The sequence below is a fragment of the Pseudomonas sp. NFR02 genome, assembly GCF_900119375.1.
Classification (GTDB): domain Bacteria; phylum Pseudomonadota; class Gammaproteobacteria; order Pseudomonadales; family Pseudomonadaceae; genus Aquipseudomonas; species Aquipseudomonas paracarnis.
The window spans coordinates 342,220-398,042 of record NZ_FPJJ01000002.1; the positions used below are offsets into that span (position 1 = coordinate 342,220).

Annotated in this window: 56 protein-coding genes (2 of these 56 only partly in view); 29 read left to right on the forward strand and 27 right to left on the reverse strand. The window is 61.2% G+C overall.

Annotated elements, in window-relative coordinates:
* Positions 1–54, reverse strand: the start of a protein-coding gene (locus tag BT199_RS07295) for an alpha/beta hydrolase (protein WP_072434207.1). It extends 603 nt beyond the left edge of the window; only the first 54 of its 657 coding nucleotides appear in the window; it begins with the start codon at positions 52–54; the stop codon falls past the left edge of the window.
* Between the two features lie 346 nt (positions 55–400).
* Here BT199_RS07295 and BT199_RS07300 point away from each other — a divergent pair, with 346 nt between their 5' ends.
* From BT199_RS07300 to BT199_RS07315, 4 genes are all read left to right on the forward strand, one after another.
* Entirely contained in the window at positions 401–1,432 is a 1,032-nt protein-coding gene (locus BT199_RS07300; protein WP_014717020.1) for an amino acid ABC transporter substrate-binding protein, read from the forward strand.
* 72 nt (positions 1,433–1,504) lie between these two features.
* Complete coding sequence (locus tag BT199_RS07305; protein ID WP_072434208.1) at positions 1,505–2,686, forward strand: amino acid ABC transporter permease; 1,182 nt, start codon at positions 1,505–1,507, stop codon at positions 2,684–2,686.
* 10 nt (positions 2,687–2,696) lie between these two features.
* On the forward strand, positions 2,697–3,794 hold the full coding sequence (locus BT199_RS07310) for an amino acid ABC transporter permease (protein WP_014717022.1): 1,098 nt from the start codon (positions 2,697–2,699) through the stop codon (positions 3,792–3,794).
* 10 nt (positions 3,795–3,804) lie between these two features.
* Positions 3,805–4,569 (forward strand): amino acid ABC transporter ATP-binding protein, encoded by a 765-nt coding sequence (locus BT199_RS07315; protein ID WP_003188759.1) that lies wholly within the window; start codon positions 3,805–3,807, stop codon positions 4,567–4,569.
* 53 nt (positions 4,570–4,622) lie between these two features.
* Here BT199_RS07315 and BT199_RS07320 read toward each other — a convergent pair whose 3' ends face one another.
* Both BT199_RS07320 and BT199_RS07325 read right to left on the reverse strand, forming a co-directional pair.
* The gene (locus BT199_RS07320) at positions 4,623–5,105 is read right to left on the reverse strand and encodes a type II toxin-antitoxin system MqsA family antitoxin (protein WP_014717023.1); all 483 of its coding nucleotides are present in this window, start codon (positions 5,103–5,105) and stop codon (positions 4,623–4,625) included.
* Positions 5,102–5,413 (reverse strand): type II toxin-antitoxin system MqsR family toxin, encoded by a 312-nt coding sequence (locus BT199_RS07325; protein WP_019817631.1) that lies wholly within the window; start codon positions 5,411–5,413, stop codon positions 5,102–5,104. The genes BT199_RS07320 and BT199_RS07325 overlap by 4 nt, the downstream gene beginning before the upstream one ends.
* A gap of 159 nt (positions 5,414–5,572) precedes the next feature.
* On the opposite strand from BT199_RS07325, the gene BT199_RS07330 reads away from it, so the two are divergent.
* Both BT199_RS07330 and BT199_RS07335 read left to right on the forward strand, forming a co-directional pair.
* Positions 5,573–6,232: a FadR/GntR family transcriptional regulator gene (locus BT199_RS07330; protein WP_072434209.1), complete on the forward strand. Its 660-nt coding sequence runs from the start codon at positions 5,573–5,575 to the stop codon at positions 6,230–6,232.
* A complete protein-coding gene (locus BT199_RS07335; protein ID WP_072434210.1) occupies positions 6,222–7,487 on the forward strand; it encodes a CynX/NimT family MFS transporter in 1,266 nt (421 codons plus the stop codon). The genes BT199_RS07330 and BT199_RS07335 overlap by 11 nt, the downstream gene beginning before the upstream one ends.
* Here BT199_RS07335 and BT199_RS07340 read toward each other — a convergent pair.
* From BT199_RS07340 to BT199_RS07380, 10 genes are all read right to left on the reverse strand, one after another.
* Entirely contained in the window at positions 7,484–8,125 is a 642-nt protein-coding gene (locus BT199_RS07340; protein WP_072434211.1) for a DUF1120 domain-containing protein, read from the reverse strand. The genes BT199_RS07335 and BT199_RS07340 overlap by 4 nt on opposite strands.
* 11 nt (positions 8,126–8,136) lie before the next feature.
* On the reverse strand, positions 8,137–9,276 hold the full coding sequence (locus BT199_RS07345; protein ID WP_371914249.1) for a DUF1120 domain-containing protein: 1,140 nt from the start codon (positions 9,274–9,276) through the stop codon (positions 8,137–8,139).
* An 11-nt stretch (positions 9,277–9,287) separates the two neighbouring features.
* On the reverse strand, positions 9,288–11,717 hold the full coding sequence (locus tag BT199_RS07350) for a fimbria/pilus outer membrane usher protein (RefSeq protein WP_175556199.1): 2,430 nt from the start codon (positions 11,715–11,717) through the stop codon (positions 9,288–9,290).
* Between the two features lie 119 nt (positions 11,718–11,836).
* Positions 11,837–12,544, reverse strand: coding sequence for a fimbria/pilus chaperone family protein (locus BT199_RS07355; protein WP_072434214.1), 708 nt, complete (start codon positions 12,542–12,544; stop codon positions 11,837–11,839).
* A gap of 34 nt (positions 12,545–12,578) precedes the next feature.
* The gene (locus tag BT199_RS07360; protein WP_371914255.1) at positions 12,579–13,157 is read right to left on the reverse strand and encodes a DUF1120 domain-containing protein; all 579 of its coding nucleotides are present in this window, start codon (positions 13,155–13,157) and stop codon (positions 12,579–12,581) included.
* A 108-nt stretch (positions 13,158–13,265) separates the two neighbouring features.
* Positions 13,266–13,886, reverse strand: coding sequence for a DUF1120 domain-containing protein (locus BT199_RS07365; RefSeq protein ID WP_072434216.1), 621 nt, complete (start codon positions 13,884–13,886; stop codon positions 13,266–13,268).
* 12 nt (positions 13,887–13,898) lie between these two features.
* On the reverse strand, positions 13,899–14,513 hold the full coding sequence (locus BT199_RS07370; protein ID WP_032903332.1) for a DUF1120 domain-containing protein: 615 nt from the start codon (positions 14,511–14,513) through the stop codon (positions 13,899–13,901).
* Between the two features lie 45 nt (positions 14,514–14,558).
* On the reverse strand, positions 14,559–14,681 hold the full coding sequence (locus BT199_RS27390; RefSeq protein WP_256203223.1) for a hypothetical protein: 123 nt from the start codon (positions 14,679–14,681) through the stop codon (positions 14,559–14,561).
* A gap of 13 nt (positions 14,682–14,694) precedes the next feature.
* Positions 14,695–15,315, reverse strand: a complete 621-nt coding sequence (locus BT199_RS07375) for a DUF1120 domain-containing protein (RefSeq protein WP_072434217.1) — start codon at positions 15,313–15,315, stop codon at positions 14,695–14,697.
* Positions 15,316–15,330: 15 nt separating this feature from the next.
* Positions 15,331–15,954 (reverse strand): DUF1120 domain-containing protein, encoded by a 624-nt coding sequence (locus BT199_RS07380; RefSeq protein ID WP_003188778.1) that lies wholly within the window; start codon positions 15,952–15,954, stop codon positions 15,331–15,333.
* A 384-nt stretch (positions 15,955–16,338) separates the two neighbouring features.
* Between BT199_RS07380 and BT199_RS07385 the strand changes: the two genes are divergently transcribed.
* The 7 genes from BT199_RS07385 (at position 16,339) to dacB (ending at position 24,662) form a co-directional block, all read left to right on the forward strand.
* Positions 16,339–17,157, forward strand: coding sequence for a response regulator (locus BT199_RS07385; protein WP_072434218.1), 819 nt, complete (start codon positions 16,339–16,341; stop codon positions 17,155–17,157).
* Positions 17,158–17,355: 198 nt separating this feature from the next.
* On the forward strand, positions 17,356–17,991 hold the full coding sequence (locus BT199_RS07390) for a response regulator (protein ID WP_034135870.1): 636 nt from the start codon (positions 17,356–17,358) through the stop codon (positions 17,989–17,991).
* Positions 17,992–18,081: 90 nt separating this feature from the next.
* Positions 18,082–18,552, forward strand: coding sequence for a nuclear transport factor 2 family protein (locus tag BT199_RS07395; protein ID WP_003188784.1), 471 nt, complete (start codon positions 18,082–18,084; stop codon positions 18,550–18,552).
* A 37-nt stretch (positions 18,553–18,589) separates the two neighbouring features.
* On the forward strand, positions 18,590–18,862 hold the full coding sequence (locus BT199_RS07400) for a GIY-YIG nuclease family protein (protein ID WP_003188786.1): 273 nt from the start codon (positions 18,590–18,592) through the stop codon (positions 18,860–18,862).
* A gap of 75 nt (positions 18,863–18,937) precedes the next feature.
* Positions 18,938–19,879 carry a glutathione S-transferase family protein gene (locus tag BT199_RS07405; RefSeq protein ID WP_057710978.1) on the forward strand — a complete coding sequence of 314 codons (942 nt, stop codon included), beginning with the start codon at positions 18,938–18,940 and terminating at the stop codon, positions 19,877–19,879.
* Between the two features lie 741 nt (positions 19,880–20,620).
* Entirely contained in the window at positions 20,621–23,035 is a 2,415-nt protein-coding gene (locus BT199_RS07415) for a TonB-dependent siderophore receptor (protein ID WP_072434219.1), read from the forward strand.
* A 169-nt stretch (positions 23,036–23,204) separates the two neighbouring features.
* On the forward strand, positions 23,205–24,662 hold the full coding sequence (dacB, locus tag BT199_RS07420) for a D-alanyl-D-alanine carboxypeptidase/D-alanyl-D-alanine endopeptidase (RefSeq protein WP_072434220.1): 1,458 nt from the start codon (positions 23,205–23,207) through the stop codon (positions 24,660–24,662).
* 1 nt (position 24,663) lies between these two features.
* Here the strand turns inward: dacB and BT199_RS07425 are convergent, their stop codons facing one another.
* A complete protein-coding gene (locus tag BT199_RS07425; protein WP_014717042.1) occupies positions 24,664–25,443 on the reverse strand; it encodes an IclR family transcriptional regulator in 780 nt (259 codons plus the stop codon).
* 120 nt (positions 25,444–25,563) lie between these two features.
* Between BT199_RS07425 and hmgA the strand changes: the two genes are divergently transcribed.
* The 4 genes from hmgA (at position 25,564) to BT199_RS07445 (ending at position 30,373) form a co-directional block, all read left to right on the forward strand.
* On the forward strand, positions 25,564–26,847 hold the full coding sequence (hmgA, locus tag BT199_RS07430; RefSeq protein WP_020301221.1) for a homogentisate 1,2-dioxygenase: 1,284 nt from the start codon (positions 25,564–25,566) through the stop codon (positions 26,845–26,847).
* A 3-nt stretch (positions 26,848–26,850) separates the two neighbouring features.
* Positions 26,851–28,137, forward strand: a complete 1,287-nt coding sequence (gene fahA, locus BT199_RS07435; RefSeq protein ID WP_019817645.1) for a fumarylacetoacetase — start codon at positions 26,851–26,853, stop codon at positions 28,135–28,137.
* 12 nt (positions 28,138–28,149) lie between these two features.
* Positions 28,150–28,785, forward strand: a complete 636-nt coding sequence (maiA, locus tag BT199_RS07440) for a maleylacetoacetate isomerase (protein WP_032903326.1) — start codon at positions 28,150–28,152, stop codon at positions 28,783–28,785.
* A gap of 256 nt (positions 28,786–29,041) precedes the next feature.
* Complete coding sequence (locus BT199_RS07445; RefSeq protein ID WP_072434221.1) at positions 29,042–30,373, forward strand: MFS transporter; 1,332 nt, start codon at positions 29,042–29,044, stop codon at positions 30,371–30,373.
* Here the strand turns inward: BT199_RS07445 and BT199_RS07450 are convergent.
* A complete protein-coding gene (locus BT199_RS07450) occupies positions 30,359–31,162 on the reverse strand; it encodes a SirB1 family protein (protein WP_072434222.1) in 804 nt (267 codons plus the stop codon). The two genes, BT199_RS07445 and BT199_RS07450, sit on opposite strands and share 15 nt — an antisense overlap.
* A 188-nt stretch (positions 31,163–31,350) precedes the next feature.
* On the opposite strand from BT199_RS07450, the gene BT199_RS07455 reads away from it, so the two are divergent.
* Positions 31,351–32,370, forward strand: coding sequence for a Glu/Leu/Phe/Val dehydrogenase family protein (locus tag BT199_RS07455; protein ID WP_014717048.1), 1,020 nt, complete (start codon positions 31,351–31,353; stop codon positions 32,368–32,370).
* A gap of 55 nt (positions 32,371–32,425) precedes the next feature.
* On the opposite strand, the gene BT199_RS07460 is transcribed toward BT199_RS07455, so the two are convergent.
* Positions 32,426–32,686: a YebG family protein gene (locus BT199_RS07460; protein WP_003188807.1), complete on the reverse strand. Its 261-nt coding sequence runs from the start codon at positions 32,684–32,686 to the stop codon at positions 32,426–32,428.
* A 375-nt stretch (positions 32,687–33,061) separates the two neighbouring features.
* Between BT199_RS07460 and BT199_RS07465 the strand changes: the two genes are divergently transcribed.
* Positions 33,062–33,550 carry a phosphate-starvation-inducible protein PsiE gene (locus BT199_RS07465; RefSeq protein ID WP_014717052.1) on the forward strand — a complete coding sequence of 163 codons (489 nt, stop codon included), beginning with the start codon at positions 33,062–33,064 and terminating at the stop codon, positions 33,548–33,550.
* Here BT199_RS07465 and BT199_RS07470 read toward each other — a convergent pair.
* From BT199_RS07470 to BT199_RS07480, 3 genes are all read right to left on the reverse strand, one after another.
* Positions 33,547–33,864, reverse strand: coding sequence for a DUF3509 domain-containing protein (locus BT199_RS07470; protein WP_072434223.1), 318 nt, complete (start codon positions 33,862–33,864; stop codon positions 33,547–33,549). The two genes, BT199_RS07465 and BT199_RS07470, sit on opposite strands and share 4 nt — an antisense overlap.
* Positions 33,865–34,129: 265 nt before the next feature.
* Positions 34,130–35,419 carry a serine/threonine transporter gene (locus BT199_RS07475; protein WP_014717054.1) on the reverse strand — a complete coding sequence of 430 codons (1,290 nt, stop codon included), beginning with the start codon at positions 35,417–35,419 and terminating at the stop codon, positions 34,130–34,132.
* 61 nt (positions 35,420–35,480) lie between these two features.
* Complete coding sequence (locus BT199_RS07480) at positions 35,481–36,857, reverse strand: L-serine ammonia-lyase (RefSeq protein WP_072434224.1); 1,377 nt, start codon at positions 36,855–36,857, stop codon at positions 35,481–35,483.
* 137 nt (positions 36,858–36,994) lie between these two features.
* On the opposite strand from BT199_RS07480, the gene BT199_RS07485 reads away from it, so the two are divergent.
* Together BT199_RS07485 and BT199_RS07490 are read left to right on the forward strand one after the other, a co-directional pair.
* Complete coding sequence (locus BT199_RS07485) at positions 36,995–37,942, forward strand: LysR substrate-binding domain-containing protein (RefSeq protein ID WP_014717056.1); 948 nt, start codon at positions 36,995–36,997, stop codon at positions 37,940–37,942.
* A 213-nt stretch (positions 37,943–38,155) separates the two neighbouring features.
* Complete coding sequence (locus tag BT199_RS07490) at positions 38,156–38,566, forward strand: HPF/RaiA family ribosome-associated protein (protein ID WP_003188815.1); 411 nt, start codon at positions 38,156–38,158, stop codon at positions 38,564–38,566.
* Between the two features lie 56 nt (positions 38,567–38,622).
* Here the strand turns inward: BT199_RS07490 and BT199_RS07495 are convergent, their stop codons facing one another.
* A complete protein-coding gene (locus BT199_RS07495) occupies positions 38,623–40,134 on the reverse strand; it encodes an MFS transporter (protein ID WP_014717057.1) in 1,512 nt (503 codons plus the stop codon).
* A gap of 104 nt (positions 40,135–40,238) precedes the next feature.
* On the opposite strand from BT199_RS07495, the gene BT199_RS07500 reads away from it, so the two are divergent.
* Complete coding sequence (locus tag BT199_RS07500; RefSeq protein WP_019817650.1) at positions 40,239–41,111, forward strand: LysR family transcriptional regulator; 873 nt, start codon at positions 40,239–40,241, stop codon at positions 41,109–41,111.
* Between the two features lie 64 nt (positions 41,112–41,175).
* On the opposite strand, the gene fecA is transcribed toward BT199_RS07500, so the two are convergent.
* The 3 genes from fecA to BT199_RS07515 all read right to left on the reverse strand — a co-directional run bounded on the left by fecA (position 41,176) and on the right by BT199_RS07515 (position 45,030).
* The gene (fecA, locus tag BT199_RS07505; protein WP_072434225.1) at positions 41,176–43,512 is read right to left on the reverse strand and encodes a TonB-dependent Fe(3+) dicitrate receptor FecA; all 2,337 of its coding nucleotides are present in this window, start codon (positions 43,510–43,512) and stop codon (positions 41,176–41,178) included.
* A gap of 91 nt (positions 43,513–43,603) precedes the next feature.
* Complete coding sequence (locus tag BT199_RS07510) at positions 43,604–44,545, reverse strand: FecR domain-containing protein (protein WP_072434226.1); 942 nt, start codon at positions 44,543–44,545, stop codon at positions 43,604–43,606.
* Positions 44,542–45,030, reverse strand: a complete 489-nt coding sequence (locus BT199_RS07515; protein ID WP_014717061.1) for a sigma-70 family RNA polymerase sigma factor — start codon at positions 45,028–45,030, stop codon at positions 44,542–44,544. The genes BT199_RS07510 and BT199_RS07515 overlap by 4 nt, the downstream gene beginning before the upstream one ends.
* Positions 45,031–45,201: 171 nt before the next feature.
* On the opposite strand from BT199_RS07515, the gene BT199_RS07520 reads away from it, so the two are divergent.
* From BT199_RS07520 to BT199_RS07545, 6 genes are all read left to right on the forward strand, one after another.
* The gene (locus BT199_RS07520; protein WP_014717062.1) at positions 45,202–45,504 is read left to right on the forward strand and encodes a DUF3649 domain-containing protein; all 303 of its coding nucleotides are present in this window, start codon (positions 45,202–45,204) and stop codon (positions 45,502–45,504) included.
* Positions 45,501–47,075 (forward strand): PepSY-associated TM helix domain-containing protein, encoded by a 1,575-nt coding sequence (locus tag BT199_RS07525; protein WP_072434227.1) that lies wholly within the window; start codon positions 45,501–45,503, stop codon positions 47,073–47,075. The genes BT199_RS07520 and BT199_RS07525 overlap by 4 nt, the downstream gene beginning before the upstream one ends.
* On the forward strand, positions 47,075–47,401 hold the full coding sequence (locus BT199_RS07530) for a DUF3325 domain-containing protein (RefSeq protein ID WP_019817655.1): 327 nt from the start codon (positions 47,075–47,077) through the stop codon (positions 47,399–47,401). Before BT199_RS07525 ends, BT199_RS07530 begins: the two co-directional genes overlap by 1 nt.
* 7 nt (positions 47,402–47,408) lie before the next feature.
* Positions 47,409–47,987, forward strand: coding sequence for an RNA polymerase sigma factor (locus tag BT199_RS07535; protein WP_072434228.1), 579 nt, complete (start codon positions 47,409–47,411; stop codon positions 47,985–47,987).
* Positions 47,984–48,961, forward strand: a complete 978-nt coding sequence (locus tag BT199_RS07540) for a FecR family protein (RefSeq protein ID WP_072434229.1) — start codon at positions 47,984–47,986, stop codon at positions 48,959–48,961. The genes BT199_RS07535 and BT199_RS07540 overlap by 4 nt, the downstream gene beginning before the upstream one ends.
* 155 nt (positions 48,962–49,116) lie before the next feature.
* Complete coding sequence (locus tag BT199_RS07545; RefSeq protein ID WP_020301211.1) at positions 49,117–51,357, forward strand: TonB-dependent receptor; 2,241 nt, start codon at positions 49,117–49,119, stop codon at positions 51,355–51,357.
* 136 nt (positions 51,358–51,493) lie between these two features.
* Here the strand turns inward: BT199_RS07545 and BT199_RS07550 are convergent, their stop codons facing one another.
* Complete coding sequence (locus BT199_RS07550) at positions 51,494–51,844, reverse strand: glutaredoxin family protein (RefSeq protein ID WP_072434230.1); 351 nt, start codon at positions 51,842–51,844, stop codon at positions 51,494–51,496.
* Positions 51,844–52,848, reverse strand: a complete 1,005-nt coding sequence (yejK, locus tag BT199_RS07555; protein ID WP_014717069.1) for a nucleoid-associated protein YejK — start codon at positions 52,846–52,848, stop codon at positions 51,844–51,846. The genes BT199_RS07550 and yejK overlap by 1 nt, the downstream gene beginning before the upstream one ends.
* A gap of 397 nt (positions 52,849–53,245) precedes the next feature.
* Here yejK and BT199_RS07560 point away from each other — a divergent pair, with 397 nt between their 5' ends.
* Positions 53,246–53,527 (forward strand): HU family DNA-binding protein, encoded by a 282-nt coding sequence (locus tag BT199_RS07560; RefSeq protein WP_003188840.1) that lies wholly within the window; start codon positions 53,246–53,248, stop codon positions 53,525–53,527.
* A gap of 77 nt (positions 53,528–53,604) precedes the next feature.
* Here BT199_RS07560 and rlmF read toward each other — a convergent pair whose 3' ends face one another.
* Positions 53,605–54,621 (reverse strand): 23S rRNA (adenine(1618)-N(6))-methyltransferase RlmF, encoded by a 1,017-nt coding sequence (rlmF, locus tag BT199_RS07565; RefSeq protein WP_072434231.1) that lies wholly within the window; start codon positions 54,619–54,621, stop codon positions 53,605–53,607.
* Between the two features lie 238 nt (positions 54,622–54,859).
* A protein-coding gene (locus tag BT199_RS07570) for a valine--tRNA ligase (RefSeq protein WP_072434232.1) crosses the window boundary here: on the reverse strand, positions 54,860–55,823 show its end. The gene runs 1,883 nt beyond the window's last position; 964 of the gene's 2,847 nt are visible here — the last part of the coding sequence; its start codon lies beyond the right edge, outside the window; its stop codon occupies positions 54,860–54,862.

The window sequence follows — 55,823 nt, forward strand, 5'->3', positions numbered from 1 at the left end:
GATAACGCAGGCGTCTGCGGGCTTGGCGGGCTGAAGAATCAAGGGTTCGGTCATGTCTGCTCCATAGATGTGCGGGCGCTCCGATGAGGTGCGTCGGAACGGTGCGCAACAGGTTGATCTGTTAAGAGAATGTCGCAAGGCTGAATCTTTTGCCATGTAACCGCAGTTGCAGCCACTCGACCAAGACTCTGGTACGCGCCTTGCTATGTGTAGCTCGATGTCAGAACTCTCCTAGGACGGTAACACTATCAGTGACTGCCGCCTGTGGGAAAGCAACTGGAATTACCGCAAAAACCTCATGCTGCTTGGCCCCAAAAAAAACCAACACGGGTCGATATCGCCTCATAAGGGTGCGCTGAGGTTGGAGCTCCGACACAACAAGAGCAATTGGAGGTTTGTAATGAAGGTATTGAAATCCACCCTGGCCATCGTCTCTGCGGCGGCTGTACTGGGTGTCAGTGGTTTTGCCCACGCGGGCGCCACCCTGGACGCCGTGCAGAAGAAAGGCTTTGTGCAGTGCGGTGTGAGTGACGGCCTGCCGGGTTTCTCGGTGCCGGATGCCAGCGGCAAGATCCTCGGGATCGACGCTGACTATTGCCGCGCGGTGGCGGCTGCCGTATTTGGCGATGCCACCAAGGTCAAGTTCAGCCAGTTGAACGCCAAGGAGCGTTTCACCGCGCTTCAATCCGGCGAAGTCGACATCCTGTCGCGCAACACCACCATGACCAGCTCGCGTGACGCGGGCATGGGCCTGAAATTCCCGGGCTTCATTACCTACTACGACGGCATCGGCTTTCTGGTGAACAACAAGCTGGGCGTGAAAAGTGCCAAGGAACTGGATGGTGCAACCATCTGCATCCAGGCCGGTACCACCACCGAGCTGAACGTTTCCGACTATTTCCGCGCCAACAACCTCAAATACACCCCGATCACCTTCGACACCTCCGATGAAAGCGCCAAGTCGCTGGAATCCGGGCGTTGCGACGTACTGACTTCCGACAAGTCCCAGCTGTTCGCCCAGCGCAGCAAGCTGGCCTCGCCGAAAGACTACGTGGTGCTGCCGGAAACCATTTCCAAGGAGCCCCTGGGCCCGGTCGTGCGTAACGGCGATGACGAGTGGCTGGCCATCGTGCGCTGGGTGGGCTACGCCATGCTCAACGCGGAAGAGGCCGGTGTGACCTCCAAGAACGTCGAGGCTGAAGCCAAGGCCACCAAGAACCCGGACGTTGCGCGTCTGCTCGGTGCCGACGGCGAATACGGCAAAGACCTGAAAGTGAAGAAGGACTGGGTGGTACAGATCGTCAAGCAAGTGGGTAACTACGGCGAGATGTTCGAGCGCAACCTGGGCAAGAGCACGCCGCTGGAAATCGACCGTGGCCTGAACGCCCTGTGGAACAACGGCGGCATTCAATACGCACCCCCTGTGCGCTGATCGCTGATGGTTCTGTCACCCGGTAGGCCAACTGCCGGGTGATGTTCTGTTCCATTATTTTCGGGGCACTTCATGCAAAATAAAATCGGCGCACCCAAGCAGAAGCTCAGCTTCAGCGACCCCAAAGTGCGTGCGTGGCTGTTCCAGATCATCACGATCGTGGCGGTGGTCTCGCTGGGCTGGTACCTGTTCCATAACACCCAGACCAACCTGCAACACCGGGGCATCACCTCGGGTTTCGACTTTCTTGAGCGCAGTGCCGGCTTCGGCATCGCGCAGCACTTGATCGACTACACCGAATCGGACAGCTATGCCCGGGTGTTTGTCATCGGCCTGCTCAACACTTTGCTGGTGACCGTCATCGGTGTGGTGCTGGCAACCCTGCTCGGCTTCATCATCGGCGTGGCGCGCTTGTCGCCTAACTGGATGATCAACAAGCTGGCGACGGTGTACGTGGAGGTGTTCCGCAATATTCCGCCGCTGTTGCAGATCCTGTTCTGGTACTTCGCGGTGTTCCTGACCATGCCAGGGCCGCGCAACAGCCATAACTTCGGTGACACCTTCTTTGTCAGCAGCCGTGGCCTGAACATGCCGGCAGCGCTGGCCTCCGACGGGTTCTGGCCGTTTGTCGCCAGCCTAGTGGTCGCCATCGTTGCCATCGTGCTGATGACCCGCTGGGCCAACAAGCGCTTTGAGGCGACGGGGGTTCCCTTCCATAAATTCTGGGCGGGCCTGGCGCTGCTGGTGGTAATCCCGACGCTGTGCGTGGTGATCTTCGGTACGCCATTGCATTGGGAAATGCCCAAGCTTGCGGGCTTCAACTTCGTCGGTGGCTGGGTGCTGATCCCTGAGTTGTTGGCGTTGACCCTGGCGTTGACCGTGTACACGGCGGCGTTCATTGCGGAGATCGTGCGCTCGGGCATCAAGTCCGTCAGCCATGGCCAGACCGAAGCGGCACGTTCACTAGGCCTGCGCCCGGGGCCGACGCTGCGCAAGGTCATCATCCCGCAAGCGCTGCGCGTGATCATTCCGCCGCTGACCAGCCAATACCTGAACCTGGCGAAAAACTCGTCGTTGGCCGCCGGTATCGGTTATCCGGAAATGGTTTCGCTGTTTGCCGGCACGGTGCTCAACCAGACCGGCCAGGCCATTGAAGTCATTGCCATCACCATGAGCGTGTACCTGGCGATCAGCATCAGCATTTCCCTGCTGATGAACTGGTACAACAAGCGCATTGCGCTGATCGAGCGGTGAGGACACACCCATGACTACGCATACGTTCAAACCTGACATGCCACCGCCGAGCAAAGTCTTCGGGCCGGTGGCCTGGATGCGCGCCAACTTGTTCTCGAGCTGGCTCAATACACTGCTGACCTTGCTGGCGATCTACCTGGTGTACCTGGTGGTGCCACCGATCCTGCACTGGGCCATCCTCGATGCCAACTGGGTGGGCACCACCCGCGCCGACTGCACCAAGGAGGGCGCCTGCTGGGTGTTTATCCAACAGCGCTTCGGGCAGTTCATGTATGGCTACTACCCCGTCGACCTGCGCTGGCGCGTGGACATGACGGTGTGGCTGGCCATCGTGGGCGTGGCGCCGTTGTTCATCTCGCGTTTCCCTCGCAAGGCGATCTACGGCCTGGGCTTTCTGGTGTTGTACCCGATCATCGCCTACTGCTTGCTGCACGGCGGCGTGTTCGGCCTGAGTAATGTGGCGACCAGCCAATGGGGCGGCCTGATGCTGACCCTGGTGATCGCCACCGTGGGCATTGCCGGCGCCTTGCCGCTGGGCATTGTGCTGGCGCTGGGACGGCGTTCGAACATGCCCGCCATTCGGGTGGTCTGCGTGACCTTCATCGAGTTCTGGCGCGGCGTGCCGTTGATCACCGTGCTGTTCATGTCGTCGGTGATGCTGCCCCTGTTCCTGCCCGAGGGCATGAACTTCGACAAGCTGCTGCGGGCGCTGATCGGTGTGATCCTGTTCCAGTCGGCCTATGTGGCCGAAGTGGTGCGCGGTGGTCTGCAGGCGATTCCCAAGGGCCAATACGAAGCCGCTGCGGCGATGGGACTGGGCTACTGGCGCAGCATGGGCCTGGTGATCTTGCCGCAGGCCTTGAAGATGGTGATCCCAGGGATCGTCAACACCTTCATCGCCCTGTTCAAGGACACCAGCCTTGTGATCATCATCGGCCTGTTCGACCTGCTCAACAGCGTCAAGCAAGCCGCCGCCGACCCCAAATGGCTGGGCATGGCCACTGAAGGCTACGTGTTCGCCGCCCTGGTGTTCTGGATTTTCTGTTTTGGTATGTCGCGCTATTCCATGCATCTGGAACGCAAGCTCGACACTGGCCACAAGCGTTAGGAGTTTTTTGATGAGCGAAGCAATCAAACAGCCTGTGAGCCCTGAAGGCATTATCCAGATGCAGGGCGTCAACAAGTGGTACGGCCAATTCCACGTGTTGAAAGACATCAACCTCAACGTCAAGCAGGGCGAGCGTATTGTGCTGTGCGGCCCTTCGGGGTCGGGCAAGTCCACCACCATCCGCTGCCTCAACCGCCTGGAAGAGCACCAGCAGGGCCGCATTGTGGTCGATGGCGTGGAGCTGACCAACGACCTCAAGCAGATCGAAGCGATCCGCCGTGAAGTCGGCATGGTGTTCCAGCACTTCAACCTGTTCCCGCATTTGACCATCCTGCAAAACTGCACGCTGGCGCCGATGTGGGTGCGCAAGATGCCCAAGCGCAAGGCCGAGGAAATCGCCATGCACTACCTGGAGCGTGTGCGCATTCCGGAGCAGGCCCACAAGTTTCCCGGGCAGCTTTCAGGTGGCCAGCAACAGCGCGTGGCGATTGCCCGCGCGCTGTGCATGAAGCCCAAAATCATGTTGTTCGATGAGCCGACGTCGGCGCTGGACCCGGAGATGGTCAAAGAGGTACTGGACACCATGATCGGCCTGGCTGAAGACGGCATGACCATGTTGTGCGTGACCCACGAAATGGGCTTCGCCCGCACCGTGGCCAACCGCGTGATCTTCATGGACAAGGGCGAGATCGTGGAACAGGCGGCACCGAATGACTTCTTTGATAACCCGCAGAATGAGCGGACCCGGTTGTTCTTGAGCCAGATACTGCATTGATGGAGTGTTAAAAATAAACCCGGCCTGGTGCCGGGTTTGTTTTTTGCCCTCAGTCAGGGCGTCGTCGCGATCTCGTGTTCTTTGTGGGTTGTATGCGTTGTGTTACGCATATCAGCACCCTCACTCAAGGTTTTTGCATCAACGAGCAGATGCGGGTGGCGATCAAGCAAGCGCATAAGCACGACGAGGGATTTTGGCGCCAGCAGCTCACCGCGTTCGTAACGTGAAAGTGCGTTATGTCCGCCGCCGGAAAGCAGTTGCACAGTGTCCTTTTGTGAAAGATGCAATTTGCGACGAATGCGCTTTATCTCGTTACCGATCATTCGTCTGAAGCTGTAGACCATCTCATCACAGTGATCTGAATAGCGGTCCGCGTCTTCAGGGTCAAAGATCACCTCACCACAACTTTGGCACTCCCAGCCTGAAAGGTTGTCGATTCGGCGGTGCAAGCCTTTGACTTCCGATGTTTCGCTGCGACCCGAAAAATGCCGCATTCCGTCATGCTGGCCGCAGCTGAAGCACTGTTCTGTTTTCATAGGTTACTCTCCTTGAAGGAGATCACCGGAGGTTTACCGTCCGTGCGGTACGTCACCTTGATGTAGATCTCCAGGCCATGTGAGTGAATGTGATAAACGTCTTGCCAGACGCAATGGTCGCCATAACTTGTCATGGATTTAAACAGCATCTTGCCCGTTAGCTTGTAAACAACCTCCTGCATTTGCGTGATGCTCAGATCGAGCTTTTCCCCGCAGTTGCGTGCTGTTTTGGTAAAAGCTTGTTTTCCAAGCCGCCTGACATCCGCCTTGATCAGGGCCAAATCGTAATGAGGTGTGTACTTTTCCATAAGACACCTGAGTCCAATAATTACCCTCTAAGGGTAATTTTACCAATCGAAAATACTGCTCCTTTTCCTGCCTGAGAACCCTAGTGCGTTGCCTTTGTAGGCAACTCCGAATAGCCTGTAGGAAAATTCATCCTATGATTGGACGAAAGCGCTAAACCCATGACAGACATCGCCCCGCTGATCAAACGCTCCCTGGTCGACCAAGCGCTGGAGCAACTGCGCCTGCGCATCTCCCAAGGCGTATGGGCCATCGGCGAGCGGCTGCCCACTGAGCCCGAACTGTCCGCCGAGCTCGGTATCAGCCGTAACACCGTGCGCGAGGCCATGCGGGTATTGGCCTTCTCTGGCTTGATCGACATTCGCCAGGGCGATGGTAGTTACCTGCGCTCGATGACCGACCCGCTGGGCACAATGCGGGCGCTGTCTCATTGCACGCTGGAGCAGGCGCAGGAGACGCGCCAGATTCTGGAAGTGGAGGCCATCGGCCTGGCTGCGTTGCGTCGTACCGAAGCGGACCTTACGGCATTGCGCAAGGCGCTCGACCTCAGCGCCGAGCGTTATCACGGTGACCTGGAGGCCTATATCAGTGCCGACCTGATCTTCCACCAGCACTTGGTGGATGCGGCGCACAACCCAGCCTTGAGCGAGCTGTACCACTACTTCTCCGCCATTGTCGGCGCGCAGCTGCGCCAGACCCTGAACCGCTCACCGCGACGCCAGGCGGTGTTCGACCTGCATGGAGCGCTACTCGATGCGGTGGAACAACAAGACCCGGACCGCGCCAAATCCCTCTGCCGGCAGTTGATCAATGAACTCTGAAGCCCCACGCAAGACCGAACTCGAAGAACTGTTGATCGACGCCGAAGCTGACGACGACAGCGTGCAGCAGGCGCAGCCGAGCGTGGTTCGGCCATGGCTGCTGTTGCTGGGCCTGGTGTTGGTGGCCTTGAACCTGCGCCCGGCCTTGTCGAGCCTGTCGCCGTTGCTGGCAGAGGTTTCGAGCAGTTTGGGCTTGTCCGCCGCCAAGGCCGGTTTACTGACCACCTTGCCGGTGCTGTGCCTGGGCCTGTTTGCACCTACCGCGCCGATGCTGGCCCGGCGTTTCGGCGCCGAGCGCGTGGTGCTCGGCATCCTGCTGACCCTGGCCGCGGGGATCATCCTGCGCAGTTCGTTCGGTGAGGTGGGGTTGTTCCTCGGTAGCCTGGTTGCAGGTGCCAGCATTGGCATCATCGGCGTGTTGCTGCCGGGTATCGTCAAGCGCGATTTCGCCAGCCAGGCCGGCGCCATGACCGGTGTCTACACCATGGCGTTGTGCTTGGGCGCCGCCATGGCGGCCGGTGCCTCGGTGCCACTGAGCCACGCCCTTGGCGACAGTTGGAAGATCGGCCTGGGCTTCTGGATCCTGCCGGCCCTGGTGGCGGCCCTGGTCTGGTTGCCCCAGGTTGGGCAGAAGCACGGAGCCCATCGTGTGGCCTATCGTGTGAAGGGTTTATTGCGCGATCCGCTGGCCTGGCAGGTCACCCTGTACATGGGCCTGCAGTCGTCACTGGCCTACATCGTGTTCGGCTGGTTGCCGTCGATCCTGATCGGCCGCGGCCTGAGCGCGACCGAAGCCGGGTTGGCGCTGTCGGGCTCGATTATCGTGCAACTGCTCAGCTCCCTGGCCGCGCCGTGGCTGGCGACGCGGGGCAAGGACCAGCGCCTAGCGATCGTGGTGGTGATGCTGCTGACGCTCGGCGGCTTGTTCGGGTGCCTCTACGCGCCGCTGGATGGCCTGTGGGGTTGGGCGATTGTGCTGGGCCTGGGGCAGGGCGGGACGTTCAGCCTGGCGCTGACCCTGATCGTGTTGCGTTCAAGCGATTCCCATGTGGCGGCCAACCTGTCGAGCATGGCCCAAGGCATTGGCTACACCCTGGCCTCCCTCGGCCCTTTCGCGGTCGGCCTGGTACATGACTGGACCGGCGGCTGGACGGCTATCGGCTGGATCTTCGCCGTGATCGGCCTGGGCGCCATCGTCGCGGGCCTCGGCGCCGGCCGTGCGCGCTATGTGCAAGTCACCAGCGAGAAAGTCTAGAGATACACCACTTCCAGCGTGGCCGAGCCATCGAGCGGTGTTTCTACGCTCAAGTCCAGATTCTTGCGCGCATTGATCACGGTCTGCACCGTCACCATGCCTCCCAGGATACCGATCGCCGTGGGCCCGCTGACGCTGCCCTCGACGTCCGTGAAGCCCAGGTAGCTCCTGGAGCCGATGTCGATGGGGTTGAGGTTGGAGGTTCGCCACGCCAGGCCACCGGTGGTGGATTCAGTGCCGTAGATCTGTGCGGTGTTGCTGGCCTGCGTCTGCCGAGGGTCGAAGGTCATGGAGTAGACTCCCAGGCGGTTACCGCTGTTATCGAACCCCAACCCGTAGTAAATCTCGCTGTTGACCATGGCCGAGCCGTCGCGGTTGTCAGCCATGCGCAAGGCATAGCGCACGGGGCCGTTGCAGGCAATGCCGATGTGCAGGTTCTTGACAGGCAGGCGCGTGGCGGTCTCCAGGTTCAGATCTTGTTGGGCAATCTTGCCGTAGTCGATCAGGCCGCCGCTGGAGAGTTGTGGCAAGCAGGCGGCGGGAATGATCAGGCCCTGGACGCTCAGGTCAACCGTGGAGGCCGCCAGTGCCTGGGCGCTGCCGCATAAAAACAGGCTGCAAAGAAGGTGTCTTTTCATGATGCGAACTCCTACAAGTAGACGATTTCGAGAGTGCCGGACCCATTGATGCGCACGACATCACGCAGATCCAGGCTTTGCATAGGCGCCAGATACGTCTTGATGCGCATCGTGCCGGTCAGTGTCTGGATGGACACCGGCCCGGTGGTGACCCCCGTCTTGTCGGTAAAACCCAGCAGGCTGTTGGCCGCCATGGGGATCTGCCGGGCGGTGGAACTGCTCCACGCCACGCCATTGCTGGTGGAGTCGGTGCGGTACAAGGTGGGAAAGCTATCGGCGCTGAATTCCCCCGGGTCGATGGTCAAATAAAAACGCCCGATTTTGTTACGGCTGGCGTCCAGGTCCAGTCCATAGGCCGTTTCATCAGTGCCGCCGGTGGCCGAACCGTCGCGGTTGTCTTTCATGCGCAGGCCAAAGCGGATCGGCGCGTCGCAGCTCACGTTCAGGCGCAGCGTACGGGTGGGCAGGGGTGTTTCGTTGGTGGCGCTGAGGTCCTTGGCGTACAACGTGCCATAGTCGACCACGCCGTGGTCCGACAGTGTCGGCAGGCAAGCAACGGGCGCAAAGTGCGCGCGCAGCGTCAGTTCCCGGTAGCGGCCGTGGCTTGCGCCGTACAGCATTCCAGAGACTTCCCAGGTAGTTGCGTCTCTGGCTTGTATTGCCGCCACACCGGCCCAGGCGCGTAGCGTCAGTTGCAACGAAAGGGTTTTGCCCATGAGCACGGCACCTTGTTCAATCGGTGCGATGCCGTGCCCGGGGCGCCACTCCAGTACCGTTGCACTCATCACGGGGGGCTGGCCGGCAGCGGTCAGCAAGCCCAATTCAACGGCGCGACCGTCGAGCACGGCATTGCCGACCTCGATGGCATAGCTGCCGTGTTCGGTAAATTGCAGGCGCTGCGGGGTGGCAGCCAGCGCACGATAGAAGAGGCTGAGGTCTTCGGCCTGGGGGCAGTTGACGTTCACGCTCAGGCGGCGCTCACCGAGCAAGCGTTCCGGCGCGCCGTCGTGTTGCGCAAGACGGTTCATCAGACCGAAATCAACCTGAGCTTCGCTGACGTTCAGTTGGCATTCTTCCAAGGCTTGGGCCGTGCCGGCGATGCCGAGCAGTAGCCACATACAGAGTGAGCGCATACAGGTTGCAAGGGGCATGACAGAAATCCTCAAGGTACGCGGCAACGTGCGGGAGCCGATTCGAAGTACACCGACGGGTCGGCTTTGGCTGCCAGTTGGTAGTGCAACTGGCAACGGCCTCCCTGGGGTGTGGTTATCCACAGCGTCGTTTGATCCAGTACGTTGGGCAGAAAGACCTGGCTGCCGTCCTGCACCAAGGTCACAAACTCACCACTGGCACTGCTGACGGAGGCGCCCGCAGGCAGCGGCGAGCCGTCGTCGTGACTGACGGTGAGCAACACACGGCGGGTCAAACCGACGCCGAACTCGACCCTGTCCACCGCGCCGCGTCCGGCCGAGATCATTGCCAGGCCGTTGTTGATATCGGCATTGCGCGGCAGCGAGCGGGTCTGGACTTCCACCGGGCTGCGCCCGTACGCGGCCACTTGCGGCACCACGGCCTGGCCTTGCCAATCGGTCCAGACCGGCCCGCTGGGGGTACTGAGCTTGATGCCGCTCATGTCGCCGACGGACACCAGGGCAAAGGTGTCGCGCACCGGGTAGGGGGAAAGGGTCACGCCGCCACCGTGCATCACCACTGCGCCGCGTGCCCCCCCTTGATAACTGGAGCGCTCGGCATCGGAGCGGCTGTAGCTGAAGTCGAGCTGGCTGTAGCGTGGCAACGCCGAGACGCCGACGGTGGTTTCCACCTGATGATCGCTGCTGTCATGTTCGGCGCTGACCCGGTAGCTGAGCTGGTCGTCGATCTGTTCGGTCACGCCCATGCCGGTGCGGTTTTCGCCGCCGGAGTTGCGTACCCAACTGCGCAGTCGGCGACTCTCGCCCAGCGGCACACTGATGTTGAGGTAAACCGCGTTATCTTGTTGCTGGCTGCCGCCCATTTGCCATTCGGCGCTGGCTGACAAAGACACCGCGCCAATACTGGTGCCCCAGGATGCCAATGCGCGGCTGCTGCTGTCGCCGGCGAAGTTGGATGAGCGCGAAACCCCGGCGCTGAATGCACCCAGTATTGGGTGCGACCACCCCAGGTTGAGGCTTTGCTGGTCGCGGTAGCGTGAAGCGCGATTGCGGTCGTCGCGCTCGTAGGTGCTCTCTTCGAGTTCGCGGTAGCCGGGGCTGCGCCAGGAATTGGCGGCGCTGAATGACCACTGTTCGTTGAGGCGCTGGGACCAGGAAAGATCGGTTTGCACACCGGAGACTTTTTCACGCGCCTGGGTGTTGGACACTTGCGTGGACAGTTGGACCTGACTGTCCAGCCAGGGAATCCAGCCCAGGCTGGCGCCCACCGAGCGGTATTCGCTGGCCGCCAGCACGCCGCTGCCCAGGGTCACTTGAGGATGCAGGGCGCCTGTCCAGCCGGCACTGACCACCCATGGATCATCCCCTTTGGCGTCGCCGACATTACGTACCCGGCCCGCCGCCACGGAGTAACCCGGCGCCGGCAACCCGAGACCCAGCATGGCCGCCGGCACAGTGAAACGTCGCTCACCGCCGACACTTTCCTTGACCGTGACCTCCACATCCGAGCGCGTGTTCAACCGGCGCACATCGGTCAGGGCAAAGGGGCCGGCAGGCACCACGGTGGAGTGAATCAACGCACCGTTCTGCCGCACTTCGACCTGTGCGGGACTGTTGGCGATACCTTGGATCAGCGCGCCCTGGCCCTGCTCCTGAAGGGCGTGTTCGGTGAGCACTTGCACCCCGGTGATCTGTGCGCCCGACAGCACCGGGTTGTACAGGTTGATCTGGCCGGCCTGCAGCACTGCCTGATGGCTGGCGAAGGTGCGTTGAGCATAGGCTTCCAAGTGGGTGCTGCGTGACAGGCCATCCTGCCAGGTCTGCACCTGGCGACTGCGCACGATCCAGTCGCCGGCATTGAAACCCACCTCGGTATTGGCCGAGCCAAACCGGCTGGCGTCATCGCCGAAGCGGTTGTAGAAGCCGCTGAGGTCGTAGTTGATCAGGCCGGCAAACCCGCCGGTTTCATAGCCGGAGATATCCTGTTGTACCGGGCGCAGGGCTTCGGTGGGCACCACCAGCGATACCGTCAGTGTCGCCGGGTCTGGCTCCACCAAGGTTTGCGGGTACCGCGCAAGAAAATCATGGCAGCCCTCGGTTTCACCGGGCGGCACCAGATTGGCGGCGTTCAGCAAGGCGCGGTCGAAACACAGATTGCCCTGCTGATCAAAATTCACCGCCAACCGGCCACGGCGCTGACCGTTGACACGCAGGTTGACGGTATGTTGCCCGGCCGCGTAACGCGGTGCGGCCAACAACAGGCTGGCCAGCTGTGGGTCGATACCACGTTGTTGCAAGGTCTGGGCATCGAAGCCGGACGGGCTGGAATCTTCGGCGCACACCTGGGTTGGTATGAGCGCACACAGCAGCAACACCAGCGCAGGGCTGGCAGAGGGAGCGGGCACGGCTTCGCCGTCACGGTAACTCAATACTGTTTTCACGCAAGGTACTCGAGTAGTGAACGCGCAGGCCTTGTGGGCCGGGCGTTCGGGTGACGATCACTAAGCCGTCACTTCGTTACTCAGGCGGCGCAGGGGGCTACGCCGCCTGGGGTGTTCTGTCAGAAGCTGATCGGTGCGTCGTAAGCCTTGACCGCAAACCCGTACACCGTGGCCGGCTGCAGCCTGACCGTCTTGGCCTGGCTGCTGCTGCTGGCCGGCACGCTCAAGGCTTCGCCGGGCAGCACATAGGTGCGTGGCAGCAGCGCCTTGCCGTCACCGGGCAGTAGTTGCAGCTCCTGCGCCAGGCGTACCACGTACGGCGTGTCGTTACGCACCTGCAACTGGCCTTCGCGCAGTGTCCAGGTCAGGTCGGTCCAGGGCGTGCGGTTGGGCGCCAGGCCCTTGGGGTGCACGATCACCGGCAGGTTCTGGCGCACGGTCACACCCACGCGGGCATGCCCGGCGGCGGTGGCGGCGCGGCCCTGGGGCATGCCTTCGAACACTGCGCGTTTAAGCCGCTGGGTCAGTAACGGTTGCTGGTTTTGCAGAATGAAACGCACCAGCTGGGACTTGGACGCTTCCACCCGTGACAGCGGTGGTGTCACCACCAGCAGCGGTTCGGTGTCTTCCGGAATGTTCTGCAACGTCACATGCAACAGGGCGAGTTGGCTGTCGGTGTTGGTCACCGACACGGACGCTTCGCCTTCAGCCTCGTGCACGATCACCACGGAGGTGTCCGGGACCATGCCATCGGCTTTCGCCTGATCGCCGAGTATCAGGAGCAAGGCAATCAGGCCGACAGCGGTGTTTGAGAATGTCGTCGTCATGACGGGTTTCCATTAGCCAAAAAAAAGGGGGCGGTCAGAGGTAACGCAGGTCCAGGACGATGGCGCCGTCGAGCGGGACTTCCTGGTCCAGGGTCAGGTACTGCGAGAAGTTGATAGCGGTGCTCACCTGAAGCTGTACGTTCAACTGGCCGATGAAGTCCGGTTGCCGATCCCCGACTGGCGCAAAGGCCATGTAGGTGCGGGGGTAGGCATTGGGCTCCTGTGACCAGGTTTCGCCGCTGTCGGTGGAGGCCAGTACCTGCATGGGCTGCGCATCGCCCATCGCGTTGCGATAGGCCAACGCCACGGAGCCCAGGCGCTCTTCGGGGGCGTGGATGTTCCTGCCCAGCCCGTAGAAATAATCGGGGGCCGACGATGAGTCGGCGCGATTATCAATGCCCACCAGCGCAAACAGTATGGGCCTGGCGCACTGCACATGCAGATCGAGCATCTGGATGGGCAGCACGGTGAACTCATCGGCATTGAGGCTGTGGGAAGGGATCTTGCCGTGATCGACGGTGCCGTCATGGGTCAGCTCGACGTGGCAGGCATCCGGGGTTACCCGTCCGGTGACCGTGAGGTCGACGGTCGACATTCCGTGAACATCGGTCATCGCGACGAGGCCAAACACGATGGCCAAAGTACGCCCCAATGCCGTGTGCGCAGGCAACGGCAGACACCGCCCATGCCTGCCGGTGTTCGAGGGAGGGGCGGCCATGGGTTACAGGTACTTCACTTCAAGGGTGGCTGAGCCGTCGATGGTCACTTCATTGCTGAGGTCCATGCCGGCAGTGCCCATGATGAAGGTCTGTACTTGCAGATCGACCCGCAGGTCTTTGACAGGCAGCGGCTGGCTGTCGTCATCCATTGCGGCGACCGACATGTACATGCCCGAATCCCAGAACTTTTCTTTAAACCAGGTATTACCTTGGTCGTACGATCCAATGGGTTGCACCACTACACCATCCTCGGCCAGTGGATTTTCCAGCGTGAGGTTGTATCCCCCGAGCTTCTGGGTGTCATTGACAAAGCCCAGGCCGTAATTCGAACCGATACCCGAGGACGCACGGTTATCGATCGAGTGCAGGGCGAACTGGATCGGCGCGTCGCAATTGACGGCCAGGATCAGGGTATGGTTGCCGATGACTGTCGGGTTGTCCGGTTTCAGATCCTTGGCGGAAATCTTGCCATGGTCGATCACGCCACCACTGGACAGGCTCGGTGTACAGGCGCTGGGCACGATCAGGCCTTTGACGGTCAGGTCAACGGTGGACGCGGCGAAGGTGGCGGCCGAATTGAGCAGCAACAGGCTGGCGGCCAGGGTGGTCAAGCGGGTTTTCATGGTGCGGGCTCCTTAGAGGTAATTGACTTGCACAGTGGCGTGACCGTCGATGGGGACTTCGTCGGTAAGCGTCAGGTCATTGGCGGGTGCGATGTGGGTGATCAGGCGGATCTCGGCGTCCAGTTCCTGGATCGCAATGGGGGTCACGTCGTCGTTGTTGGCGACCGCCGTCAGCAAGGTGTGACTGAGCATCACGGAGGGCATCCAGGTCGTGCCGCCATCCCTTGAAGTGATGGTGCGCACCGATACGTTGTCGGCCACCGGGTTATAGAGGCCAAGCCCGGCGTCGCCGACTTTTTCATCGTTGGCCGTGGTGCCCAGGCCGTGCCAGCTGAAGTGGCTGGCAGCCGTACCCGGGCGGTTATCGATGGTGTTGAGGGTAAAAAAAGTCGGCCCGTCGCAACGCACGCTCAAGAGCATGGTTTCCCTGGGCAAATCGGTATAGGTGTGGGTATTGAGGTCTTTGACCGACACCTTGCCGAAGTCGACAATGCCACCGCCGGAGACCACCGGGGCGCAGGCGCTGGGGGTGATGACGCCTTGGACCAGCAACTCGGTGTTGCTGTTGGCGAATGCTGGCGGGCAGAGCAGCAACACGCCTGTCAGGCTGAACGTGAGTACCTTCATGGTCGAATGGATCTCCTGGGGGTGGTTTGAATCTTCTAGAGGGAGTTACAGATACAAGCGTTCTGCAGTGCCCGGGCCTGGACGCTTATCCACAGCGCTGGCGGCCAATAGGCGGGCGCTCGCCGCCAGCGACAGGACGCTGCCGAGTAGGGCTAGGCAGAGCTTCATCGAAGAAGCCCCCTTACAGATAGTTGACTTCGAAGGTCGCGGAACCGTCCATTGCCACCTCGCTGTCCAGTGTCAGGGTATTGGTAGGCGCAATGGCGCCACGTACGGAGATGTCCATGACCACGTCCTGAAGTGGTTGCGGGGCCCAACCGCTATCACTGCGACCGCCAAAACCTACCAATGTGTTGGGGGTGACCCCGTCATCCGGGTAAAGCACAGTCCATGTCGGGCTCCAGGGGTACTGGATCAATGCTGTGGAGGGCGTCTCAGAGGTATGACTGAGCAGCGACAGCTCAAACCCACCGAGCTTTTCGTTTTCGTCGGTCAAGCCCAGGCCAAAGGTGCCGGTGGTTGACGAGCCGGCCCGATTGTCGACGGTGCGGATGGCGAACAGCGTCGCCGCATCGCAGTTGACGCTCAGTTTCAGTGTCCGATGCTCAAGCCAGGTATGGCTGTCGGGGCTCAGATCCTTCGCTGCGATTTTTCCGTAATCAATGTCGCCTGGCAGGTTGGGGGTGCAGGCGCTGGGAGTGATCACCCCTTTGACGGTCAGGTCCACGCTGCTGGCGGCGAACGCAGACGTGGACATGACGAGCAGCAGGGCACTACTGAGCAGGGGCATGCAGGTTTTCATGTGAGAGGCGTCCATTTACAGGTATTTGACTTCAAACGTCGCGGAACCATCGATCGCGACTTCGTCGGTCAATGTCAGCCCTTTTGCGGGGGCGATCACTGTGTAGAGCGTGACGTCCATGATCGCGTCCTTGATCGGGTGCGGCGCCCAGCCGCTATCGCCACGACTGCCCAGTGCCACCAACTCGTTGGGCGCGATGCCGTCGTCAGGCAGCAGCGTTACCCAGTGGCCGTCGGCGTTGTACATGGCCAGCAGCGTGGAGGGGGTTTCGGCGACGGGGTTGCTGAAACCCAACTGATACATGCCCAGCTTCTGGTTTTCGTTGATCATGCCCAGGCCAAAGGAGTAGCCATAAATCGCAGAGCCAGCTCGATTGTCGATAGGCTGGATGGCAAACAGCGTTGCCGCATCGCAGTTGACGCTCAGTGGCAGGGTCTTGCGCTCAAGCGGGGTGCTGGTGTCGATATTCAGGTCTTTTGCCGCGATTTTTCCGAAGTCGACGTCACCCGGCAGGCTCGGTGTACAAGCGCTGGGCGTGATCAACCCTTTGACGCTCAGGTCGACACTGCTGGCGGCGAACACTGAAGATGTCATGGCGAGCAGCAGGGCACTGCTCAACAGGGATACAGGGTTCTTCATTTCCAATTGTTCCATTGCAGTCTGGCAGATAGAAACGCGTACAGGTCAGCGCTCGGCCCTGTGTGGGCGAGTGGTTGGCGTGGCGGCGGTCTCAGTGTTTTTTTGCGGTGCCGGGGAGTGGCCATCCGTCCCTCTTTTGGGGTGGGCACAATTTAGCGAGGGGGCTGCGAGGGGGAAATACAACTAATACGACATTGGCGGGTTGTGGTGTAAGCGCAGTGCGGGACGGTAGATTTTCGCGGCGTTTTTCGTAGTTGTTGTATCGGCTGGAAGCCATTCAAAAGGTTATAGGTTGAAAGTCGAAAACGATCAAAAGGGTGTGCCTGGCATTGCTGTATCAGTGCCGCGGATGGCTGCCGAATTAATCACCACGAAGAGGTACTGATGGGTTCGCCAGGAGGTTCAACCGCAGGAGCGAGCCGGACAGTCAAACCGCCTTTTTGTCCCCCGCCCCATTGGCAGTACTTGAATGTTCTGGTCGTGGAGGATCATTCAGCCTATCGCCTGTTGCTGGGTTGGCTGTTGCAAAAACTGGGGCTCGGACACGCGCTGGTCACCGATGGCTTCATGGGATTGGACACCTTTACCAACCGGCCCTTCGACCTGGTGATCAGTGATTGCCGGATGCCCTTCATGGACGGTTACAGCATGACTCGTGCGATTCGCCAGCATGAGCGCGAGCAGGGGGTGAAGCGCGTGCCCATCATTGCCTTGACCGCCAACCTGCAAAACGACAGCCCCCAACGTTGCCGCAACGCCGGCATGGATGCCTGGCTGCTCAAACCCCTGACCCTTGAACAACTGCATGCCGTGCTGGTGCGCTGGTTGCCGGGCGGCGATGGCTGTTATGTCGAGCCATACGCTGCTGCGGCGGGGGCGAGCTGGCCCACCCGTGCCACGCTTGTGACCACGTTTGGCAGCGACCTGGTCGTCGACCAGTTGCTGGAAACCCTGTTGATGGAGGCCTGGGAAGACCAGCGGGTGTTGCGTCATGCCCGTGTGACGTTGAACGCGCCATTGACCGCCGAGCGTCTGCATCGGCTGGTGGGCAGCCTGGTGTTCCTGGGCGGCACGGGGTTGGAAACCAGTGCCGTGCGCTTGATCGAGCAGGTCCAGGCCGAGGGTGTCGCTACGCACACGGCGCAACTGGAAGTGTTTGAAGCACGGCTGTGTGCTTATCTGGACTATCTGTCTGAGTTGTGAAGAATGCTGTTGCAGAGCGTTTTACCTGGTCGTTGGTCTAAGTTTTGCTGTAGGTATTTTCCTATTGTGTTGTAGTCCAAAAATCAACCACTACTGAACATTGGGTTCGGCCGCAAGTGCCTCTTTGTTAGCAGTTGTTGATGATCGCAGGCAGAGGTATTTTGCGCGGATTCAAGTTGCCATCATTCGTGGGTGCCTATGCTTCGAGTAATTATTGCTGACGATCACCCTATTGTCCGGGTCGGGCAGAAAGTCGTGATCGAGGCGAATGGCAAGTGCAAAGTGGTCGGTGAAGCCGATGGTCCTGATCAGTTACTCGGCGTGCTCAGTCGCACGCCGTGCGACGTACTGGTCACGGACTTCGCCATGCCAGGCGGCCAGCAGGCCGATGGCTACTGCTTGTTGGGCCTGTTGCAGCGCCAGTATCCGCAGTTGCCGGTGATACTGGTCACCATGTTCGCCAACGTCGCCACGTTACGCGCAGCCTTTGCCCACGGCGCCAGGGCAGTGGTCGCCAAAAGTGCTTCGGCCAAGGAGTTGCCCTTGGCGATCAAGGCGGTGTGTGCTGGCCAGACCTTCGCCAGTGAATGCCTGCGGGTACAACTGGTGGAAGCCGGCACTGGCGATCAATCCCAGGAGCCGCAGTTGTCTGGCAAGGAACGCGAGGTGGTGCGCATGCTGGCCAGCGGCATGACCGTCAGCCAGATTGCCGCCCAGGTCAACCGCAGCATCTCCACCATCAGCAAGCAGAAAAGCACGGCGATGCAGCGCTTGAGTATTTCCACCGACGTTGACTTGTTCGCCTACGCCCGCAGTACTGGGATAGCGCCGTAGCGCGCTTATTTGCGTGGCGAATGACAGTAGCCATGACGGCTTGGGCGGCTTATCGTGCGCCTACTCTTTTGACGTCCGCGGAGCCTGCCCATGAGTGATGCCCATAACGCCCTGATCAGCCAATTCTATAGCGCCTTCCAGCGCCTGGATGCCGAGGCCATGGTTGCCTGCTACAGCGATGACGTGGTGTTCAGCGACCCGGCCTTTGGTGAACTGCGAGGCCGTGACGCAGGGGACATGTGGCGCATGCTCACCACCCGTGCCAAGGATTTTTCGTTGACCTTCGACCAGGTGCGCAGCGACGAGCGCACCGGCAGTGCGCATTGGGTGGCCACCTACCTGTTCAGTGCAACCGGCAATACGGTGGTCAACGATATCCAGGCGCGCTTTGTATTGCGCGACGGCAAGATCTGCGAGCACCACGATCACTTCGACCTGTGGCGCTGGTCGCGCCAGGCGTTGGGCACCAAGGGCCTGCTGTTGGGCTGGACGCCGCTGGTACGCAACGCCGTACGCGCCCAGGCGAACAAAGGCCTGAAGGCATTCCAGGCCAGTCGTTGATAAACTGCGCGCCCCTTTTGCCTTGCCGAACCTGTCCGTGAGTACGCCTGAACCCAAGCCTTGGTATGTCTACCTGGTGCGCGCCGCCAATGGTGCGCTGTATTGCGGCATCAGCAACGACCCGGTACGCCGGTTCGCTTCGCACCAAAGCGGCAAGGGCGCGCGGTTTTTTCTGTCCAGCCCGGCAGTGGCGCTGGTGTACACCGAGCAATGCGCGAACAAGGGTGAGGCGCTGCGTCAGGAACGCCTGATCAAAAAGTTGAAGAAGAGCGCCAAGGAATGCCTGGCCGCAAATGGCTCATCACTCTGACTGATAGGTTCCCATCATGCAGCCAGGACCGTTTGCGCGGTAATCTGCTCGCTCACTCGCCAAGCGGAAACCCGTATGTCTGAGCTCATCCTGCACCATTATCCGACCTCACCCTTTGCGGAAAAAGCGCGGCTGTTGCTGGGCTTCAAAGGCCTGTCCTGGCATTCGGTGAACATTTCGCCGGTGATGCCCAAGCCCGACCTGACGGCCTTGACCGGCGGCTACCGCAAAACTCCGGTGCTGCAGGTGGGGGCGGATATCTATTGCGACACCGCCCTGATCGCTCGCCGCCTGGAGCAGGAAAAGTCCTCACCGGCCCTGTTTCCGCTGGGCCAGGAAATGATCACCCAGACCTTCGCCACCTGGGCCGACAGCGTGGTATTCGCCCATGCCGTCAGCCTGGTGTTCCAGCCCGAATCGGTGGCGGTGCGCTTTGGCAAGTTACCGCCCGAGGCCATCAAGGCCTTTATCGCTGACCGCGCTGCGCTGTTCAGTGGCGGCACGGCGAGCAAGCTGCCGGCTGAGCTGGCCAAGCATCAATGGCCGGCGATCATGACGCGGTTGGAGCAACAGTTGCAGCGTGAGAGCGGCGACTTCCTGTTCGGCGCGCCGTCGATTGCCGACTTTGCCCTGGCCCACTCGCTTTGGTTCCTCAAGGCCACGCCGGTCACCGCGCCTTTGGTGGATGCTTATCCGGCCGTGCTGGCCTGGCTGGGACGGGTGTTGGGTTTTGGTCATGGAACCGCCAGTCAGATGACCGCGGAGCAGGCTTTGGATATCGCCCGCAATGCTACACCGGCACCTTTGCCGGATGAGGTGTTCGAGGATTTGAACGGCTTTAAGGTGGGTCAGGAGGTGACCATTGCGGCTATCGACTATGGCGTTGATCCGGTGGCTGGCGAGTTGCTGTTCGCTGGGCGTGAAGAGCTGATCCTGCGTCGCACGGATGAACGCGGTGGTACCGTGCATGTGCATTTTCCGCGCTGGGGTTTTCGCATCCAGGGCATAGCTGCCTGAAGGACGAACGACTCATCCCTGTGGGCACTACATGGCCAGTGTGGGAGCTGGCTTGCCTGCGATGGCGGCCTGACAGCCGACACCTATCTACCTGATACCCCACGATCTCAATGTGGGAGCGGGCTTGCTCGCGAAGGCGGCCTGACAGTCAACACAGCTGGATTGTGTACATATCCATTGCTGCGGTAACGGCCGCTTAGGGTTCCGCCCTGACGGCGGGTCACTTTGGAAAAGCCGGAATGCCGGCCCAGCCCAAAGTAACCAAAGGGCTCTTGCCCCACCACTCGGCACCTCGCTTGGGCTCGGTGTGCCCGTAATCCGCCAGTGATTTGGGGGGGCGCCGCCACGCGCCATCCATGGCGCGGGGCGGCTAAACCGGCATCCCTGCCGGTTTACCCCCCAAATCCCTGTCGAATTCCGGCCAGCGTGGTTTAACGGGGCGCCTGAGATCAAGATCACAAGCAGATCAAGATCAAGAGCGGCTCGCTTCGCATCGTGGTTACCGTTTTGGCTACAGCCCCCAAAGTTGTGTAGATACCTTTGCTGCGATAGCGGTGGTTCAGTTAAAAATTAATTGGCTGACACTCCGCATTCGCGGGCAAGCCCGCTCCCACAGGGGTCTGTGAAATAAATAAAAAATAATTGCCAGCAGAGGTGAGGTAAATCGCCGGCCCATCCGTGTAGTGCATGAAACTGCGATCAATTCGCATTAACAGCGTTTTCTACACGGGTGCTCACAGCATGAAATCGACGGCGGGCGGTTGGGTCAAACAGTGGCTGGGAGCCTCGGTATTCACGGTGTCGGGGCTGGTCTTATTGCCCCTGGCCATGGCGCAGGCGCAGGAGCAGCAAAGTGCCCAGTTCAATTTTGCCCTGGCGGCCAAGCCGTTGCCCCAGGCGTTGAGCGATTTCAGCCGGGTTACCGGGATCAGTGTGATCTACACCGATGAAGCGCCCTACGGCATCAACGCCTCGGCGGTCAGCGGGCAGATGAGCGCGACCCAGGCCCTGCAACGTCTGCTGGGCCGTTCCGGCTTCACCTTTCGCCAGATCGACGCCCGTACCCTGGCGCTGGAACCGGTGCCCACCGATGGCGCGGTCAACCTGGGCGCTACCACTATCAGCGGCATCGACCCCACCCAAGCCAGCACCAGCTACCAGCCACCGCCCACCAGTTCGGTGATGCGCTCCCATGGCCTGCTGCTGGAAACCCCGCAAACCGTAAATGTGGTGCCCGCCCAAGTATTGCGCGATCAACAGCCGCGTAACCTGGATGACGCCCTGGGCAATATCAGTGGTATTACCCAGTCCAACACCCTCGGCAGCACCCAGGACGCGGTGATGCTGCGTGGCTTTGGCGACAACCGTAATGGCTCGATCATGAAGGACGGCATGCCCGTGGTGCAGGGCCGGGCGTTGAACGCTACCGCCGAGCGTGTCGAAGTGCTCAAGGGCCCGTCATCGCTGTTGTATGGCATCCAGGACCCGGGCGGTGTGGTCAATATCGTCAGCAAAAAGCCTGAACGGGTGCAGTCCACCTCCCTGACAGCGCGCGGCTCTACCTTCGGCAGCGGCAAGAATGGCAGCGGCGGCAACCTCGATACCACCGGCCCCCTCGGTGACAGTGGCTTGGCCTATCGCCTGATCGTCGACCATGAAGACGAAGATTACTGGCGCAACTACGGCACCCACCGCGAAACCCTGGTGGCGCCGTCCCTGGCCTGGTATGGCGACACCACCCAAGTGGTGTTGGCCTATGAGCACCGCGAATTTCTCGCCCCGTTCGACCGTGGCACCGCCATCGATCCCAAGACCAACCACCCGTTGAACATCCCCGCCACCCGCCGCCTGGATGAGCCGTTCAACAACATGGAAGGCCGCTCCGATCTGTACCGCCTGACTGTCGATCATGATCTCAACGACGACTGGAAAGCCCACTTCGGTTACAGCTGGAACCGCGAGACCTACGACGCCAGCCAGGTGCGGGTGGTCAAGGTCAACACCAACGGTACCCTGACCCGCAGCATGGACGGCACCCAGGGCGCGCTGACCACCGACCGCTTCGCCACCGCCAGCCTCGAAGGCAAGGTCGATGTTGCGGGTATGCAGCACGATCTGGTATTCGGCCTGGACGATGAATACCGCAAGATCTACCGCGCCGACCTGATCCGCCAGGCACCGCGAGGCAGCTTCGATTACACCAACCCGGTGTACGGCAACGAAGTTGCCGGTTCCAAAGTCAGCGCGCCGGACAGCAACCAGACCGATCTGCTGCGCAGCGATTCGCTGTTCTTCCAGGATGCTATCCACCTCAACGATCAATGGATTCTGGTCGGCGGTGCGCGTTACCAGATGTACGACCAATACGCCGGCAAAGGCGTGCCGTTCACCGCCAACACCGACGGCAATGGCCAGAAGTGGGTGCCGCGGGCTGGGCTGGTGTATCGCTATAGCGATGAACTGTCGTTTTATGGCAGCTATACCGAGTCGTTCAAGCCCAACTCCACCATCGCGCCACTGGCCAATAAAACCGTGTTGAACGGCAGTTTGCAGCCGGAAGAATCCAAGGCCTGGGAATTGGGTACCAAGTTCGACCTGCCGGGGCGCATCACTGCCAGTGCGGCGCTGTTCACCATCGATAAACGCAACGTGTTGGTGCAGGTGGGCGAGGGCCTGACCTCGGAGTACAGCGTGGCCGGCAAGGTGCGCTCTCGCGGCCTGGAGCTGGATGCCAGCGGCCAGCTGACGGATAAGTGGAGCCTGATCGGCAGCTATGCCTACACCGATGCCGAGGTCACCGAAGACCCCAAGCTCAAAGGCAATCGCCTGCAGAATGTGGCAAAAAGCACCGGCTCGTTGTCGGCGGTGTATGACTTCGGCAGCATCCTGGGCGGTGATCAACTGCGCGTCGGCGCCGGGGCGCGTTATGTCGGCGAGCGGGCAGGGGACGCGGCCAACAGTTTCGAGCTGCCCAGCTACACCGTGGCTGATGTGTTCGCCAGCTACGACACCAAGCTTGAGGGGCAGAAGGTCAAGTTCCAGCTCAACGTGAAAAACCTGTTCGACCGTACCTACTACACGTCCTCGGTGAATACGCAGTTTGTGTCCATGGGCGATGCGCGGCAGGTGTCGGTGTCCAGCACCTTGACCTTCTGATTCATTTATCTGTGGGAGCTGGCTTGCCTGCGATGGCATCGACCGGGTTTGCCTGATACACCGAGTTGTCTGCATCGCAGGCAAGCCAGCTCCCACAGGAAAGCGGTCGCCACATTGATAGCGAGCTGTTAGCGTTGCCGCCATTGCATGCTTATGGAAAACGCGACTGATGTACTTTGGAAAATGGTTACGCACCGGCACCCTGCTGGTCGGTTTGAGTTTTTTACTGGGCGGCTGCGCCAGCGTCTCCCAAACTTCCACGCCGGCAACCCTGGATAAACTGCTGAGCGATCCGGCGCTGCAAGGTGCTACGGTCTCGCTGATGGTACGTGACGCCCGCACGGGCTCCACGCTGTATCAGCACAACCCACGCACCCGGTTGGTGCCCGCGTCCAACCTCAAGTTGTTGACCACGGCGGCGGCCATGGATGTGCTGGGGCCGCAATACCGCTTCGCCACCCAACTGCTGAGCAACGGCATACGCCAGGGCGACCGCCTGACCGGCAACCTGTACCTGCGTGGCCTGGGCGACCCGAGCATTCAGTTTGCCGACTACCAGGCGCTGGCCGCGCAGTTGGCCAGCCAGGGCGTACGCCAGGTACAGGGCGATCTGGTGTTCGACGACACCTGGTTCGATGCTGAGCGATTGGGGGTGGATTGGTCCCATGACGATGAAACCACCTACTACGGCGCGCAGATTTCGGCGCTGACTGTGGCACCCAATGCGGACTTTGATGCAGGCAGTGTGCTGGTCACGGCCAAGGCGCCGTTACGGGCCGGCACCCCGGTGAGTGTCGATATTTTCCCGCCTACTGATTACCTGCAACTGAGCAACCGTGCCATGAGCGGTCCGGGCAACAGTTATGGGATCAACCGTCGCCATGGCACCAACCTGTTGCAACTCAGTGGCGCAGTGGCGCCGGGAAAGCAGAGCCAGCAATTGGTCAGCGTCTGGGAGCCAACGCAACTGGTCGCGAATCTGTTTGAACAAGCCTTGGCGCAACAGGGCATCACCGTACTGGGGCGTCGGGTGATAGGCGGGGCAAGCCCGACGGCGGTAACGGTGCTGGCCGAGCACCAATCGGCGCCGTTACAGGATTTGATCACGCCGTTGCTCAAGCTTTCGAACAACAACATGTCCGAAGCCTTGCTCAAGGCCATGGGGCGCCAGACCGCCAATAGCGGCACGGCAGCGGCGGGCGCTGTGGCGGTGGCCGGGTTCCTTAAGCGTCAGGGGCTGGACACCGCCACGTTCAACCAGGTCGACGGCTCCGGCCTGTCACGGCGCAACCTGGTGTCGTCGCAAACCCTCACCGACCTGTTGCTGGCCGCCAGCAAACAGCCGTGGTTCGACGCCTGGTACAACGCGCTGCCGATTGCCGGCAACACCGACCGCATGACCGGCGGCAGCCTGCGCTATCGTCTGCGCGACACGCAGGCGCAAAACAACCTGCACGCCAAGACCGGCTCCATGGGCGGCGTGTCGTCATTGAGTGGTTACATCACCGACGCCGGCGGGCGCAAGCTGGTGTTTTCGATGCTGACCAACAACTACGTGGTGGCCGGCGCCCAGGTCAAGGCGCTCGAGGATCGCGTGGCGGTGGCGCTGGCGCGCAGCGACGAGTGATTCAGGGCTGATAGCCCATCCGCCAACTCACGGCCCGGGTCGCCGCCAGCAAGTGCTGCGCCGCCGGGCCATCTTCATCGGCATGGAACAGCGAGGTTGGGCCGACCACGGTCATCACCGCCGCCACGTGCCCGACCGCATTGAACACCGGCGCCGACAATGCATCCACGCCGGGCATCAGCAAGCCATGCACGAAGTGCAGGCCACGGCGGCGGATTTGCTCGCACACGCTGGCATAGGCCTGATCGTCCGCCAAGCTGTGGGCGGTGCCGGCCTGAACCTCGCGTTCGCGCAGTTCTACAGTTTCCCGTGACGGCAGATAAGCGCTGAACACCAGCCCGGTGGAAGAGCTGAGCAGCGGCAACACTGAGCCCAGTTGCGTCACCACGGTAACGGCGCGCACTGCCGGCTCGATCTGCACCACGGTCGCGCCCTGGTTGCCCCACACCGCCAGAAAGCAGGTTTCGTTCAATTCATCGCGCAGCTCGGCCAGGGGCATGGCGCCGACTTTCAACACATCCATGCTGCCCAGCGCCGCCAGCCCCACTCGCAATGCCTCCCGGCCCAGGCCGTAATGGTTGGTGGCTGCGTTCTGTTCGGCAAAACCCGACGCGATCAGGGCCTGCAAATAGCGGTGCACCTTGCTCGCCGGCATCTGCACATGTTCGGCCAGGCGTGACAACGAGGTGGCCGGGGACAGTTCGGCCAGGGCCTTGAGGATATCGGTGCCGACTTCCGCCGAGCGGACTTTCTGTTTACCGGTGTCGCGAGGCTTTTCCATGGAAGGGCGAGAATCCGAGAGATGAATGGGCGTCTTTATAGCTTGACGGTCGATAGTGATCAAATTACGTTATGCGTAACTGGATTACGATAAATACAACTGACCCTCAGAGGACGATCCATGAACCTCGAATACCTGTCGGGCTTCGGCAATGAATTCGCCAGCGAAGCCTTGCCCGGCGCGCTGCCGGTTGGCCAGAACTCGCCGCAGAAAGCCCCTTACGGCCTCTACACCGAACTGTTTTCCGGCACCGCCTTCACCATGGCCCGCAGCGAAGCCCGTCGCACCTGGCTTTACCGCATCCAGCCGTCGGCCAACCACCCGGCATTCGTCAAGCTTGCGCGGCAATTGGCCGGTGGCCCGTTGGGCGCGGTCACGCCGAATCGCTTGCGTTGGAACCCGTTGGATATCCCGAGTGAGCCGACGGACTTTATCGACGGCCTGGTGGGCATGGTCGCCAATTCGGGGGCGGAAAAACCAGCGGGCATCAGCATCTATAATTACCGCGCCAACCGCTCCATGGAGCGCGTGTTCTTCAATGCCGACGGCGAACTGCTGATCGTCCCCGAGCAGGGCCGCCTGCGCATCGCCACCGAACTGGGCGTGCTGGATGTCGAGCCGCTGGAAATTGTCGTGCTGCCTCGTGGTCTCAAGTTCCGTATCGAGCTGCTGGATGCGCAAGCACGCGGTTACGTCGCCGAGAACCACGGCGCCCCGCTGCGTCTGCCTGACCTGGGGCCGATTGGCAGCAACGGCCTGGCCAACCCCCGCGACTTTCTTACGCCGGTGGCCCGCTACGAAGACCTCAAGCAACCGACTACGCTGGTACAGAAGTTCCTCGGCGAACTGTGGGCCTGCGAGCTGGACCATTCACCGCTCAACGTGGTCGCCTGGCACGGCAACAATGTGCCGTACAAATACGACCTGCGTCGCTTCAACACCATTGGCACGGTGAGTTTCGATCATCCGGACCCGTCGATCTTCACCGTGCTGACCTCGCCCACCAGCGTGCATGGCCTGGCCAACCTCGACTTCGTGATCTTCCCGCCGCGCTGGATGGTGGCCGAGAACACCTTCCGGCCGCCGTGGTTCCATCGCAACCTGATGAACGAATACATGGGCCTGATCCAGGGCGCCTACGACGCCAAGGCCGAAGGCTTCCTGCCGGGCGGCGCATCGCTGCACAGTTGCATGAGCGCCCACGGCCCGGATGGCGAGACCTGCACCAAGGCCATCAACGCGGACCTTGCGCCGCACAAGATCGATAACACCATGGCGTTCATGTTCGAGACCAGCCAAGTGCTGCGCCCGACCCAGTTCGCCCTGGAGTGCCCACAACTGCAACCTGCGTATGACGCGTGCTGGGCCGCGCTGCCCGCCACCTTCAACCCGAACCGGAGATAACCCATGACTCAACCAACGCAGACCCGCAGCTGGGTATCCTCGGCCAACGGCCACGCCGATTTCCCCCTGCAGAACTTGCCCCTGGGCGTGTTCAGTATCAATGGCTCGGCACCGCGCAGTGGCGTGGCGATTGGCGATGCGATTCTCGACCTGCATGCCGCACTGGACGCGTTTGAGGGCGAAGCCCGACGCGCCGTCGAAGCCACTGCGGGCGGGCAGTTGAACGCGTTTTTCGAACTGGGCCGTGGCCCTCGCGTGGCCCTGCGCGAGCGCCTGCTGGAACTACTGGCCGAAGGCAGCGAGCTGCAAAACCGCGAAGCGCACGTGCTGCACCGTGCCGCCGATTGCCAGATGCACCTGCCGGCCAAGATCAATGACTACACCGACTTCTACGTCGGCATCGAGCACGCGCAAAACGTCGGCAAGTTGTTCCGCCCCGATAACCCGCTGTTGCCGAACTACAAATACGTGCCGATTGGTTACCATGGCCGTGCCTCGACCATTCGTCCCTCGGGTACAGAGGTGCGACGCCCTAAAGGCCAGACCCTGCCGGCCGGCCAGTCCGAACCGACCTTTGGCCCCTGCGCGCGCCTGGACTATGAGTTGGAGCTGGGCATCTGGATCGGCCAGGGCAATGCCATGGGCGATGCGATTGCCATTGGCGATGCCGCCGAGCATATCGCCGGTTTCTGCCTGCTCAACGACTGGTCGGCGCGGGATATCCAGGCCTGGGAGTACCAGCCGCTGGGGCCGTTCTTGTCGAAAAGCTTTATCACCAGCATCTCGCCGTGGGTGGTGACTGCCGAAGCCCTGGAGCCCTTCCGCAAAGCCCAGCCGCCGCGCCCTGAAGGTGATCCGCAACCGCTGCCTTACCTGTTGGATAAGCGTGATCAGAACGCGGGCGCCTTTGATATCGAACTGGAAGTGCTGCTCACCACGGCCTCGATGCGTGAGCAAAACCTGCCCGCCCATCGCTTGACCCTGAGCAACACCGAGCATATGTACTGGACCGTGGCGCAAATGGTGGCGCACCACAGCGTCAATGGCTGCCAGTTGCAGGCCGGCGACCTGTTTGGTTCGGGCACGTTGTCTGGCCCGCAGCCGGGGCAATTTGGCAGCCTGTTGGAGATTACCGAAGGCGGTAAAAAGCCGATTGAACTGGCTTCCGGCGAGGTGCGCAAATTCCTCGAGGATGGCGACGAAATCATTCTGCGTGCCCGTTGCAGCCGCGAGGGTTTTGCCTCCATCGGCTTCGGCGAATGCCGCGGTACCGTGGTCGCGGCGCGCTGAGAGGGCAGGGCCATGGAACTCTATACTTACTACCGTTCTACCGCGTCGTATCGAGTACGTATTGCCCTGGCCCTCAAAGGCCTGGATTTCACCGCGCTGCCGGTCAACCTGCTGGTGCCGGCAGGCGGCGCCAACCGCCAGCCTGAATACCTGGCGATCAACCCCCAAGGGCGGGTGCCGGCACTGCGTACTGATGAAGGGGCGTTGCTGATCCAGTCACAGGCGATCATTGAGTACCTGGAGGAGCGTTATCCCCAGGTGCCGTTGCTCTCCAAAGACCTGGTAGCGCGCGCTCATGAGCGGGCGGTGGCGTCGATCATCGCCTGTGATATCCACCCGTTGCATAACTCCAGCACCCAGAACTTGCTGCGCAAGTGGGGGCACGATGAGGCGCAATTGCTGGAGTGGATCGGACACTGGATCAGCCAGGGCCTGGGCGCGGTGGAGCAGTTGATTGGCGACACCGGGTTTTGCTTTGGCGAGCAGCCGGGCTTGGCCGATGCGTTTCTAATTCCACAGCTGTACGCGGCCGAGCGTTTCAAGGTGCCCTTGGCGGCGTACCCACGCATTGGGCGGGTGGCGGCATTGGCGGCCCAACATCCGGCCTTCGTGCAGGCCCACCCCGCCAGTCAGCCTGACACACCCTAGGACCCCTGTGGGAGGGGGGGGGGAAGCCCCAATGCCGTTCAGTCAAGCGAGCGCAATGCTCACAGCCATGAAGATCAAATGTGGGAGCTGGCTTGCCTGCGAAAGCGTTAGTGCAGTGGCAGATGCTGTGACTGTCACACCGCCTTCGCGGGCAAGCCCGCTCCCACAGGGGATTCGCGCTTGACTGACTGGCATTGGGGTAAACCCCTCCCACATTTGATCGCGCCAACCTAATAAAAAATAAAGGTACCTTGCGATGCACAATCAGATTGCCAGCTTTCGTGCGGCACTCGACGCCCGTCCGGTGTCGCGCTACCAATGGTTGATTCTCCTGCTGCTGGCACTGCTACTGGTCACCGATGGCTACGACGCCCAGGTATTGGGCTATGTAGTGCCGGCGCTGGCTCAGGACTGGGGCCTGGAAAAATCCGCGTTTGGCCCCGTGTTCAGCGCCAACCTGCTGGGCCTCACCCTCGGCTCGCTGTTGGTGACGCCGCTGGCGGATCGGTTTGGCGTGCGACGTATCCTGCTTGCATGCGTGCTGATCTACGCCAGCCTCACGGTATTGATGGTGTTCGCCAACTCCCTGACCACGTTGATGGCGGCGCGTTTTATCTGCGGCATCGGCATGGGCGGTGCGATGCCCAGTGCCATGGCGTTGATGTCAGAGTATTCGCCGCCACGCCTGCGCACCTTGATGGTGACCCTGGCCGCCTGTGGCTTTTCGTTCGGCGGCGCGGCGGGTGGCTTCGTGGCGGCGGGGTTTATCGACAGCTTTGGCTGGCAGGCGGTGTTCCTGGCCGGCGGTGTGACGCCGTTGCTGCTGTTCCCGTTCCTGGTGTGGCTGTTGCCCGAATCCTTGCCGCGCCTGTTGCGCGATGCGCCGCCCTATCTGCGTTTGCGCAGAGTCACGACGCGGATGCTGCCCGACTGGCAGCCACCGCCCGCGACCGAAGCGGAAAACTTGAAGGAGCAAGGCAGCAAACTGACGGTAGTGGAGCTGTTTCGCAACGGCTACGCGCGCCCGACGCTGCTGATCTGGGCGACTTTTTTCGTCAGCCTGATCCTGCTGTATTTCATGATCAGTTGGTTGCCGTCGCTATTGCTCGAAAGCGGCCTGGCGTTGAACGAAGCCAACCTGGTCACCTCCATGTTCCTGTTCGCCGGCACCTTGGGCGCCATTCTCATGGCCTGGTTTGCCGACCGCCTGAAAAGCAAAGTAAGGTTGCTGTCCGGCGTGCTGGCGGCGGCAGCGTTGTGCACCGTCCTGCTGGGCTTGAACCATGACAACCCACGCTACCTGGTGGCCTGCGTGTTCGCTGCCGGGTTCTGCATCATCGGCGGGCAACTGACCCTCAATGCCTTCGCGAGCAACTTCTACCCGGCGCACGTGCGCGCCACCGGCACAGGCTGGGCGTTGGGTGTGGGGCGATTCGGGTCGATTCTAGGTCCGCTGTTTGGCAGCCTGTTGTTGGCGATGCATATACCGGTCGAGCAGATTTTCTTTTTTTGCGCGATTCCGGCGGTGATTGCAGCGTTGCTGATTATTCAAGTGCGGGCTCCTACAGTGGGGTCAGTGCACCACTGAGTTGGGCGGCAGATGCCCCAGCCGCTCGGTCAGGCGCAAGCGCTGGATCGGGTCGTCGCTGAGCAGCAGCGCGTGTTCCAGGTCGAAGCGTTCGGCGCTGGGGCAGTCCAGGCGTTGATACAGGCTGGCCCGCGCCAGGTAGTCGGAGGCGCTGGCGTTGCCCAGTTCCAGTACGCGCTCGGCGTCCACCAGGGCGGCCAGTGGCTCGTCGTTGGCAAGGTAGAGTTGGCGCAGGTTGCGCGACAGCCGTTGCAGGATGGCCCGTGGCTCGGCGGTTAGCAGGTGGTCGGCCTGCAATTTCAGCTTCGACCCATATTGGCGCGCCAGCAACTCCCGGCAGTCGTTGGGGTACAGGCGCCGGCCGCCGCAAGGGTCCAACAGGTGATCGGCTCCCGGTACCCGCAGCAGGAAGTGCCCAGGGAAGTTCACGCCGACCATGGGGATATCCAGGCGCCGTGCCATCTCCAGGGCGATCAGGCCCATGGCCAAGGGTTGCCCGCGTTTGCGTTGCAGCACTTTGTCCAGCAGCGCGGCGGCGGGGCGCAACGGCGTATGGTCATCCTGGGCAAACCCCAGGTCATTCATGCACCGCAGTAGCGGCTGGCCGAGTTCATCCGCCGGTAGTAAGGGCATGCCCAGGCTCACCTGTTGTTGTAGCGCCCCAAGGTCGTGCAGGATCAACGCGGGCTGCACGCTGGCGTCATGCTCGGCAGCAATCCACAACGCGGCTTCAAACAGCGCAGGGGGTGAACGGTCCAGGCAGGCGAAAAAGGCTGTGCGGGGATTCATTGAGTTCTCCGGCGTATGCCCCCCGTTTTAGCCTTGCTGCGAATTTTCGTCCAGCATCTTGAGAGATATCCCAAACTCTTATGTCGTAGATCCCACGAAAACGCGCGGCTTATTCCAGCGCAATCCAGCAGTTTTCTGCCGCAAGCCTATACTTGGCCCACTACCAGAAGTGATTCGGGAGCTCATTGATGTTTGCGCTCATGCACAGCACCCGCCTTGAATCGCTGCACCTGAGCGTTGATCCGGTGACCGGCTTGAAGGCGATCATCGCCATCCACAACAGTCGCCTGGGCCCAGCGTTGGGTGGCTGTCGTTACCTGGCTTACCCTAATGATGAAACCGCCGTGGCCGATGCCGCGCGCCTGGCGCAAGGCATGAGCTACAAAGCGGCACTGGCCGGGCTGCCGGTGGGCGGCGGCACGGCGGTGATCATCCGCCCCGTGCACGTGGAAAGCCGTGCGGCGCTGTTCGAGGCGTTTGGCCGTTGTGTGGAAAAACTCGATGGCCGCTTCATCACCTCGATCGACAGCGGTACCTCGGTTGCCGACATGGACTGCATCGCCCAGAACACCCGCTTTGTCACCAGCACCACCGCCGCCGGAGACCCTGCCCCTCATGCTGCCATGGGGGTGTTTGCCGGTATCCGCACTACCGCCATGGCGCGCCTGGGCAGCGACAACCTCGAGGGCCTGCGCGTCGCGGTGCAAGGCCTGGGGAATGTCGGTTATGCCCTGGCCGAACAATTGCACGCCGCCGGTGCCGAACTGCTGGTCAGCGATATCGACCACGGCAAGGTGCAACTGGCCATGGAGCAATTGGGCGCCCACCCGATTGCCAACGACGCCTTGCTCAGCACCCCCTGCGATATCCTTGCACCGTGCGGCGTCGGCGCCGTGTTCAACCGTAACAGCGTCGGCCAGTTGCGTTGCGCCGCCGTGGCGGGTGCCGCCAGCGCACAACTGACCAACCTGGACATCGCCGACCAATTGGAAGGTCGCGGCATCCTCTACGCGCCAGACTACGTGATCAACTCTGGCGGGCTGATCTACGTCGCCCTCAAACACGCCGGCACCGACCTGCCTGGCATCACCGCACACCTGTCGAACATCGGCAGCCGCCTGACCGAAATCTTTGCCCACGCCCAAGCCGAAAAACGCTCCCCCGCGCGGGTGGCCGATGAACTGGCCGAACGCTTGCTGTACAAATAGGCCAGGCATTAAAAAGGCCCTGAATCCATGATTCAGGGCCTGTTCAATTCGGGCTTTACTCTGCTGCCGGGTTCAGCAACTCGGACAGCGCGTCCGGTTGGCTCTTGAACGCCTTGGCAAATACATCACGGTTCTTCGCCATGTAAATCCCGGCTTCCTCCACCTGCTGCTCGCTCAACGACGGCACGGCTTTTTGCAACACCTCTGCCAGCAACTCAGCGAGTTCAAGCATCTTGTCATGACGGTCAGCTTCGGCTTTATCCATGAACAAACGCTCCAGATCTCGGCTGCTGCGGTATACCACTTCGACGGCCATTCACCACCTCACATGCCTTCACGATAGTTGTCTTTTGCGACTACTGTATTTATATACAGCTAAAAGGATAAGCCAAACGTCGGGGTTTGGGTAGTAGGTTTTTAATGTAGTTGGGAAATAGGGGGCTGAACCGGATATTTCGCACAGCACGCTTAGGTCGATCGTTCCCACGCTCTGCGTGGGAATGCATCCCGTGACGCTCCGCGTCACCCACGAGCTGGTCTGCGGGACGCGCACTGTGGCGAGGGCTCGATTTCTGTGCCTCATGCCACCGAGCCATCATCTCATGGCAGTGCTGGCCTTTTTTCTGCATGCAGAACAACCGTCACGTCCACCCCGCATTATCCGGTCGAGCCGACCTAAGGAAGCATCATCGTGAAAATCAATTGGGCCGAAAGGCTGCGTCAGCAAGTACATGGGCTGGCCGAGTCGTTGGGTAATCTGTTTGTCGAGTCGTTCCATTACCTGGCGCTGTTCGCCATTGGTGCGGTGACCGCATGGGCGGCGGTGATGGAATTTCTGGGGATGCTGGAGAACGGGCACATCAAGATCGATGACATCTTGCTGCTGTTCATCTACCTGGAATTGGGCGCCATGGTCGGGATTTACTTCAAGACCAACCACATGCCGGTGCGCTTCCTGATCTACGTGGCGATTACCGCGCTCACGCGTTTGCTGATCTCCAACGTGTCTCATCACAACCCGCCGGATCTGGGCATCATCTACCTGTGCGGCGGGATTCTGCTGTTGGCGTTTGCGATCCTGGTGGTGCGCTATGCGTCGTCGGCCTTCCCTTCGGTGAAGGTCGAAAGCCCGCGTCGCAAGGGCGAAGCGAGCCTTGAGACCGAGAAAGGCGAGCTTTAAAGCCCCACGCTGAAGGGCAGGGTGCGGGCGGGCGGTCGCTGCAGGAGTTTGTGGCTGTCGCCGTCCGTCATCAGCTCCAGGATTTGCACGGCGCTGTGGCCTTGTTCGATGGCGATGCCGAACTGGATGCTTTGCACCAGGCGCCTGAGGCGCTGCGGGTCGTTGCGTTGTTCGGCGCTGATCATGCGCTTGGCCACTACGCCAGTCTCGTTCGAGAGGGTTAGCATGATGCTGCCGTCCAGCCGTTGAATGCTCAGGTTGACGCGGTATTGGGGGCTGAACGTGTCGGTGATGATCTGAAAAGGATTGTCCATGGTGCGTTACCGCCTGATAAGAACATGCAGTCATTGACGGCCGGTGTCGGGATTAGTTCGCATTGCCTGACCACTGGCCAAATTCCGTTTTCCTCAAAAGCTCTACAGCAAAGGCCGTGCCGTACAGCGATTTACCCGGCACAGAAATCCAAATGTGGGAGCGGGCTTGCCCACGATTGCGGTGTATCAGCCAATCAATAGTTGGCTGAATGATCGCTATCGCGGGCAAGCCCGCTCCCACATTGGATGTATGTCGTGAGCTAATTCAGGGCATTACGGAAAAAACGATCGCAGACAGCGCAATCAGGCCGATGACCACCACAAACACATTCGATACCTGACCTGAATACTGGCGCAAAGATGGCACGCGGCGAATCGCGTACATCGGCATCAGGAACAGCAGGCACGCGATGATCGGTCCGCCCATGGTTTCGATCATGCCCAGGATGCTTGGGTTGAAGGTGGCCACGGCCCAGCAGGTCAGCACCATGAACAACGCGGTGCAGCGTTCCAGCCATTTCGCCGACATCGAACGGTTGCGCCCGCGCAGGGATTTGACGATTAGCCCCTGGAAGCCTTCGCTGGCACCGATGTAGTGGCCCAGGAAGGATTTGGTGATCGCCACCAGTGCGATCAACGGTGCGGCGTAGGCGATTACCGGCGTCTGGAAGTGGTTGGCCAGGTACGACAGGATCGAAATGTTCTGCGCCTTGGCAGCGGCCAGGTCAGCCGGTGACAGCGCCAGCACGCAGCTGAAGCAGAAGAACATCACGGTCAGCACCATCATGCCGTGGGCGGTGGCCAGGATGCCGCTGCTTTTGCGCTCGGCCTGGGCGCCGTAGACGCGCTTCTGGTCCACGGCAAAGGCGGAGATGATCGGCGAATGGTTGAACGAGAACACCATTACCGGGATCGCCAGCCACAACGTCTTGAAGAACAGCGGCAACGGCATGCCTTCGCTGGCCGAGGCGAAGAACGCGCCGTTCCAGTTGGGAATCAGGCTGAACGCCAGCAGCAGCAAGGCGGCCACGAAGGGGTACACCAGCACGCTCATGGCCTTGACGATCACGCCCTGGCCGCAACGCACGATGGCCATCAGGCCGAGGATCAGCACCAGCGACAGAATCGCCCGGGGCGGGGGCGCCATGTGCAATTGGTGTTCCATGAAACTGCCGAGGGTGTTGGTCAGCGCCACGCTGTACACCAGCAGGATCGGGAAGATCGCAAAGAAATACAGCAGGGTGATCAGCTTGCCGGCGCCGACACCAAAGTGTTCCTCGACCACTTCGGTGATGTCGCCGGATTTGCCCGACAGCACAAAGCGCGTCAGCCCACGGTGGGCGAAGAAGGTCATCGGAAATGCCAGCAATGCCAGCACGATCAGCGGCCAGAAGCCGCCGACGCCGGCATTGATTGGCAGGAACAGGGTGCCCGCGCCGATGGCGGTGCCATAGAGGCCGAGCATCCAGGTGGTGTCGTGTTTGGTCCAGCCGGTGGTTACTGTGCTTTCTCTGACATCGGGATTTTCGGCAGCAGGTGTACGTACATCAGTCATCGGTATTGCCTCGTTATTATTTTTGCGCGGGCTCACGTTGGGGCGGGTAGCAGTGCTCCGATCAGCACTCCACCCAGCTGACCGCCAGGCCGCCCCGTGAAGTTTCTTTGTATTTGTCATGCATATCGGCGCCGGTATCGCGCATGGTGCGGATGACCCGGTCGAGGGAGATAAAGTGTTTGCCGTCGCCGCGCAGGGCCATCTGCGTGGCGTTGATCGCCTTGACCGCCGCAATGGCATTGCGCTCGATGCAGGGCACCTGTACCAGGCCACCGACCGGGTCGCAGGTCAGGCCGAGATTGTGCTCCAGGCCGATTTCGGCGGCGTTTTCCAGTTGCTCCGGGGTGGCCCCGAGGATATCGGCCAGGCCGGCAGCGGCCATGGCGCAGGCCGAGCCCACCTCGCCCTGGCAGCCGACTTCGGCGCCGGAGATGGAGGCGTTTTTCTTGCAGAGGATGCCGACGGCAGCGGCGGCCAGGAAGAAATTGACCACGTCGTCGTCAGACGCGTCGGCGTTGAATTTCATGTAGTAATGCAGCACTGCCGGGATAATTCCGGCCGCGCCATTGGTCGGGGCGGTGACCATGCGTCCGCCGGCGGCGTTTTCTTCGTTGACGGCGAGGGCGAACAGGTTGACCCATTCCATCGCCGACAAGGTCGAGGTGATCACGTTAGGCTTGCCGATTTCCAACAGGTTGCGATGCAACTTCGCGGCGCGACGGGGCACATCCAGGCCACCGGGCAGGATGCCTTCATCGCGCAGGCCCTGTTCCACGCACTCGCGCATCACCGACCAGATATGCAGCAGGCCGCTGCGGATCTCTTCGTCGCTGCGCCACGCCCGTTCGTTGGCCATCATCAGTTCGGATACCCGCAGGCCGTGCTTGTTGCACAAGGCCAACAGTTCTACGGCACTGGAAAAGTCGTAGGGCAATTGCACGTCGCTGGTCGGCGCAATGCCTGATGCAGCTTCGGCGGCTTCGATGATGAAACCACCGCCGACCGAGTAATAGGTTTGTTCGCTCAGCAGGCCGCTGTCGCCATAGGCGTGCAAGGACATGGCGTTGGGGTGGTACGGCAGGCTTTCGTCCAGCAGCAGCAAGTCGGTGTGCCAATTGAAAGCAATTGCGTGAGAGCCCGCCAGCAGCAATTGGCCGGACTCGCGCAGTTGCTGGATACGCGCATTGATCGAGGTGGGGTCGACGCGGTCTGGCCATTCACCCATCAAGCCCATGACACAGGCGCGGTCGGTGGCATGGCCGACACCGGTAGCGGACAGCGAGCCATACAGGCGCACTTCGACGCGACGGGTTTGGCTGAGCACATGCTGGTCGGTCAGGGCTTGGGCGAACGTCGCGGCAGCGCGCATCGGGCCGACGGTGTGGGAACTGGATGGGCCGATGCCCACCTTGAATAGATCGAAAACACTGATAGCCATGCTAAAGCCTTACAAGCAATGGAGTAGAAATCGCTGCCATGTTTTGTAGAGCAGGCGGAATTGGCGCGATACTGAGCCTCTGGCTCGGCACTGACCAACGAATTATCCTAAGACACCCTTTAGCAGGACTAAACGCTATGACTCGCCCCCTCCACGGCCAGACCTATGTCTGGTTGCATGTGTTTTCCTGCGCCGCACGGCATCTGTCGTTCACCCGCTGCGCCGAAGAACTGCACATCACGCCCGGAGCGGTGAGCCAGCAAATTCGCCAACTGGAGGAGCGCCTGGGCTTTCGACTGTTTCATCGGCGTGCGCGAGGCGTTGAACTCAGCGCCGAGGGGCAGCGCCTGGCGGCCGTGGTGGGGGAGGCTTATGGCAGCATTGATGCCGAACTGCAGCGCCTGGACGCCGGGATGATCAGCGGCACCTTGCGCCTGCGTTCGATCCCCTCGTTTCTGGGCAAGTGGCTGACCCCGCGTCTGCCACGTTTTCAGCAGCGTTTTCCGGACATTCAACTGCGCATGGTCGCCGAAGACAGCAGCATCGCCCTGCATGAAGGCGACTTCGACCTGGCCATCGACCTGAACGACGGCAGCTACCCTGGGTTGTTATCCACAGCCCTGTTGGATGAACAGATATTCCCGGTGTGCGCCCCCAGCCTGTTGCGTGGCCGCCCGCCCTTGCATGGCCCGGCGGATCTGGCGCATTTCCCGCTGCTGCACGACATCACGGCCTGGCGTGGGAGTTATGAATATGCCGAGTGGGAGTTTTACCTCAATGCCATCGGCTACCACGGTGCCGACGTACGGCGCGGGCACACCTTCAACCGCAACCACTTGACCATCGAAGCCGCCATTGCCGGCATGGGCGTAGCGATTGCGCGGCGCACCTTGCTGAACGATGAGCTGGAGCGCGGCACCCTGATCGTGCCGTTCGGCCTGGCGGTGCCCAACCATAAACGCTATGTACTGCTGTATGCGCCGGGCGCGTTGAACCATCCGGGCGTGCGTGCGGTGCATGATTGGCTGGTGGAGGAAGCGGGGATTTTTCGCAGCTTGCACCCGTTGGGAGAGGAGCAATTGTGAGGAAAACAGGACGTAAGAAGTTGTAACTAACTCCCCACCCTACCAGCGTTTTTGCTCGTCGTCAGGGTTAATTTGTAATGTAGGATTTATCTTTGCAAAGGGGTTGAAATGTTTCAGCAGGTGCTCAATTGTGTAATCAAGAGGTCATGGTTTCACCACCCCGGTGTTGCAGTTTGTGACCTCTGGCGAGCTAGCTGAAATAAGGGAAGAACTATGCAAATCCAAGTCAATAGCGATAACCATATTGAAAGCAGCATCCGACTGGAGGAGTGGGTACGTACTACCATTGAGAGCACGCTCGAACGCTACGAAGAAGACCTGACCCGTGTAGAGGTCTACCTGCGAGACGAGAACGGCGACAAGCCCGGCCCTCACGATTTGAGTTGCCGTCTGGAAGCACGGCCAAAGGGCCATCAACCAGTTTCCGTGTGCCATAAAGCCGATACGCTGGAGCAAGCGATCGATGGCGCCGCAGTCAAGCTCGACCACGCACTGGAACATCTGTTTGGCAAACTGCAAGGCAAGCCGCGCGCTGCCGGTAAAAACCAGCCAATCAACAAAGTGAACGAAGACGCTTTGGAAGAGGAATTCCTGGAAAACGAAAACGCTGCTATTAACGGCTGATTGTTTTTTTATTCCCCCACTGAAAACGGGCCTGCACATGCAGGCCCGTTTTTCGTTCAGCGCTCACGCCGGAAGAAATGCCGGCTCAGCATCGCCAGCCCGCAGGCGCCCAACCCCGCAAACAACATGGCCCAGCCGGCGCCGCTGCGCAGCGCTGTTTGCGCATCCTGAACGGTCAGCCCCGGCGCATCCAGCTTGCCGGCGGCAATATGCTGGCTGAGTCTTGTCCACTCCAGTGTTGTGCTGTCAGGCAGCACGTGAGCCAGGTTGTGGCTGATCCCCAACAACAGCACCAGGCCCATCAGCGCGATATTGAGCGCGAGGGTGATCAGCCGTGCGCTGAAGTCGATGCCCGAGGCCATGCCTGCGCGGTCATTCGAGACGGAGCCGGTGGTGGTGTTGGTGGTCGGCGAATTGGTCAACGCCAGCCCGATACCGGCGATCACGCAACTGAGCAGCACCAGCGCGGTGCTGGGTTGTCCGGCGTAATTAACGGCGGCCATCCCCATGAACCCTGCGCCCATTGTCCCCAGGCCCAGGGGAATGATGCGTTCGGCGCCAAAGCGCAGGGCCAGGCGTTCGGCCAGCGGCGGCACCAGCAAAGTGGGCAAGGTATAGGCGAGCAGGGCGGCGCCGGTGGTCAGCGTGTCGTAACCCAGGCCTGCCTGGAAGTACAACGGCAGGTAAATCATGAACGGCCAGAAGCTGAAGTTCATGCCGATCGAGCCCATCAACGCGCCATTGAAGCGTTGGATGCGGAACACCGAGAAGTCGAACATCGGATGGGCGCTGCGCCGCTCAATCAAGATAAACAGCAGCAGCCCGAAGACCGCCAGGCCGGCCCAGCCGAGCATCGCCGGGGCGCCAAAGCCGATTTCGCTGCCCTGGGTGATGAAATAAACCAGCGCAAACACCGTGAGTGTCATGGTCAGCATGCCGGCGATGTCGAGGCGATGGTTGGCCGGGTCGCGGGATTCCTGCACGCTGATGTGCAACAACGCCAAGGTGAACAGGGTCAGCGGTACATGCACCAGGAACACCCAGCGCCAGTCCGCCACGGCCAGGATCAAGGCTCCCACCATCGGTCCGAAACCCAGGCCCACGCCAGCGATCACGCCCCATATCGCAAAGGCCCGCGCACGCGTTGCCGGTTCGCGGAACTGATGGGACAAGATCGCGAACTGGCAAATCATCATGGCCCCGGCCCCAATGCCCTGGACGAACCGCGCCGCGATCAGTGTCGGCGCATCGTTGGCCAAGCCACAGGCCAGTGAGGCCAGGGCGAATACCCACAGACACACCACCAGCACACGCCGACGACCGAAGCGATCCGCCAGGGTCCCCGCCGCCATCAGCACGCTGGTGCAGGCCAGGGTGTAGGCATTCATGATCCATTGGGCGTCTTGAAAGCCCGTGCCCAGTTCCTGTTCCAGCGTCGGCAGGATGACCGGCACGCTGGAGATTTCCAGGCCGAACATCAGGGCCACCAGGCAGACGGCGGTGAGGGCCAGGCCGTTCCTGGCGGTGCGCGGGGGAGTGAGGGCCGAGAGTGCGGCGGCGCGGGACATACGACATTCCTTTCGAAAGCGGGAGGGGCTATTCTCTCGGGAATCAGGTTCTTTATTGGCGATAACTTTTCCATAGATAAGGGAATACAGGGCGACAATTAAACATGGCTACCCCACGTTTTGATGGTGTCGAACTCTTTCTGCAGATTGTTGAAAGCGGCAACCTCACCGAAGCCGCCGAGCGCCTGAACCTCACGCGTTCAGCGGTGGGCAAGGGCCTGGCGCGTCTGGAAGCGCGTTTGGGCACTTGCCTGTTACAGCGTTCCACCCGGCGCCAGCGGTTGACTGAGGATGGCCAGGCGTACTACGAGCATTGCTTGCGCGCATTGGCGGAGCTGGAGGCCGCCGAGTCCGTGCTGGAAAGCGGCCGTCAGCAACCCCGCGGGCGTTTGCGAGTGAGCGTGCCCCTGGCGTTTGGTCATCACTATGCCGCGCCGGCGTTATGGGCTTTGCTGGATCGTTATCCGGAACTGGAAATCGACATTTGTTTTTCCGACCGCATGATCGACTTGGTGCAGGAAGGCTTCGATATGGCCGTGCGCATCGGCCCGTTGCCGGACACCGACCGCCTGAGTGCCCGCCGCTTGGGTCAGCAGGCCATGGGGCTGGCGGCGTCACCGGCGTATTTGCAGCGCAAGGGTGCTATTGGCAGTATCGAAGACCTGGCCGCTCATCGTGGCATTGCCTACCGCAGCAACACCGCGCAGCGCTCGCGCCTGGCTTCGCCCTTGATCGTGGACGACCTCCAGGCGGTAGCCGATGCCGCTATCGCGGGCGTAGGCCTGGCCTGGTTGCCGAGTTGGTTGATTGCCCACTATGCGCTGCGCGGGCAGTTGCAGGCCGTGCTGCCCAGCTACCGTGAGCAACCTGCGCCGATCCATGTGATCTGGCCGACGGCGGCGCATATGCCGGCCAAGACGCGGTGTGCCATTGACGCGTTGGTGGCCGCCACCCCGAGTTGCCTGGCGGGTAGCTAGCCCCATTCAATCCTAAACACACCGACAATCAACTGTGGGAGGTGTTGCAGTCTGCAGATTGCAGTCAGAACGCGATAGAGGTTTGCACATACACCGTGCGCGGCTCACCCACGTACTTGCCCTTGTTGTTGTCGTCGAACGAGCGGGTGTAGTACTGCTTGTTGAAGATGTTCTTCACCCCCACCGCCACATTCAGATCCGACAACTGCGGGCCGAAGTCATAGGCTGCGCGGCTGCTGAACAGCATGTAGCCGGGGATGCGTCCATTGGCACCGTCGGCGCTTTCGGCCTGGGTGTTGGCGTTGTCGGCGAACTGGCTGCTCTGGTAGCTGCTGTCCACATTCAGCTTCCACGGGCCTTCGGTGTAACCCACGCCCAGGGTGCCTTTGTGCTTGGACGAGAAGGGCACGCGGTTGCCTTTGTTCGGCCCGTCTTCGCGGATGGTCGCGTCCACATAGGCGTAAGTGGCGTACACATCGAAACCGGCCAGCGCCGGGCTAAGGCCGTCGAGCGCATAGTTGATGCTCGACTCGATGCCCTGGTGACGGGTTTCACCGCGGGCGATCACCGTGTCGTTGGTCTGGTTGCTGTCGTACTGGTTGTCGAAGTTAATCAGGAACGCGCCGATTTCTGCACGCAGATTGCCGTTGTCATAGCGCGTGCCGAGTTCCCACGTGCGGGCTTTTTCCGGTTTCACTTCGCCGCTGTTCACGCGGTTGGGCATCTGGCTGTACTGCACGCTGCCGAACGAGCCTTCGGTGTTGGCGTAGAGATTCCAGTCATCGGTGAGGTGATAGAGCACGTTCAGCGCCGGCAGTGCGGTGTTGTAGTCGCCCTTGTATTTGACGTTGCTCAGGTTGTTGGTTTGCTGGGACTTGATCATCTCGTAGCGTATGCCCGGGGTGATGGTCCACTTGCCGATATCAATGCGGTCGTCGATAAAGAACGCGTTGGCCTCGGTGCCGCCACGGGTGTCGCGGTCGTTGCGACTGTTGGTGGTGGGGATTTGCTGGTTGGCGGCAATCGGCGTGCGATAGCGCAACTCGTGACCGGCTTCATTGATATAGCGGTAGCCGACGCCCACTTCGTGGCTGGTGGGGCCAAGGTCGAAGCCTTGGGCGAAACGGGTTTCCAGGCCGCGTACCCAGTATTCGCGTGGCGACAGCGACAGGAAACTGCCCTGGTCCAGGTAACCGCTGCGCAGGGTCTTGGTGAAGAAGCTGTTGACCGTGAATTCGCGGCGGTCCTGCTCGTAGCGGTAGCCGACGTTGAACATCGTGCGGCGGCCCCAGAACTTGTCGTAGGGCCGAGTGGACTGATACGGGTCGGCCTTGTAGTCCTTGACGTTCAAACCGCCCGGCATATCGGCCTGGCCTTCGTAGTACTGTGCCATGGCGTTGAAGCTGTTGGCATCGTCCAGTTGGTATTTGCCCTTGAGGATCAGGTCATCGATGCGCGTGTTGCTGTTTTCGCGCCAGTCGCCGCCGCGGGTGCCGGAGTACAGCAGCGCGCCCCCCAAGCCATTGTCGGCAGTGCCGCCGGCCAGCAAGTTGCCGGTGGTCTTGAAGCCGTCGTGGCTGGAGGAGGGGCTGGTCTCGGTCTGCAAACCGCCCTTGACCGTCGGCGCATCCGGGATGGCACGGGTGACGAAGTTGACGATGCCACCGACGTTTTGCGGGCCATAGCGCACCGCACCGCCGCCGCGTACCACATCCACCGCGTCCATATTGCCCATGCTGATCGGCGCAAAGGAGAGTTGCGGCTGGCCGTAAGGCGCGAAGGGCACCGGGATGCCATCCATCAGCACGGTGGAGCGCGACGCCAGGCGCGGGTTGAGCCCGCGAATGCCGAAGTTCAGCGCCATGTCGTGGCTACCGGTGCCGTTGTTGTCCGGGGCGTTGACGCCAGGGATACGGTTGAGCACATCGCGAGCCTGAGTGGCGCCCTGGCGTTCGAATTCTTCGCGGCGGATCACATCACGGGCGCCGGGGTGCTCGAACACGTTGGTTTGCGCCGCGTCACCGAGCCAGTCGCCGACCACGTTGGAGGTCTGCAGCTCCAGGGTCGCAGGGGCGCCAGCCGGTTGCAGGCTGTAAGCGTTGTCACCCTCGGCGCGGGCTTGCAGGCCGGTGCCTTCCAGTAGTTTTTGCAAGCCCTCGGCAGCGCTGTAGCTGCCCGACAACCCAGCGCTTTGCATCCCGGCCGTCACGGCGGAACCGAAGGACACCAACACGCCGGCTTCGCGACCGAATTGATTCAGGGCCGCTTCCAGGGTAGTAGGTGCGATGTGGTACGCCTTGGCGTCGGCTGCCATCACCGCCGGCAGTGCGGTCAGGCTGAGGCTGGCACCGAGCAGGAGTTGGCGCAGTGTACGGGCGAGAAGCGTCGGGTGCTGGGGCATGAAGGGCGGTCCTGAGAAGGAAGGATCAAGGTGGCTTTCCTTCTCTGTCACGCCAGGTGCGGAAAACGGCTCACACAAAAGTAAAATAAATTCAGACCCGTGCCTGCACGGTCACCCAATAACGCGTAAAGCGCCGCACTTTCACCGGCAGGCTGATTTCCAGTAGGTCGAGGATGCGTTCGCTGTCGTCCAGCGGGTAGCTGCCGGACAGCAGCAGGTTGGCGACGTGTGGATCGCAATGGAGCTGGCCGCGACGGTAGCGTCCCAGTTCATTGAGGAAGTCTTCGAGGCGCATGTGTGCGGCCACCAGCATGCCGTCGGCCCAGGCGCCGCTGTTGGCGTCGGTGGGGCGTGGGGTGTCCCAGCCTTTGCGGGTGAAATTGACCTGCTGCGCGGCATCGACCCTCAGCGCCAAGCCGTTGTAGCGGTTGGGCATCACCTCGACCTGGCCGGCCAGTACCGCCAGTTGGGTGTGGTCGTTGAACTGGCGCACAGTCAAGCGCGCCGCCTGGCTGCTGAGCAGGCCCTGGCCGGTCAGCACGTGCAACGGCGTCTGGCCTGCACGGGCGGTGAGCAGGATTTCACCTTCAAGCAAGCGCACCAGGCGCTGCTGGCCGTCGAAATGCACATCCACCGCGCTGCCGGTGTTGAGCTGCAACTGGCTGCCGTCGGCCAGTTGTACTGTGCGGCGCTGGCCCACCGGGCTGCGATAGTCAGCCGTCAGCGGCGGCAGGATATGTTGCTGGCGCAGGCTCCAGGCGGCGGCCGAGCCGGCACCCACAATCAACAGTAATTTAAGCGCCTGACGCCGGCTGCGGGAGGTAGGCGCGTTCAACGCCGCGTGGGCCAGGGGGGAGGGCACGCCGCGCAGGCGTTGGTTGACGCTCTGGATCTGCTCCCACGCGCGTTGGTGTTCGCTGTGGGCATTCAACCATTGCTGCCAGGCCGCCTGCTGGCGTGGGTTGAGCGTGCCTTGCTGCATTTCCAGCAACCAGTGCACGGCTTGTTCGGCGACTTGGCTGGAGACGTTCATAGGGCGAAGTAGCAGCGCATGGCCGCTTTGGTCAGGTGGCGTTTGACGGTGGCGATGGAGATGCCCAGTTGCGCGCCGATTTGCGCGTAGGTCAGGCCGTCGAGTTGGGCCAGCAGGAAAGCGCGTTTGACCTGCTTGGGCAAGCCGTCGAGCAGTTGGTCCAGTTCCAGCAGGGTTTGCAGGATGATTGCGCGGTCTTCTTCCGACGGTGCCACGTGTTCGGGCATCTGCGCCAAGGCCTCGAGGTAGGCGCGCTCCAGGTCCTGGCGGCGGTAGAAGTTGAACAGCACGCGCTTGGCCACGGTGGTGAGGAAGGCGCGCGGCTCGATCAGCGTTGGCGCTTCCCGGGCACTGAGCACGCGGATAAAGGTGTCCTGAGCCAGGTCGGCGGCGTTTTCCGGGCAGCCGAGCTTGCGTCGCAACCAGCCGGTGAGCCAGTGGTGATGGTCGTTGTACAACACTTCGACGGGGTTGGACGGCTGCAACGCGATCACTCCGCAAGCATTCGACATGCTTTAGAGAACAAGAATTGTTCGCATTGTAGGGTGCATGACAAGGTTCGGCAATCGGCCAAGGCAGGTGATTCATCCGTTCTCTTTTGCTTATGAGAATATTTATCATTAATATTGCGCGCTGATGAACCAGGCGCCTGCCGCATGAAAAGCAAAACCTCATTGCCCGTTTCCTACCGCCTCGCCGTCACCTCGCGCGTGCTGGCGGCGGTGATTGGCGGTTATCTGATGGCCTCCCTGGCCGCCATCTGCCTGGCGCTCTGGCTGCCCACCTCCCGTGCCGATGCGGTGGTCACCGGCATGATGAGTTCCTTTGTGTTCTACCTGCTGGCGGTGCTCTGGTGTTTTGCCTGCCGCACGGCATGGCGCGCCTGGGCAGGGGTGATGGTGCCGAGCGCACTCTTGGCCACCCTGGCCGGCATTGGTTTCTGGATGGCTCGCACATGAAAGAGGGCTTTCGCCAGGCCATGGCCTGGCTGCACACCTGGGCAGGCTTGATCTTCGGCTGGCTGCTGTTCGCGATTTTCCTGACCGGCACCCTGGCCTATTTCAAAGATGAAATAACCCATTGGATGCAGCCCGAAGTGCAGGCCCATCCCCTGGACGATGGGCGCAGCCTCGCCGTCGCACAAAACTACCTGCAACAGCAGGCGCCTACCGCCGCACGCTGGTTCATTACCTTGCCGAACCGCCGCGACCCCGGTTTGTCGGTGATGTGGCAAGACAAGCTCGAACCCGGCAAGCGCGGTACCTTCATCCAGAAAGTCCTCGACCCCGTCACCGGCCAACCGGTGCAGGCCCGCGAAAGCAAGGGCGGCGAGTTCTTCTATCGTTTCCACTTCCAACTGCAAATGCCTTACCCGTGGGGCCGCTGGCTGTCGACCATCGCCGCCATGGTGATGTTCGTCGCGCTGATCACCGGCATCATCACCCACAAGAAAATCTTCAAGGACTTCTTCACCTTCCGCCCGGGCAAAGGCCAGCGCTCCTGGCTGGACGGGCACAACGCGGTGGGTGTGTTGGTGCTGCCGTTTCACCTGATGATCACCTACAGCAGCCTGGTGATTTTCATGAGCATGGTCATGCCTGCGCCCATCGTGGCGTCCTATGGCGACGACAGCCGGGCGTTTTTCAGTGAGCTGTTCCCCGCTACCGACAATGCGCCGGCCCTCGGCCAGCCGGGCAAACTGCTGCCGTTGATGCCGATGTACCAGCAGGCGCGGGAACAGTGGGCGGGCGGGCATGTGGGGCGTGTGGCGGTCAACAACCCCGGCGATGTCAACGCTTCGGTCAACGTGTCGCGCGCTGGCTCCGACAGCGTGGTGCATGCCTCCGGCAGTACGTTGTCGTTCAACGGCACCACCGGCGAGCTGTTGCGAGGCAGTGCCGAGCCGTCATTGGCGACGGCCATCGGTGGCAGTTTCTACGGTTTGCACATGGGCCATTTCGCCGGCCCGGTGCTGCGCTGGCTGTACTTTATCTGCGGCCTGGCGGGTACGGCGATGATCGGCACAGGCTTGGTGATCTGGCTGGGCAAGCGCCAGCTCAAGCATGCCAAGGCCTCGGTGATGCCCTTTGAACTGCGGTTGGTAGAAGTGCTGAATATTGCCAGCATGTCTGGCTTGATGATCGCCATCGCGGCGTTTTTCTGGGCTAACCGCCTGCTGCCGGTGAGCTTCACCGCGCGTTCCGACTGGGAAGTGCAGGCGTTCTTTATCGCCTGGGCCCTGAGCTTGTTGCATGCCTTGCTGCGGCGCGGTCGCCAGGGCTGGGTCGAGCAACTGAGCTTCGGCGCGCTGTTGTTTGCCGCCATTCCATTGCTCAACGCCATCACCACCTCGCATCACTTGGGTGTCTCTGTGCCAAGCGGCGACTGGGCGATGGCCGGCTTCGACCTCACCTGCCTGGCCAGTGGCGCGTTCCTCGCCTGGGCAGCCTGGAAGATGCATCACCGCAGCGCGCCGCTACCCAAGGCTGAGCGTGCCCGCGGGTTAACACTCAAGCAGCAGGCCAACTGATGCTTCTGGCGCTTTTGATGTGCTACGCCGGGTTCATGGCACTGTGCTTGTCCACCGACCGTCACCACGGCGAATTGCTGCACAGCAAACCCACAGCCATTCGGCGCCTGGGGTTGCGGGTGGGCGGTTGGTTGTTGCTGGGCGTGTCGATCTGGCCCTCGGTGCTGGGCGCCGGTTGGAGCCAGGGCCTGGTGGAGTGGTGCGCGGTGTTGATGCTCAGCGCCTTGCTGCTGGTGTTGCTGTTGCCGTATCGGCCAAGGCTGGCCTTGATCCTGGCGGGGCTCGCCCTGTTGGCCAGCCCTGTTGCGGCGTTCGCTCTCTCTTGAGCCGGCCATGAGGAGCCATCGACCGCAATCTCCTCAGGACACTGCGCACGCGGATGCAGCGGGGGGACGCGCGCATTTCCTGCAGGTGTTTTTGTCCCAGCGCTCGCAAATGGAGGCGTTGGTCAGCCGCCGTGTGGGTTGCCGCGCCACGGCAGCCGACCTGGTGCAGGATTTGTTCCTGCGCTTCTGGCGTCGCCCGCTGGTGCAGGTCGAAGAATTGAGCACCTACCTGCTGCGCTGCGCCGGCAACATCGCCATCGACCACCTGCGCAGCGAAGGCGCGCGAGCACGCAGCAGCGAAGGCTGGCTGCCGGAACAATCTGACCACCAAGGCTGCGAACCCCAGGCAGCGTTGGAGGCGGGCAATGATCTGCGCCATGTGGAAGCCGCCTTGCGCAGCTTGCCCGAGCGCACCCGCCAGATTTTCCTGCTTAACCGCATCCACGGCCGCAAGTACGCCGAAATCGCCAAGGCCATGGGCCTGTCCCAAAGCGCCGTGGAAAAACATATGATGCGCGCCCTCGAAGCCTGCAAGGCCAGCCTTCGCGAACCACCGCCTCCACGCATGCCAGGGAAAGCCCCGTGAACGTCACGCCCACGCCCGCCCAGGAACAGGCCGCACTCGATTGGTTGTGCCTGCTGCATGACCAGCCTAGCAGCGGCGACCAGGCCACGTTCAGCCGCTGGTTACGTGCAGATCCCGCACACGTTGAGGCGTACTCCCAAGCCCAGGTGCTCTGGGAATTAAGCGAAGTACCGGCGCGCCAACTGGCCGATGAGGACGCGCTCGCCTTGCAGCGCTACCTCAATACGATCAACGCCTCCAAACGCTCCCGGGTAGCGCGTTGGTCTGGTGCCTTGGCCGTCGCCGCCTGCCTGCTGCTGATGGTGTCGATGGGCGCCGGTTGGCAGCCGTCACGCTGGGTCGATGAGTGGGGCGCCGATTATGTGACGGCGCCGGGTGAGGTAAAGACCTTCACCCTGGCCGATCAATCCAAGGTCACCCTCGACGCCGACAGCGCCATCTCTGTAGATTTCAGCCAGGGCGAACGGCACATCCAATTGCGCCGTGGTGCAGGTTTTTTCAGTGTGACCCACACCGGCCAACCCTTCGTGGTGGAGGCGAGCGGCGGTGAAACGCGGGTAATGGGAACGCAGTTTGAAGTGCGCCTGCAACCTGACGGCGCCGAGGTCACTGTGCTGTCCGGCCGTGTGGGCGTGACGCCCTCCAAACAGGGCCAGCAACAGGTGCTGACAGCGGGCCAGCAAGTGGCCTATGCCGACGGTATTGCCGACCCTTTGCATGGGGTCGACAGCGCCTCACGCCTGGCCTGGCGCGAAGGTTGGCTCAACTACTACAGGGCACCCCTGGCCGATGTGGTCCAGGACCTGAGGCGTTATTACCCCGGCCGAATTCTTCTGCTTAACGAGAATATGGCCGCCAAACGCGTCAGCGGCAGCTTTCCGAGCCAGGACCCTGTAGCGGTCTTGAACGCCTTGCAAGCGGTGTTGGGTTTTGAACAGCACAGCCTGTTGGGCCGCATGATTGTGGTGCGCTAGGCCCGCAGCGCCTTCATCGAACCTTCATCGCAATCGCCACAACCTGTCACCAAACGGTTACACGTGCCGTGGATCATCCCTGGGTTCCTGAACAAGTGGTCAGGAAGCTCGCATCTGCCCCATACAACACAACAATGTCAGTAAGGGATCTACACGTGAACCACAACACTCTTTATGCCCTGCTCCTCGCATCGGGCCTGGGCGGCTTTGCGCCGCTGGTTTTGGCCGATGATGCCCAGGATGTAGGCTCGGTGAACATCGCCGGCAAGCAAACCCTTGGCAGCGGTCACATGATTCTCGAAGAAAGTGCGAAGGCACGCTCGACGGTGACCAAGCAAGCCATGGACGAAATGTCGGCCACCGCCAACGCCATCGACAAGCTCAAGTACACGCCGGGCATCAACGTTTCCAGTGATGACGCCAGCGGCACCAGTGGCACCAGTTTTACCATGCGGGGCATGAGTTCCGACCAGGTCGGCGTCTCGGTGGACGGCGTGCCGATCAACGATTCGGGCAACTACAGTGTGTACTCCAACCAGTTGGGCGACCCGGAAAACCTTGCCGAAGTGTTCGCCACCCAAGGTTCCTCCGAGGCCGACGGCCCGCACATCGGCTCCAGCGGCGGCAACATTGGCATGATCACCATTCGCCCGACCAAGGACGCCGGGGTTTTCGCCAAACAGATCGTCGGTGCCAACGCCCTGCGCAAGACCTTCGTGCGAGCGAACACCGGGGATGTGGGTGGCCTGAAAACCTGGGTGTCGGCATCCCACCTGGAAGGTGACAAATGGCGCGGCAAGGGCACTCTGCGCAGCGACAAGATCGAGTGGAGCAGCCTGTTCGAAGGGGATAACGGCAACTCCACATTGGCCACGATCAAGTACAACAAGCAGGAAAACTACAACTACAACAGCCTTAGCAAGGCGCAGTTCGACACCGAAGGACGGCGTAAGGATTACGCGCAAAGCCCGGTGTACAAGGCTGGTTTGCTGTCGGCGTCCTACAAGCTCAACCGCAACCCGTTCGAAAGCGTCAACGCTACGCTGACCCAGCGCTGGCAACTGCAGGACAATTTGTCGCTGACGCTCACGCCGTATTACTACTGGGCCAACGGTGGCAGCTTCAGCGGCCAGACGGCTTCCAACCTGGGGCCAAAGTCCGACAAGGCCGGCAACTACGACCTGAGTAACCTGCAATCGGCCAACTATTACCGCCCTTCGTGGACCGAAACCTGGCGCCCTGGCTTCACGGCGAAAATGAAGTGGGACATCAACGAAGAACACAGCCTGGACTATGGCTACTGGTACGAACGCGCACGCCAGCGCCAGACCCAGCCCTTTATCGGCATTAACAACGAAGGTGCCCCCGACGATGTGTGGGGCGACTACAACAGCGGCGGCCAGGTGGTCGACAAAAACGGCGCTACGGTCCAGGGCCGCCACTACTACACCGTCACTCCCGCGCAGAAGCTCTGGGTACAGGACAACTGGCAAGCCACACCGGACCTGAGTTTTGTTGGCGGCGTGGCCTACCAATATGTCGAGCGTGACGGCAACAACCTCGGCAGCCTGTACGACACACCGGAGAAGCGTAACACCCGCTACCACCAGTTCCTGCCCAACTTCAGCGCCAAGTACCAGGTCGATGAAAGCAACCAGGCGTTCTACAACGTCACCCGCAATATGCGCACGCCGCCCAACTACGTGCTGTACAACAAGGGCGACTCCGTCAGCCTCAAGTCCGAATTGAGCTGGAACCAGGAACTGGGCTGGCGCTACACCGAAGACGACATGGCCTTGAGTGCGACCCTGTTCTACATCAGCTTCAAGGATCGCCAGGTCTCGACCACCGACGCCAGCGGTGACTACATGGTGCTCAACGTCGGCACTGTCGATAACAAAGGCCTGGAGCTGGAATGGAGCGGCCTGTTGCCGCACAACTTCAATTACTACGCGTCCTATACCTACACCCAGTCTGAGCAGAAGGACGATCTGCTCAGCAAGAACGTGCTGCTACCAACCTCGGGCAAGCAATTGGCCAACGTGCCGGAAAACATGTTCAACCTGGTGTTCGGGTATGACGATTCGCGGTTCTACGGCAACATTGCAGGCAAATATGTCGGCAGTTTCTATGGCGATTTGACCAACAAGGAGAAGATCGAAGGCCGTACGGTGTTTGACCTGAACGCGGGTATTTATTTGCCGGTGGATAAGAAGGTCATCAAGTCGGCGGCACTGCGGTTTTCGATGCTCAACGTGTTCGACAAGGAGTACTTGAGCTCGGCGCGTACGGTGGCGTTCAACTCGGCGCCGGTGAACGGGTTGGGGGCGAGCACGGCGTACTACAACGTGGGCGAAGAGCGCACCGCGATGGTGTCTCTGGAAGCCAACTTCTAAGGTCACCACACAACCCAATGTGCAGAGCTGACGTGTGTGGGAGCTGGCTTGCCTGCGATAGCGGTGTATCAGTCACAGGTATTGACCCTGTTACACCGCCATCGCAGGCAAGCCAGCTCCCACACTTGATTGCGTGTTACTTCAATGCGGCCATGATTGCTTCGGGGTCGTAGTCGCGAATCAAGGTCCCATTTACATCCACAAACGGAATCCCGCCACCGCCCAGCGCCTCATACGCCTTGCGCGCCTGGGCGTCCTGCTCGATATCGACGGCCCGGTACGGGATACCCTTCTGGTCGAGAAAACGCCGGATCTGCTTGCAGTACCCACACCACTCGGTGGCATAGAGCACCACCCGCGCCGAGGCGCGTACGTGCTCGGGCGCCACCTGGGACGGGTTGAACAGCCGTTCCACCTTGCCCCAGTTCTGGATCGCAACCACCACCAGCAACACCAGCAGGACTTTCTTGAGTACCCCGCCCAGCATCAGTTACGGCGCTTGAGCTGGTCGGTCAGTTGGGTCGGCAGGCCCTTGATGATCAAGGTGCCGGCGGCTTCGTCGTACTCGATCTTGTCGCCCAGCAGGTGCGCTTCAAAGCTGATGGACAGGCCCTCGGCGCGCCCGGTGAAGCGGCGGAACTGGTTGAGGGTGCGTTTGTCGGCCGGAATTTCCGGCGACAGGCCGTAATCCTTGTTGCGGATGTGGTCGTAGAAGGCTTTTGGCCGGTCTTCATCGATCAGGCCCGAGAGCTCTTCCAGGCCCATGGGTTCGCCGAGCTTCGCCTGGCTGCTGGCGTAGTCCACCAGGGTCTTGGTTTTCTCGCGGGCGGACTCGTCGGGCAAGTCTTCGCTTTCGACGAAGTCACTGAACGCCTTGAGCAGGGTGCGGGTTTCGCCCGGGCCATCCACGCCTTCCTGGCAGCCGATAAAGTCGCGAAAGTACTCCGAGACCTTCTTGCCGTTCTTGCCTTTGATGAAGGAGATGTACTGCTTGGACTGCTTGTTGTTCTGCCACTCGGAGACGTTGATACGCGCCGCCAGGTGCAACTGGCCCAGGTCCAGGTGGCGCGAGGGCGTCACGTCCAGCTCATCGGTCACCGCCACGCCTTCGCTGTGGTGCAGCAGGGCGATGGCCAGGTAGTCGGTCATGCCTTGCTGGTAATGGGCAAACAGCACATGGCCGCCGGTGGAGAGGTTGGATTCCTCCATCAGCTTCTGCAGGTGCTCTACCGCCGTGCGGCTGAAGCTGGTGAAGTCCTGGCCACCGTCAAAGTACTCCTTCAACCAACCGCTGAACGGGTGCGCGCCGGACTCGGCATGGAAGAAACCCCAGGCCTTGCCTTGTTTGGCGTTGTAGCTCTCGTTGAGGTCGGCAAGCATGTTCTCGATGGCGGCGGACTCGGCCAGTTCCGTGTCGCGGGCGTGAAGAACTGCGGGTGTGCCGTCGGGTTTTTTGTCGATCAGGTGGACGATGCAATGACGGATCGGCATAGGCTTCTCGGCTGGTTGAAGGGGGAGCGGTTGGCCTCCCCGAAAAGTCGCCCAGTGTACCGCACCCATTGGTCAAGACGTGCCCCGAACGGCATTTTGCACGCCCTGTGACTGGCCATATGCCTTTTTTTCACGGTTTAGAGCGATAAAGCTGACCAAATGGGTATGTTGAGGCGGATATTTCCCCGTCTCTGTGCTAGTTTTGCCCCGTCTTACGCCAAGTCTCGGCGTTAAGCGTGCATTCAGCATTTGTCAGGTCGAACCAATCCCCGTTTCAAGCATCTATAACCCCGATCTCCGTGGTTATGGCCGGGGATGCCAGGCCATGACGGTCGGGCTCGACGGCTGACACTGCACTCTGCAATCCATATGAATTTGATAGGGAAGGAACACCACAATGGCTATTACTAAAGACCAACTGATCGCTGACCTGGCTGAAGCAGTAGACGCACCGAAAACTACCGTGCGTGCTCTGCTGGACCAACTGAGCCAAGTTGTTGCTGATCAGCTGGAAAATGGCGGCGAAATCACTCTGCCAGGCGTTGGCAAACTGAAAGTGACCGAGCGTCCTGCCCGTACTGGCCGTAACCCTTCGACTGGCGCTGCCATCGAAATCGCTGCCAAGAAAGTTATCAAGCTGGTTGTGGCTAAAGGCCTGACCGACGCTGTTAACAAGTAAGACGCAGCAAAAAAACCGTGCTTCGGAGTGATCCGGGCACGGTTTTTTATTGCCTGCGTTTTTATTGTGTGGCGGGCTTATCGAACCCAGCGCTGGCGCCAGATCTGCTGCTCGTTCTTGGTCTGGAACGTCCAGGCCACAAAGCGGCTCTGCTTCTGCCCCTGGGACATCTCCACTACCTGGCTTTCCAGCACGCCGGCTTTTTTCAGCGCCGTTTCGATCGCCGGCAAGTTGGAGGCTTTGGACACCAGGGTGCTGAACCACAGCACTTTATGCGCAAAGTGCGCGCTTTCGGCGATCAACTGCGTCACAAACCGCGCTTCGCCACCTTCACACCACAGTTCGGCCGATTGACCACCGAAGTTAAGCACCGGCAACTTGCGTTTCGGGTCGGCCTTGCCCAAGGCGCGCCATTTACGCTCGCTGCCTTTGGTGGCTTCGTCCATGGATGCATGGAAGGGCGGATTGCACATCGTAAGGTCAAAGCGCTCACCCGGCTCCAGCAGGCCCAACAGGATCTGCTTGGGGTTGGGTTGCTGGCGCAGCTGGATGACCTTGCTCAGGTCGTTGGACTGCACGATGGCCTTGGCGGCGGCCACGGCGGTCGGGTCGACCTCCGAGCCCAGGAAGTTCCAGCGGTACTCCATATAGCCAATCAGCGGGTACACGCAGTTGGCGCCCATACCGATGTCCAGCACCTTGACGATCGAGCCTCGCGGGATTTTGCCGTCGTTGACGCTGGCCAGCAGGTCGGCGAGGAAATGCACATAGTCAGCACGCCCCGGCACTGGCGGGCACAGGTAGTCCGCCGGGATATCCCAATGCTGGATGCCATAGAACGACTTGAGCAGCGCCCGGTTGAACACCCGCACTGCATCCGGGCTGGCGAAGTCGATGCTCTCTTTGCCGTAGGGGTTGATGATCACGAATTTGGCCAGTTCAGGCGTGGTCTTGATCAGCGCCGGGAAGTCGTAACGGCCCGTGTGGCGGTTGCGCGGGTGCAGGGTGGCCTCTTTGCGTGGCGCGACGGATTTGGCCGTGGCGGCGGTTTTAGGCTTCTTGCGCGGAGGTTTGGGCGTAGTGGGGGCGGTCATGATGATTCTGGGTTTGGCTCAAAGTGGCGGTCATTGTCACACATTCCCGGGGACAACTCGGTCAAATGTGGGAGCTGGCTTGCCTGCGATGCAGGCGACTGGGTGTATCAGGCAGACTGAGGTGATGCTATCGCTGGCAAGCCAGCTCCCACAGGGATAGGGTTTTGATTGGGAAATGGTGTCGTTTTCCTGGACAAAAAAAGAGGCCCGAAGGCCTCTTTCTCTACATGGTTTCCCCTTACAGGCTGGAAATCCGCGCGTGTTGCTCCCCCAGCTTGCCCAAGGCCTGTTCAGCCTCGGCCAACTTGGCGCGTTCTTTCTCGATCACTTCAGCTGGCGCTTTGTCAACGAACGCCGCGTTGGACAGCTTGCCGCCCACTCGCTGCACTTCGCCTTGCAGGCGCGCAATTTCCTTGTCGAGGCGGGCAAGTTCCGCGCCCTTGTCGATCAGGCCGGCCATCGGCACCAGCACTTCCATATCACCGACCAACGCGGTGGCAGACAACGGTGCTTCGGCATCGGCAGCCAATACGGTGATCGACTCCAGCTTGGCCAGTTTCTTGAGCAGCGCATCGTTCTCGCTGAGGCGACGCTGGTCTTCGGCACTGGCGTTCTTGACGAACACGGCCAGCGGCTTGCCCGGCCCGATGTTCATCTCGGCGCGGATGTTGCGTGTGCCGAGCATCAGGGTCTTGAGCCATTCGATATCGCTTTCGGCGGCCTCATCGATGCGCGCTTCGTTGGCCACCGGCCAAGGTTGCAGCATGATGGTCTTGCCTTCGATACCGGCCAGCGGCGCCAGGCGCTGCCAGATTTCTTCGGTGATGAACGGCATGAACGGATGCGCCAGGCGCAGCGCCACTTCGAGCACGCGCACCAGGGTGCGACGGGTGCCGCGCTGGCGTTCGACCGGGGCGTTCTCGTCCCACAGTACCGGCTTGGACAGTTCCAGGTACCAGTCGCAATACTGGTTCCAGATGAACTCGTACAGGGCCTGTGCGGCCAGGTCGAAACGGAACTGGTCGAGCTGGCGGGTCACTTCGGCTTCGGTGCGCTGCAGCTGCGAGATGATCCAGCGATCCGCCAGGCTCAGCTCATAGGCTTCGCCGTTCTGGCCGCAGTCTTCGCCTTTGTCCAGCACGTAGCGCGCCGCGTTCCAGATCTTGTTGCAGAAGTTGCGATAGCCTTCGACGCGGCCCATG

Excerpts from the sequence above, each read along its gene's own strand:
- BT199_RS07300 (WP_014717020.1), top strand. The coding sequence starts at position 401 with ATGAAGGTATTGAAATCCACCCTGGCCATCGTCTCTGCGGCGGCTGTA.
- BT199_RS07305 (WP_072434208.1), top strand. The coding sequence starts at position 1,505 with ATGCAAAATAAAATCGGCGCACCCAAGCAGAAGCTCAGCTTCAGCGAC.
- BT199_RS07310 (WP_014717022.1), top strand. The coding sequence starts at position 2,697 with ATGACTACGCATACGTTCAAACCTGACATGCCACCGCCGAGCAAAGTC.
- BT199_RS07315 (WP_003188759.1), top strand. The coding sequence starts at position 3,805 with ATGAGCGAAGCAATCAAACAGCCTGTGAGCCCTGAAGGCATTATCCAG.
- BT199_RS07320 (WP_014717023.1), bottom strand. The coding sequence starts at position 5,105 with ATGAAAACAGAACAGTGCTTCAGCTGCGGCCAGCATGACGGAATGCGG.
- BT199_RS07325 (WP_019817631.1), bottom strand. The coding sequence starts at position 5,413 with ATGGAAAAGTACACACCTCATTACGATTTGGCCCTGATCAAGGCGGAT.
- BT199_RS07330 (WP_072434209.1), top strand. The coding sequence starts at position 5,573 with ATGACAGACATCGCCCCGCTGATCAAACGCTCCCTGGTCGACCAAGCG.
- BT199_RS07335 (WP_072434210.1), top strand. The coding sequence starts at position 6,222 with ATGAACTCTGAAGCCCCACGCAAGACCGAACTCGAAGAACTGTTGATC.
- BT199_RS07340 (WP_072434211.1), bottom strand. The coding sequence starts at position 8,125 with ATGAAAAGACACCTTCTTTGCAGCCTGTTTTTATGCGGCAGCGCCCAG.
- BT199_RS07345 (WP_371914249.1), bottom strand. The coding sequence starts at position 9,276 with ATGCCCCTTGCAACCTGTATGCGCTCACTCTGTATGTGGCTACTGCTC.
- BT199_RS07355 (WP_072434214.1), bottom strand. The coding sequence starts at position 12,544 with ATGACGACGACATTCTCAAACACCGCTGTCGGCCTGATTGCCTTGCTC.
- BT199_RS07360 (WP_371914255.1), bottom strand. The coding sequence starts at position 13,157 with ATGACCGATGTTCACGGAATGTCGACCGTCGACCTCACGGTCACCGGA.
- BT199_RS07365 (WP_072434216.1), bottom strand. The coding sequence starts at position 13,886 with ATGAAAACCCGCTTGACCACCCTGGCCGCCAGCCTGTTGCTGCTCAAT.
- BT199_RS07370 (WP_032903332.1), bottom strand. The coding sequence starts at position 14,513 with ATGAAGGTACTCACGTTCAGCCTGACAGGCGTGTTGCTGCTCTGCCCG.
- BT199_RS27390 (WP_256203223.1), bottom strand. The coding sequence starts at position 14,681 with ATGAAGCTCTGCCTAGCCCTACTCGGCAGCGTCCTGTCGCTGGCGGCG.
- BT199_RS07375 (WP_072434217.1), bottom strand. The coding sequence starts at position 15,315 with ATGAAAACCTGCATGCCCCTGCTCAGTAGTGCCCTGCTGCTCGTCATG.
- BT199_RS07380 (WP_003188778.1), bottom strand. The coding sequence starts at position 15,954 with ATGAAGAACCCTGTATCCCTGTTGAGCAGTGCCCTGCTGCTCGCCATG.
- BT199_RS07385 (WP_072434218.1), top strand. The coding sequence starts at position 16,339 with ATGGGTTCGCCAGGAGGTTCAACCGCAGGAGCGAGCCGGACAGTCAAA.
- BT199_RS07390 (WP_034135870.1), top strand. The coding sequence starts at position 17,356 with ATGCTTCGAGTAATTATTGCTGACGATCACCCTATTGTCCGGGTCGGG.
- BT199_RS07395 (WP_003188784.1), top strand. The coding sequence starts at position 18,082 with ATGAGTGATGCCCATAACGCCCTGATCAGCCAATTCTATAGCGCCTTC.
- BT199_RS07405 (WP_057710978.1), top strand. The coding sequence starts at position 18,938 with ATGTCTGAGCTCATCCTGCACCATTATCCGACCTCACCCTTTGCGGAA.
- BT199_RS07415 (WP_072434219.1), top strand. The coding sequence starts at position 20,621 with ATGAAATCGACGGCGGGCGGTTGGGTCAAACAGTGGCTGGGAGCCTCG.
- dacB (WP_072434220.1), top strand. The coding sequence starts at position 23,205 with ATGTACTTTGGAAAATGGTTACGCACCGGCACCCTGCTGGTCGGTTTG.
- BT199_RS07425 (WP_014717042.1), bottom strand. The coding sequence starts at position 25,443 with ATGGAAAAGCCTCGCGACACCGGTAAACAGAAAGTCCGCTCGGCGGAA.
- hmgA (WP_020301221.1), top strand. The coding sequence starts at position 25,564 with ATGAACCTCGAATACCTGTCGGGCTTCGGCAATGAATTCGCCAGCGAA.
- fahA (WP_019817645.1), top strand. The coding sequence starts at position 26,851 with ATGACTCAACCAACGCAGACCCGCAGCTGGGTATCCTCGGCCAACGGC.
- maiA (WP_032903326.1), top strand. The coding sequence starts at position 28,150 with ATGGAACTCTATACTTACTACCGTTCTACCGCGTCGTATCGAGTACGT.
- BT199_RS07445 (WP_072434221.1), top strand. The coding sequence starts at position 29,042 with ATGCACAATCAGATTGCCAGCTTTCGTGCGGCACTCGACGCCCGTCCG.
- BT199_RS07450 (WP_072434222.1), bottom strand. The coding sequence starts at position 31,162 with ATGAATCCCCGCACAGCCTTTTTCGCCTGCCTGGACCGTTCACCCCCT.
- BT199_RS07455 (WP_014717048.1), top strand. The coding sequence starts at position 31,351 with ATGTTTGCGCTCATGCACAGCACCCGCCTTGAATCGCTGCACCTGAGC.
- BT199_RS07460 (WP_003188807.1), bottom strand. The coding sequence starts at position 32,686 with ATGGCCGTCGAAGTGGTATACCGCAGCAGCCGAGATCTGGAGCGTTTG.
- BT199_RS07470 (WP_072434223.1), bottom strand. The coding sequence starts at position 33,864 with ATGGACAATCCTTTTCAGATCATCACCGACACGTTCAGCCCCCAATAC.
- BT199_RS07475 (WP_014717054.1), bottom strand. The coding sequence starts at position 35,419 with ATGACTGATGTACGTACACCTGCTGCCGAAAATCCCGATGTCAGAGAA.
- BT199_RS07480 (WP_072434224.1), bottom strand. The coding sequence starts at position 36,857 with ATGGCTATCAGTGTTTTCGATCTATTCAAGGTGGGCATCGGCCCATCC.
- BT199_RS07485 (WP_014717056.1), top strand. The coding sequence starts at position 36,995 with ATGACTCGCCCCCTCCACGGCCAGACCTATGTCTGGTTGCATGTGTTT.
- BT199_RS07490 (WP_003188815.1), top strand. The coding sequence starts at position 38,156 with ATGCAAATCCAAGTCAATAGCGATAACCATATTGAAAGCAGCATCCGA.
- BT199_RS07495 (WP_014717057.1), bottom strand. The coding sequence starts at position 40,134 with ATGTCCCGCGCCGCCGCACTCTCGGCCCTCACTCCCCCGCGCACCGCC.
- BT199_RS07500 (WP_019817650.1), top strand. The coding sequence starts at position 40,239 with ATGGCTACCCCACGTTTTGATGGTGTCGAACTCTTTCTGCAGATTGTT.
- fecA (WP_072434225.1), bottom strand. The coding sequence starts at position 43,512 with ATGCCCCAGCACCCGACGCTTCTCGCCCGTACACTGCGCCAACTCCTG.
- BT199_RS07510 (WP_072434226.1), bottom strand. The coding sequence starts at position 44,545 with ATGAACGTCTCCAGCCAAGTCGCCGAACAAGCCGTGCACTGGTTGCTG.
- BT199_RS07520 (WP_014717062.1), top strand. The coding sequence starts at position 45,202 with ATGAAAAGCAAAACCTCATTGCCCGTTTCCTACCGCCTCGCCGTCACC.
- BT199_RS07525 (WP_072434227.1), top strand. The coding sequence starts at position 45,501 with ATGAAAGAGGGCTTTCGCCAGGCCATGGCCTGGCTGCACACCTGGGCA.
- BT199_RS07530 (WP_019817655.1), top strand. The coding sequence starts at position 47,075 with ATGCTTCTGGCGCTTTTGATGTGCTACGCCGGGTTCATGGCACTGTGC.
- BT199_RS07535 (WP_072434228.1), top strand. The coding sequence starts at position 47,409 with ATGAGGAGCCATCGACCGCAATCTCCTCAGGACACTGCGCACGCGGAT.
- BT199_RS07550 (WP_072434230.1), bottom strand. The coding sequence starts at position 51,844 with ATGCTGGGCGGGGTACTCAAGAAAGTCCTGCTGGTGTTGCTGGTGGTG.
- yejK (WP_014717069.1), bottom strand. The coding sequence starts at position 52,848 with ATGCCGATCCGTCATTGCATCGTCCACCTGATCGACAAAAAACCCGAC.
- BT199_RS07560 (WP_003188840.1), top strand. The coding sequence starts at position 53,246 with ATGGCTATTACTAAAGACCAACTGATCGCTGACCTGGCTGAAGCAGTA.
- rlmF (WP_072434231.1), bottom strand. The coding sequence starts at position 54,621 with ATGACCGCCCCCACTACGCCCAAACCTCCGCGCAAGAAGCCTAAAACC.